This is a genomic window from Prosthecobacter sp. (genome assembly GCF_020439865.1).
GTDB lineage: Bacteria > Verrucomicrobiota > Verrucomicrobiia > Verrucomicrobiales > Verrucomicrobiaceae > Prosthecobacter.
This window is the reverse complement of the sequence record NZ_JAGRPF010000073.1, coordinates 1-57,671: the sequence shown is the minus strand read 5'-3', so window position 1 is coordinate 57,671 and position 57,671 is coordinate 1. Positions and strand designations below refer to the sequence as shown.

The window sequence follows — 57,671 nt, the reverse complement described above, 5'->3', positions numbered from 1 at the left end:
GACGAAGGCGAGGCGCTGCTCAAAAGCATTGTCAAAAACGTTCGCAGCGGCAACCAGGAGGCCCTGGCCCCCCTCAAAGAGCTCCACACTCACAAAATGGCCGCTGACACCGTGCTCACTCTCGTGGGTGACAAGCGCGTGGGAATCGGCATCAAGATGCGCCTAGCCGAAATAGTCGCCTCCTGGCCCTCAGGTGAGGCTCGCCGGATGCTTGCGGACTGGCTGAACAAACATCCTTCTTGTGATGACGAGACCTTGTTTTTTTTTGCCGATATCGGCCTGCTGGAAACTCGTGGTTTCTTCTGGAGCCTGATCACGCAGCTCAAAGGCCCCTTGTCAGACGTGCGTAATCCCGAACGCGTTGCCTTGGCGGCCAAGGCTCTCGGAGCGTTTCAGGACAACCCTGAAGTCGTGGTCGCGCGCATCGCTGCGATGCTCGACCCAGCCAATGCCCATGTCATGCGCGCCTGCGCCGCAGAGGCCCTTGGAGGAATGCGCAGCGCGCTGGCGATTCAATCCCTGCTGCCGCAGCTCCGTGACGACTCCATCGGTCACACTGTCCGCTGCTCGCTGTACCGCCTCACCGGTCAGGATTTTGTCGAAGACGACACCAAGTGGAAAACCTGGCTCACGGAACAAGGACCCAACATCCCTTGGAAAATGCTCGCCCGTTCCGATTTCGACAACTACCTCAAACTTCAGAAGCTGCTCAAGCCGCTCGACGAGGATCCCACCATGAACATGGCGTCTTTCTACGGCGTGGAGTTTCGAGCAAAGGGGGCGCTCTTTATTCTCGACGTCAGCGGCAGCATGGACTTCGAAAACCGCATCAGCAAACTCAAGGGGCAGATGAGCGACCTGCTGGTCGCCATGCAGAACACATCCAGCAAACTGCGCTACGGCATCGTCACCTTCGGGGAGGATGTCGAGTCATGCTTTTCCGGACGCGGTATCGCGCAGGACGACGAAAAAAATCACAAGCAGGCGGTTCGTTTCGTCGAACGCATTCAAGCCAACGGTGGCACCCCGATGTGCGAAGCGCTCAATCTCACGCTCACCAAGATTCTCCCTGCCGGCAACATCGACGCGATTTACTTCCTCAGCGACGGTTCCCCCAGTGATGGCACTCCGGACCAGGTGCTTGATCTCGCCAAACGCATCCATGAAACATTTCAGGTTCGCATTCACACCATAGCCATCGGTGAAGAGCCCGCGCAAGGCTTTGAGCAGGCCTCGCTGCTCCAGCAAATCGCCAACGCCTGCGGCGGCACATTTACGATTCCACGCTGAATCAGCGTCCGCTGCAGCTTCCGAATCGAGAATCTCCGATGCCTGCCACCCGGACACTCGGAACTTGAGTCTGAGGACTGGCACCTTAAAATGCCGCATATGAAAATCATCGCCTCCATCCTCTGCCTCACCGTTCTCACCCTTTCTGCCTGCCGCGGTGGTGGCGGTCCTGCCACCCGTGTCGGACGTGGCATCGACCACGCCTTCTACAAAACCGGCCAAGGAATCGAAAAAGTCGGTCGCAAGATCGAAGGAACCGCGCATTAAACCGCATTTGCGGTAAGCGCATGCTCCCTTCCAAAACCTTTTTCATCACCGGCCCCACCGCGTCGGGCAAATCGGCTTTGGCCGTTGCCCTTGCCGAAAACATCGGTGGAGAAATCGTCAATGCGGATGCCTTTCAGCTTTACGACGGAATGGACATCCTTACGGCAAAGCCCACGGCCGCCGAACGAGGCCGCGTGCCGCATCATCTTTACGGTGTGCTGCCGCTCACTGAGTCCTGCGATGCACAAAGCTACCACTCGCTGGCTGTCCCGGTCATCCAAGACATCGCTGCGCGGGGACGAACTCCCATCGTCGTCGGCGGCTCAGGGCTCTACGTGAAGGCGCTCACCCATGGGCTTTCACCGCTCCCTGCCGCCTCCCCCTCCTTGCGCGAACGGTTCAAGCATCTCAGCCCGGGTGAAAAAATCGTGTGGCTTATGCAGCGGGATCCCGAAGCTGCCACCACCGTAAATCTGCGCAATCCCCGCTATGTCGAGCGTGCCCTCGAGATATGCCTGCTGACCGGGCGCCCCCAGTCCGGCCTACGCCGCTCATTCGAAGAAACCAAGCCGCAGGTGAACGGCGTGACCCTCGAATGGAATCGCGAGACGCTTTATCAGCGCATCAACCAGCGCACGCTCACCATGTTCGACTCCGGATTGATCTCGGAGGTCTCAGCGCTGGGGCCGCTCTCACCCACTTCTGAAAAGGCCATCGGTGTGCGCGAAGTGCGCGAACATCTCGCCGGGCGCGCGACACTGGATCAGACCATCGCGGCCATTCAGCAGTCCACCCGGCACTATGCCAAACGCCAGATTACCTGGTTTCGTCGTGAACGCTGCTTCCAAACGATTTGCCTCGATTCCCTTCCGGCGGCAGAGTACGCGCTGACACGACTCTTCGAACTTTTTCCATGCCTCCGCCCGTCCAGCCCGTCCGCCCCGTCTTCGTCAACCTAGGTCCCCGCAGCTACCTCGTGCAGGTCGGGCGTGACCAGCTCAAAACTCTGGGCGAAGAGGTCAACAAGAAGCTCCCCGATCGAATCAGTTGCGCGGTGGTGACGGATTCCAATGTCGGCCCCCTCTATGCCGAAACCGTGCTGCAAAGTCTGCGCGCAGTTGGCAAACAGCCACACCTCATCACCGTGCCGGCGGGCGAGTCTTCCAAATCGCTTTCCTCGAGCGAATTCGTGCTCGGAGAGATGGTCAGGGCTGGGCTCGACCGCAAAAGCTTCGTCGTTGCCCTGGGTGGTGGCGTCATCGGCGATCTGGCCGGCTTCTGCGCAGCCGTTTATCAGCGCGGCATCCCCTACGTTCAGGTTCCGACCACCGTGCTCTCCCAGGTGGACAGCTCCGTCGGCGGGAAGACCGGCGTCAATCTGCCAAATGCCAAGAACATGGTCGGCTGCTTCCATCAGCCCGTGCATGTCATCGCCGATCTCGACACGCTGAACTCCTTGCCGGAACGCGAGTGGAACGAAGGCTTCGCTGAGATCATCAAGCACGCCTGCATTCGCGACGCCTCCATGTTTAAGGCCATCGAGGATGTCGCCGCAGGCAAAGGCGACATCGTTGCACTCATCCGTCGCAACATCGCCATCAAGGCTGTCATTGTTGAAGCTGATGAATATGAAACCATCGGCACCCGTGCGCTTCTAAATTTCGGCCATACGCTGGGCCACGCCATCGAAGCCGCTGCCGGTTACGGCACATTGCTTCACGGCGAGGCCATCAGCCTTGGCATTCGTGCCGCCGCGTGGCTTTCCGTGCAGATTTCAGATCTCACCGCCGAAGACTACGACCGCATCATCGCGCTGCTGAAACTTTGCGACCTTCCTGTTCGTCTCCCGGACAATCTCGACATCGAGGAAATCATGCGGATCGCGCGCATGGACAAAAAATTCGAAAACGGCAAGGTCCGCTTCGTGCTCCTGCGCAAGATTGGCGAAGCCTACGTGAGCAAAGACGTGATCGAAGGCCACCTGAAGCAGGCGCTGGAAGAGTTGCGCAAATGACGCATGCGCCTCCTGAACCCCAGCTACCTTCACCTTGCCTGGCTTGCCTTGATCCCGCTGGCGCTGTGGTTGTTTCGCCGCCAGGCGAAACGGGTTCCTGTTTCGACTCTGCTGTTCTTCAAATCACTGGCTCGTGAGCATCAAGAATCTGCCTGGCTGCGCCGCATCAAAAAGTGGTTCTCCCTTCTGCTGACGCTGCTCGTGTTGCTGTTTGCTATTCTCGCTCTGACACGCCCCAGCGGAAACATCGCCGCCAACTCTATTGGCGCTGTTGTCGTAGTAGTCGATTGCTCCGCTTCGATGGCCGCGAAGGATTTGCAGGGCCAAACGAGGCTCGACGAGGCCAGGCAACTCTTGAAGGAACGCCTCCGTTCGCTTCCTGATCAGGTCGTCCTTTCCCTCATCTCTTTCGATGCGCGGCCAAGCGTGTTGCTCTCACGCAGTCGTAATCGACGCGAATGCCTGCGCCTGATCGATGAACTTTCCCCAACTCCCGTCGAAGGGAAGCCGGACAACGCGTTGAACGTCGCCCAACGTCTTGCCGATCTCGAATCACACTCACGCATCTGGATGGCGACCGATTCCAAACCGGTTGCCGACGCCTCCGTCGATCTCATTCCCGTCGCACTTTCTGAACCGCTCAATGTCGGTATCACTGGATTTCAGATCCGTCACAGTCCGCTCGCGCGCGATCGCTACGAAGCCTTTGTCAAAGTCAGCGCTGCGGCTGGCAATCCGGCGAAGACCACCTCCACGCTCGAAATCTCCATCGCCGGACGCATCGCACAACTTCGTGAGATCGATCTCTCGCCCGGTGAATCCAGTGTGCTGATTCTTCCGCTCGAAGGCGTTCGTGGACAAGGCCTCGAGATGCGGCTGAAAACCGCAGGAGACTGCTTCGGTTGGGATGATGGTCTTGCCGCACCGCTCCCGAAAACCAAGCCTCTTACCGTCGCTTGGTTTGCCCAGAAGCCCGATCCCTTCACCGAACTTGCTCTTTCCTCCCTGATCGAAGCAGGTCGCATCGAAATGCGGAAAGGAGATCCCGCCGCCTGGCCGCCGAAAGAACAGCCGGATGTGTATGTCTTTGAACATTGGCTGCCGAAAAACTTGCCAACCGATCGCCCGGTGATTGCATTGACTCCTTTGACCAGTTCCGGCCCGCTGCGCACACGAACCATCAACAGCCTGCCGCACGACAGCGTGCGTTCCGTGCAACCCGATCATCCCGTGCTTTTCCGCGCCAGCAGCAGTCGCATTGCGGTCACTCAAACCACCCTGCTGGATCTTCCAAGCTCGATCGAACCTCTGTGGATCGCCGGCAACGAACCCGTTCTCGCCGCTGGCGAATTCAACGGCCGGCGCCTCGTGGTAACTGCCTTCTCGCCTGCACAGTCCGAACAACTCGCCCTTCTGCCATCGTTCCCGCTCATCCTTGGCAATGCTCTTTACTGGTGTGCTGAAAACAGCGATGCCCTCGCCGATGTCCGCACTCTCCATACCGGCGACATGCTCCACACCGACAGTCTCGTTCAATGGCGCGCTTGGAACGGAGACGGCTTCGTCGATGTCTCAGATGATCCCTCGCACGGCCTGCTGGCACTCAATCGCATCGGCCGTTGGGAAACGGGTGAAAACCGGAGCGGCGCGTGTGCTTTGATCTCCGATGCCGAAACAAATCTTCCCGTCCGTCCCGCGGACACGGTGGATGCTATCCAACCGGCAGTCCCTATCATCACTGCCTCCGCCTTTAGCACGTGGCCGCAGCGTTTGATCTGGCTGGCGTTGGGACTGCTGCTTTTGGAGAGCTTTCTTTTTCATCGCAAAGCGGTGTATTGAAACTTGTTCACAGCCGTTGCGTTTATTCACAGGTTTTAAGAGGCCGAAAATCCCACATCTTGTTTAAGATATCTTAAGCACACCCAAGATAGGGTAAAAAATCGCCTTCATTCTTGCGGGCATGGGCTGTGGAATGGTTCACTCCACCTCAGCACTCGTTTCCGTCCATCCCCTTTCCCCTTCCTGCCATGTACCTCAAGAGCCTTACCCTTCACGGCTTCAAGTCCTTTGCCGACAAGACCCACTTTGAGTTTCACAAAGGTGTGACCGGCATTGTCGGCCCCAACGGTTGCGGCAAATCGAACGTCGTCGATGCCATCCGCTGGGTCCTCGGCGAAACCTCCGCCAAAGCACTGCGCGGCGATGAGATGGCCGATGTCATCTTCAATGGAACCGACAAGCGCAAGCCAGTGGGCCTCGCCGAAGTCACGCTCACGATGGCAGACTGCGAGCAGTCGCTCAACGTCGACTTCAACGAGGTCGCATTGACTCGTCGTGTGTTCCGTGACGGTCGCAGCGAATACCGTCTCAACAACACGGTCTGCCGACTCAAGGACATCCACGACCTCATTGCCGGCACCGGCATCGGTCGTGCGGCCTACTCGATCATGGCGCAGGGCCAGATTGACATGCTTCTGAGTTCGAAGCCCGAAGACCGCCGCACGGTCTTCGAAGAAGCCGCGGGCATCACCAAATTCAAATCGCAGAAAAAGGAAGCCCTCCGCAAACTCGAATACACCGAGGCCAACCTCCTCCGCGTGGCCGACATCATCGCGGAAGTGAAGAGGCAGATGGGCACTCTGCAACGCCAGGCGGCCAAAGCCCGCCGCTATCAGGCCCTGCTCGAAGACACCCGCCTGCTCGACACGCACCTCGCTCACAAGCAGTATACCGAATTCAGCGGTGAGAAATCCGAAGCTGAAAATCAGGTGCGCATGATGGCGAATCAGATCGAGGAACTGCAGCGCAAACTGCAAACCGCCGAGACAGAAGCTGCCCAAACACGCGAAGCGTATCACGCACTCGAATCTCAGATCAGCCAGGCCCGCCAGCAGGCGCAGGAACTCCGCTCGCAGATGCAGAGTGCCGAAGGCCGCATCGGTTTCAACAAAGAGCGCAGCGAAGAACTCGAAGGCCGCATCCGCCAGAACGAAGAACAGATCGCCGCCAATGAAGAGCTGCTTGATCAGGCACGCCGCGATCTTGCAAATGCTGATGAACAGCTACTCGCTATTACTGATAACATTCAGATGCGCCAGCAGGCAGTGAGCGAGCATGCGAGCCTCCATCAGAGCATCCTTCCCGAGCGCAACCGTCTCGAAACAGACCGTCGTGCCATTCGTGAGGCGATCCGTCAGTTTGAAGGACAGATTGCCGCCAGCGAAGCCCGCGCCCAGTCGTTGAGCAACCAGATCTCAGGCGACCGCCAGCGGCATGAATCCCTTGCTCATGATCGTCAGACAGCGCAGCAGGCGCGCGAAACAAGCCAGATCGAATTCGACGAACTTCAGCGCAACATTCAGGAGCTCGAAGAGACGCGCAATCAGCTCGACGAAAAGGCCAAGGACTGCGCCCGTGAAATGATCGAGCGCCGCCGTCAGCGCGACGCGATGAACAACGAGCTCAACGACCTCCAGCGCAATCTCACGCAGCGGAAGTCACGTCTCGAGATCATCGAACAATTGCTGCAGAAAGGCGAAGGCCTCTCCTCCGGCACGCAGAAAGTGCTCAGCGGACTCGACAATCCGGAAGTGTATTCCACCGGCATCCGCGGATTGCTTGCCTCCAGCATCGAGGTCGACCCCGACTTCATTCCCGCCATCGAAGCCGCTCTGAAGGATCATCTGCAGGCCGTCCTGCTCACAGAGAGCGAACTCGCCGCACAGATCATCGACCGCCTCACCGACCATAAGATGGGGCGAGCCGCGCTCGTGCCGCATGACTTCTGCAACCTGCGCAGTGCTGCAGATCGCGAACTGATGCCCGCCGGCGCCATCGCCTGGGCCACGGACAAGGTTCGCGTCAAGACGGGCGTGCAGAGCCTGATCGATCATCTTTTGCACAATGTGGTCATCGTTGATGATCTCCACACCGCGCTGCGCATGAAGCGCGAGATGCCGCATCTCGCCATCGCCACGATCCGCGGTGAGTTCATCACCACCAACGGCGTCATCTCCGGCGGAGCCACCAAGGAGGAGGAATCCTCCACGCTGCGCCGTGAAGCCGAAGTGCGTCAGCTTCGCACCGAAGTGGAGGCACTCGAGATGCAGTTCATGGAAAAGGAAGACGCGGTGAACGCCGTCAGCGCGAAGCTCGAAGAGATGCAGCGGGAGGAGGTCTCTCTTCGAGAGCAGTCCCAGCGCGCACGCGAGGGCTTCTCCCAGTTTCAGGGCAAGATCAGCGTCGTGCAGCGCGCCCTGCAACAAGCCACCGCGAAACTCGAAAGCATCGAGTGGGATCAGAATCAGATTCAGGAGCGCATCGGCGGTTCCGAAAGCCAGATCCAGCAACTGCGCGAAGCAGCGGCCATCGCCCAAGAGCAGCTCGAAAGCTCCCGCGTCCGCGAAGGCGAGCTTGAGCTCGAAATGGAGTCCTTCCTTCGCCGTGAGCTCGAATCCAGCGAACGTCTCAACGAACTGCGCACGGCCCTCGCCCTCGAACAGAGCGCGCTCAATTCCATCGAGCGGCAGAAGGCTCCGCTCGGCGTGCGCCTGCAGGAGCTTCAGGCGGGCGTGAACCGTTTCGCCGAAGAGATCAACACCTGGCGCATGCGCATCCAGCAAAGCGACGCCGAAAACGCGCGCTTCCAGGAGCAGATAGAGTCCCAGCGTGGTGCCATCACCGGCATCGAAGAACACCTGCAGTCCAAAACCGAGGAGCGAGCCGGATTGTTTGAGCAGGTCAGCCAGCTCGAAGCTCAGCTCACGCAGCTCCGCCAGAGCTACAACGGCCTCAACGAATCACGCAACCGCGCCGAGGTCGCGCTCACCCGCGTTGATCTTCGCCTCGAAAATCTCATCAATCAGGTGCAGGAGCGCTACAGCTTCCACATCGAGGCATTTGAGCCGGACTACCATGTCCTCATGGTCACCATTGAGGAGCAGAAGAAGAACCGCAACCGCGGCAAGAAGACTGCGGCCAATGCCGCCGAGCAGGGCGAATCCAATGGCGATGCGATGGAGGCAGCCGTCACTGAATCCGAACCGGCCGAGGAGGAATCCGCTGCGGAAAATGAAGCGGCCGAGGCACCCGAGATCCGCGCCGTCTCCAACCGCGATGATGACGAAGTGGACATCGACGAAGTCGTCATTCCAGGAGATGAAGCGCAACCCGACTGGGCGTTCGTCATGGAGGTCGTCTATGAACTTCGACAGAAGCTCGAAGGCATCGGCCCCGTCAATCTTGACGCCATTCAGGAATTCGAAGAGCTCGAAGAACGTCACAACTTCCTCGAGACCCAGCACAACGATCTCGTCAAATCGAAGGACGAACTGTTGCAGGTCATCGCCAAGATAAACGAGACGACGAAGACCATGTTCAGCGAGACGTTCCAACTCGTGCGCGGATTCTTCCACAACAACTTCCGCGAACTCTTCGGCGCCCAGGCCAAGGCCGACCTCATGCTCGTGGACGAGACCGACCCGCTCGAGTCCGGCATCGAAATCATTGCCAAACCGCCGGGCAAGAAGCTGCAGACCATCAGCCTCCTCTCCGGTGGCGAGCGCAGCATGACCGCCGTGGCATTGCTGTTCTCCATCTATCAGGTGAAGCCGTCTCCTTTCTGCGTGCTGGACGAGCTCGACGCCCCGCTCGACGAAACGAACATCGGCCGCTTCCTCAAGATGCTCGACAGCTTCATCGACAACTCGCAGTTCATCATCGTCACCCACAACAAGCGCACCATGAGCCGCGCCGATGTGATCTACGGCGTCACGATGCAGGAGTTCGGTGTCAGCAAGCCTGTCGGCGTTCGCATGACCACCGAAGACACCCGCACCTCGGACAAGACCGTCCAAGAATTGGCGCTCGACGCCCCCAACCAGCCCAAACGCGGAAGTGATGATGCCGTCCATGAGGATCTCGACCAGGAACAGGAACGCCTGACCGCCATCGAGGAACAGGAAGAGCAAACGCCCGCCGCGCTGGTGTAGGAGGCGGAGCCTCGTCAAGGAATCAAAGGTCAGATTGCTCAAGGGTCGCGCACCTTGACTGCTTGACCTCCTGACCGTTGACGCTCCTGTCCCGCATGACTTTCCGAATCGAGTCCCTCCAGTTCCACGTGCTGCCCATGCACACGCGGTTTCCGTTCAAGTATGGCATCGCCAGCATGAGCGCCCTGCCGCATCTGTTTGTGACGGTGAATCTCGTCGTGGATGGCAACGCCGTGAGCGGGCTCGCCACTGAAGGCCTGCCGCCGAAGTGGTTCACGAAGAATCCGGACACGCTGTTCGAGATCGACCTCGCGGAGATGATCGCGGTGATTCAAAACGCCTCGCGCATCGGACGCCTCGCGGCAGAGAAGGACACCGGCTTCTTCGCTTGGTGGCAGAACCTGTATGCGGAGCAGACGAACTGGGCGCAGGTTAAGGAGGTGCCGCCGCTGCTCGCGAATCTCGGCGTCAGTCTGATCGAGCGCGCCGTGCTTGACGGCCTGTGCAAGGCGCTCGGCCAGCCTCTGCATGCCGTGCTGCGTTCGGACGTGCTCGGCATTGATCTCGGTGCCGTGCGCGAGGAGTTGCGCGGCTTGCGCGTGAGCGATGTCATCGCGCCACAGCCGCTCGCGCACGTGTTTGCACGGCACACCGTCGGCTTGGGCGATCCCCTCACCGTGGCGGACGGCACACTCGACGACGGCCTGCCCTACACGCTGGAGGAAAACATCCGCGCCTACGGCCTGCGCTATTTCAAGATCAAGGTCTGCGGCAGGCCCGAGACCGACCTGCCGCGCCTGCGCGAAATCACCCGTATCATCACCGCCAACTGCCCGGACGGCTTTCACGCCACGCTCGATGGCAACGAGCAGTTCGACGACCTCGCCAGCTTCCGCGACTTCTACGCTACGCTCAGCGCCGACGCCGCGCTCGCGCCCTTGTTCCAGTACCTGCTCCTGATTGAGCAGCCCCTGCAACGCTCCAAGGCCTTGAACGAAGACGTCGCCAGCACGCTGCATTCCTGGACCGACGGCCCCGGCATGATCATCGATGAGAGCGACGGCGCCCTCGCCGACCTGCCACGCGCCCTCGACCTCGGCTACCGCGGCACCAGCCACAAGAATTGCAAAGGCATCGTCAAGGGCCTCGCCAATGCTGCGCTGCTGAAGAAACGCGCCACCGCCATCCCCGGCGGCCCCCTGCTCAGCGGCGAAGACCTAGCCAACGTCGGCCCCGTCGCGCTGCTGCAGGACTTGAGCGTCATGGCCCTGCTCGGCATCACGCACGTCGAGCGCAACGGCCATCACTACTTCCGTGGCCTCAGCATGCACTCCTCCACCGTTCAAGAGGCCATGCTCCACCAACACGCCGGCCTCTACCACCGTCACGCCGAGGGCTTCGCCACCCTGCGCATCGAAAACGGTTCTCTAGATCTCAGCAGCGTGAACAGCGCCCCCTTCGGCAGCGGCATCACCCTCGACGTGACGCCCTTCGAACCCCTCAACGCCTGGATCAAACGCGGCGGCATGGGGGAACTTTGAGATCGAAGGTCGAGAAAGATCGGGAGAGCATACCTTCGAGTCCGCCCAAGAAGTGGGTAAACGCGTGGGTTTGCCCTTTGCATCGCGATGCATCCCGCCATATTCGCCGCCCTTCGTTCCCCTCTGACTCATGGCATCGGCCCCAAAGCGCATCGTTCTCAAATTCGGCTCCGGCATTCTCACGCGTACTGACGCGCCGGAACCGGATCCTGTGCAACTGCGCAAACTGGTCGAAGCCATCGCGTTGCTCAAACGCGCCGGCCATTCCGTCGTGGTGGTCAGCAGCGGCGCCGTCGCCTCCGGTCTCAAACCGCTCGAGTTCAAGCAGCGCCCTTCCGATGTGACGACGCTTCAGGCCCTGGCCGCCGTGGGACAGACGCATCTGATGCACGCCTACGAATCCCTGCTGCGGGATCATGGTCTGCATGTGGCCCAGCTTCTCGTCACGCATGAGGACTTCGAAAACGCCGAACGTGCGCCGCGCATGAAGGCGGTGCTCGACCGCCTCATCGAGTTCTCCCAGGTCGTGCCGGTCATCAATGAAAACGACTCCGTGGCCATCGAGGAACTGCGCTACGGCGACAACGACAAGCTCTCCTCCCGCGTGGCCCGTTTTTGGGGCGCGGACGTGCTCATCCTCCTCACCAGCGCGCCCGGCCTGCTGCGCGACACGAAAAAGCCCGAGGAAGGCCCCATTCCCGTCGTCGCCGACGTGGATGAAGTGATTCATCATGCCGAGGAGGAGAAATCCACGCTCGGCACCGGCGGCATGATCTCCAAACTGCGCGCCGTCCAGGACGCCGTTCACGGCGGCGTCGAATGCATCATCGCCTCCGGACGTCACGCCGAACAGATCCCCGCCCTCGTCGAAGGCGGCGGCGTTTGCACACGGTTCCCGGCTCTCCGCTCCTAGTCCCGTCTCATGGCCTCTCCCGACATCGCCACGCTGCTCATCCACTGCCCGGACCGTCCCGGGCTCGTGCATGATGTGACCGGATTCATCTCCTCGCATCAGGGCAACATCATCGACCTCCAGCAGCACATCGACGAGGAGCAGAACGCCTTCTTCATGCGCCTGGAATGGAGCCTGGAGAACTTCACGCTCGAAAGCGAGGAGATCGAGGCCCGCCTGCAGCCAATGGCCCGCCGCCATCAGATGCAGATGCGCCTGAGCTTTGCCAGCCAGCGCAAACGCGTCGCCCTCTTCGTCACCAAGGAGAACCACTGTCTTTACGACCTCCTCGCCCGGCATGAATCCGGCGACCTGCCCGTGGACATCCCGCTCATCGTGGCCAATCACGAGACCCTGCGGCCTGCGGCGGACCGCTTCGGCATCCCGTTCCATCATTTTCCGATCACCAAGGACAACAAGGCGCAGCAGGAAGCCGCGCAGATCGAACTGCTGCGCCAGCATCGCATCGACACCGTCGTGCTGGCCCGCTACATGCAGATCATCAGCCCGGCGATGATCGCGGAGTTTCCCAACCGCATCCTCAACATCCACCACAGCTTCCTGCCCGCGTTCGTCGGTGCCAAGCCCTACCATCAGGCCTTCCAGCGCGGCGTGAAAATCATCGGCGCGACCAGCCACTACGTCACCGCAGATCTCGACGAGGGGCCGATCATCCATCAGGACGTCATGCGTGTCAGCCACGAGGACAGCGTGAGCGATCTCGTCCGCCTCGGCCGTGACCTGGAAAAAACCGTGCTCGCCAAGGCGCTGTGGTGGCACGTGCGCGATCGCGTGCTGGTCTTCAAGAACAAGACCGTGGTGTTTGACTGAGGTGTGACATCTGGAGTGCGATGAACACTCCCGTCGCACTACTTCTCAAAGATCGAATCCTCCTCCCGGTCCGCCACCTTGAGATAGCGGTAATACACTTCGAGCTGCAACGTGCACAGGCACTGGCGGTAGATCGCGTCCGCCGCGTCACCCGCAGGCCAGTTCGGCCGCCCACGTTTGAACGAGCCGTCCGCCTGCTGCGCGCCAAGCACCTGCGGCAGAAACTGCGCGTTGTAAAACTTCCAGTCGTCACCGCCTGCCTGGAAGAACGCCTGCGTGTAGTAATACCAGCAGTAGAGATTGCAGTTCCGCTCCCAGTCGAGCGGTTCACTGGTGAGGAAATCGCGAAGGAAGCGGATTCCCTTCTTCACCGGCGTTCCCTTGTTCTTCGCCAGCGTTTGCAGGCCCAGCACGCCGCAACCGGTCAGACTCCATTGATTATAGTGCGCATCTCGATTCATCTTCCCGAAGCCTCCGTCCTTGGTCTGCTTTGTTTCCAGATAGTCGCAGCAGCGTTTGATCGAATCGTCGAGTCCGGCAAACTTCAGCCCCGAATGCTTTGCGGCTTTGAGCGCCTGGTACTGCCAGCCCGTGACCGACAAGTCCTCCCCTGCACTGTCCTTGTTGTAGGCATTCGGCATGCCCGCATCCTTGCCGCCATAGGTCCACGCACCTCGGCGATTCTGTTGTTCGATGATGAGCCGGACACCCTCTTCAAACGCCTCACGCAGTCCGGGAAGACTGCTGTTCCCGAGACGGTAGAAGGAATACATCTCTCCGAGCGCATACGTCGCGATGCCATGCTCGTACGTCGCGGAATTCGACTGCGGCTGCTCCGACAAAATGCCGTGCGGGCTATTCCGCGCGAGTTCGACGAGGTAGAGCATGCCGTTGCGCACGTTGTCGCCGAAAAAAGGCGACTCAGGAGTCTCGCAGCGCCCAAGAAAACAGAGCAGCGTCAAACCGGTCATCGCCGCCTTGTTCGAACGTCCCCAGGAACCATCGGTGTTCTGCTGCGACTTCAACCACTCAAGTGAACGCGACACCGCCATTTCACACTCCGGCGTTCCGCCATTCTGCCGCAGCTTTTCAATGCGGCCCTGGTCCGAACAGCGTGATACAAACATCTTCGGCATCCCCGGAAGCCAGTTTGCAGGTCCCTGGCCGTTCCATCCAACCGCCTGGCTCGAAACGGTACTGGATGACAGCCTGCCGCCCATGCTTCCGCCATCCAGCCCTGACTCTGGAAGCATTGCCGCAGCCACATCTGGCAAAGGCAGATCAGAGGGACCGTCGATTGCGAGACGCGTTACCGGCTGCCGATTTGCCAGCGATGCCTGATGCCTCACCTGCACATGCTCCGCCAAAGCACGTGAAGCCTGCTCACCCGCTTCATTCCGGCCGGCCGGAAGAAAATCAGGAGGAGGCTTCAATGCCTGCGTGCTGATCAACACAGCTCCCGCAAGCACCAGCAACGCCGCATGCACGCCGATGCTCAGCATTAGCGACCCACCACCGATCTGACGCCAGAATCGAATGACCGCCGAGGCCTTGGGCAGTTCCGGAGCAAGTTCCGCAACTGGCACCTCTGCGATCACCGCCTGCACCACAGGCTCCGTCATGTTCGGCGGCGGCTGAAACCGCTCCCATCCCGGTGGCACTGGATAGTTCTGCGGCGAGGGCTGGCGGGGATCGTGCGTGTTCATGGCGGCGTGATGTCACGCGGCATGACGTTGAATCCGGAATCCTCTTGGGGTGAAATCAGGAGGTCAAACTTTCAGTCTGACAGCGACGAGGTGTCGAGCTCTCCGAATTGCAAAGGCTGGAGGCCTATCCTCCAACACGCGCAAACTTGTACGGCAGCGCCTTCAAATTGCTGCTGCACGGGCCCGGTGTGTCCACCCAGAGCATGCGCGCGGCGATCTTGTCGTAGGCGCGACGATGGGCCACGGCGGCTTTGACGGCGACGATGGAAAGCTCTTCCACGGCGACGCCCTGGCTGTGCCACTGGCCGAGATCGAAGGGCGGTGTCTTCACGCTGGTAATGAGAATCGTGATGCCTGCATGCTTCACGACCGCGCAGCGGCCCATGTCAAAGACATCACCGCACATGCTGGCGAGATGGCTGTTCTTGTCCTCGAGTTCAAAACGTCCGTCGTTAAGGGCGACGAGTTCGACGTCCAATTCGACAGGTCCTGCATCGAGCCGGCTGCCTTTGCCGCCGAGGCTGATGTGACGTGATCCGGCTTCGATCTCACACACCGCCTGCGGATCGCAGAGACAGATCGCGGCGTTTACGATGCCATGACGGATCAAGGCACGCAGCAGTCCGGTGCAGTCGCCGGGCGCACCGCCACCGATGTTGTCGGAGGGCTCCACGAGAACCGTGAGGCCATGAGGAGGAGGCTTGAGTCCGGCAAGCACTTCGTCTGCCGAAGGATCGGTGATCTGCCCGAGGCTGGCGAGTTCGCGAGCACGTTGGGCGAGTGATTCGAGCTGCGCTTTCGCATCGCCCGTGGTGCAGGCGACGAAGCTGACGCCCGTGTCCGGTGTGTCGGCAAAACTGAAGCCCGCCACGATGCTCATGGACCACAACGAATCATCGTCATGCTCAAACTCCCGCGCCATTTCTTCGAGGGAGAGCATGGGATCGCTCGCCGTGCCCGTGCCGGTCGGCGGCCAGATGATGCCCGGCTGTTTGAGCTGCATGCGCGGACGATCTCCGGTGGTGAGACAACGATTCAGCAGACGTGCGGCGATCAGCCCGGCCTCTCGCGCATCCGTGTGCGGATTCTCGCGGTAGGCGACGAGGCAGTCCGCCAGCTCTGCCATCTGCGGTGAAAAGTTCGCGTGCAGATCGAAGACTCCGAAGATCGGCACACCCGTGATGGCGCGGATGCGACGAAGGATCTCGCCTTCGACATCCAAGATCGTCTGCGACGTCATGGCACCATGCAGCACCAGATAGATGGCGTCACAGCCCGCACGAACGGCGGGTGCGATGTCGGCCCAGAACTGTTCGATGACCTCGTCGGCGACGGTGGCCGAGGGCTGCGCTCGGTAATCGGCCGCAGGAACCATCTCCCAGCCGAACTCTTCCGCGAGTTCCAGAACACCGCCGAGAGGTGAGGCGTCGCCTGTGCAGGAGAACAGTTCCTCTCCACGCCGGATCTGAAAATCCGCAGGCATGGTGAGACCGTCGAGGAAGGTGTGCGTCTCGTGAAAAAGACCGGCGATGAGAATGCGGGGCATGGCGGGAGATTAACGCACGATCACGCGCGTTCCTGGCCGGATGAGTTGCGGAAGGCGGATGGCATCCCAGTTGGCGAAGCGCACGCAGCCCGCGCTGCGGGTGCGGCCGATGGTTCGCGGCAAAGCGGTGCCGTGCAGTCCGATGCCGGACTTGCTCAGGCCGCACCAGATGATGCCGATGGGACTGTTCGGTCCCGGAGGAATCTGAAACGATTCGTCCCCCCGCACGCCTTCCTCGAGGAACTGCTTGTCGTAGCGAAAGCTCGGCGTCGTCATCATGGTCTGCACCTTCCACGTGCCGACGGGAATGAACTGCGGCTTGCCGGGCGTGATGGGAAAAGCCGCCAGCATCACCTCCTTCTCGTTGTAGACCGCCGCCATGCGCTCGGTAGTATCGACGACAATCGTGTGTGCGCTCAGCGTCGCATCGGTCTTGAAGCTCTGCATCGGCTTGATCTCCTCGATGCGGAACGATCTCACGTTCGGCACGACGACGATGTCGCCGGCTTTGAGCGCATTGAGGTTTTTGCCGGGATTGATGGCGGCCAGAAAAGTCTCGTCCGTGTGAAAGCGTTCGGCGACGAGCTCGAGAAGGCTGCGGTAGGCCATGAACGGATAGACCGATGCCTTCTCATAGTCCTCAGGCAGATCCTTCGTCACATACCTGAGCAGAATCGGCTGAATCTTGAACGCGGCAAAGATGACAGGCACCTCGGCTTCAGCGGCCTCCTGAATCCGGCTCCAGTTGTAAAGATCGCGGAAACCATGCGCATAGTTGTAGTTCACCACGGCCTTGTAGGTGAACTCGCCGACCGCGCCGTCGAGCTTGCCGGGGCCGAAGAGGTGCCGGTCGAGGAAGATCTGAATGCGCAGCACCGTGTCACGCTCCCTGGGAACGAGAGGGTCGTCTTTGGCAGGCCCCGTATCCTGAGCGTGAACCGCGACAGCGAGCGAGCAGAGCAGAAGGAGGTGTTTCAGCATTGTCCCCATGCTAATTCGCCACGGCGAATGAGCAAGGAAGTGCGAGTCCTTGCCCGAAACGAATCTGGCGCGTAGCTTTCTCCCGCATGCCCGTCACCGTCACCGAAACACGCACTCTTGAGCAGCTCCGTCAGCACTACGAGGTGGAGCGCGAGCTCGCCGACCGTCTGCGACGCGCCTCCAAGGAGCAGCGCCGCACGCTGTATTCCGAGGTTTACGACGAGCTTTTCAAACGCGTGCCGCTGCATCCGCAGCACACCAACAAGGCCGACGCCGGGCGGCTCGCCGCCGATGTGGCGGAAAAGATGGAGATCGTCGCGCCTTTTTTGACTTCCAAAACCGTGTTTCTCGAAGTCGGCCCTGGCGATTGCGAATTTGCCAAAGCAGTGGCCGAGAAAGTCGCACGAGTGCTCGCGGTGGATGTCTCCGACGAAATCACCCGCAAGCGCACCCTGCCGGACAACCTGCAGCTCGTTCTCTCCGATGGCAGCACGATTCCCGTGGAGCCGAATAGTGTGAACGTGGCCTACAGCAACCAGCTGATGGAGCATCTGCATCCCGACGATGCCGTGGAGCAGCTCCGCCACCTGCATGCCGCGCTGGCGCCCGGCGGTGTCTATCTCTGCATCACCCCAAGCCGCCTGACAGGACCGCATGACATCAGCTGCGTGTTCGATGATGAGGCGACGGGATTTCACCTCAAGGAATACACGGTGGACGATCTCTCGGCGCTGTTCCGTTCCGTGGGTTTCGCCAAAATTCGTATCATCTTCGGCGGACGCGGAAAGTTCATGCTTTTGCCCACGTGGCCGGCGGTGATCTGCGAAAAGCTGCTCTCAATGCTGCCCCACGGCCTGCGCAAGGCGATCGCCCTCAAGCCTCCTTTTCGCTGGTTGTTTGGCGTGCGGCTGGCAGGTTTCAAAGCCTGACCGTCCCCGCCCATGAAAGCGCTGTTCATCACTATCCTGATCTTCGTTTCGGCGTTTTTGATCTACGACCGCTTCGTCGCACCTGCTGGACAGCGCGTGGTGTTTGAGAATCCGCCATACAAACCGCAGAACTCGCCGCCGGCGCGGACGGTTTACAGCACACCCGCGCCACACATCGAGACCAACTCCCCTGCCCCGGTTGTGCAAGGTGACGGCTTTGTGCCGCCGCAGATCGAGTCACTCGAATCGCTGACGAAAAACTGGACCGTGTTTCCTCCCACGGCTTTTCCACGCCAGATCAAGCTGAGCAAGCCGGTGCAGTTGCGCATGCCGGGCGGCAGTTCCACCCTTCCGGCGGGATCCACGGCGTATGCACTGGCCGCTCAGGCAAACGTGCTGCTCGTGGCGCCCACGGAAACCTCGCAGGCACGCGGGCAGATCTTTGTGCATGACACGGACATGCCCACGCAGGTGCGTGAATCCTATGAGCGCTGGAAACGAGGGCGCATCGAGATCGCCCAGGCCGCATGGAAGAAACAGCAGGCTGCAGGCGGATCTGCGAGCGTCAGCATGCCCAACGCCGTGGATGCGGCAGGCAGGCCGAAGCGCAATGCTGATGGCAGCTACGATCTGCTGCTCGCCAGCATGAAGTCAGGCCAGGTCACCGACATCAAGCTGAACAAAATTCAGCGCTGGGGCACGCCGCAGGCCACCACCATCGACAATCAGCCCACCTGGGCCGTGAGCGTGTTCTACGAAACGATGGCCTTCTGCGGTCCCATCGATGCCGAGGCGCAGGCGCACGTTCGCAACGGCAAAGTACTGCGCTGGATCTATCCGGGTTCCGGTGAGCCGGTGCCGTGATCGGAGGGCAAGGCTCCAGCCTTGCCGAATTCGGCAGACACAGAGGTCTGCCCTCCTACTCCTCCCGCAACGACTGCATCCAGCGGTCGAGCTGCTGCATGAGTTCAGGCGGCCCGTCTTCAGGAAAATTGTCAATGAGCCAGTTCACGTCCTCGCGTGCACCGGCCTTTTCACCAAGACGCTGACGCATCTGCGCGCGAGTGAGACGCTCGGCGGCGGACTTGGGATCGATGGCGATCACCAGGTTCAAATACGGTAGCGACTCACGCAGCGAGCGGCTGTCGTCGAATACGCTGCTCATCAGGTTGCGCAGCATCCGCAGCAGCACGGCCTGCTTGGTCGTGGGGGCGAGTGCACCTTCGGGAAAGTGGCCGTCATCGGTGAGATCCATCGCCGCCTGCTCCACCGTGAGCAGTTTGCCGCGCTCGAAGACATCGATGAGCTGAAGTTCGCCTTCGGGTCCGTCGCGATAGCCGACCATGAACTTCCCGGGCAGCGGCACGCCAAACACGCCCTGCACGCCAAGCGCGGACGCCAGCTCGACGTAGAGCACGCTCAAGGTGATGGGCAGGCCTTCGCGATCATCGATGACTTCGTTGAGGTAGCTGTTGGAGCGGTTGCTGTAGTCGCCGCGGCTGCCGTGAAAGCCGTTCTCATCAAACAGATAGCGGTTGAGCCGCTTCACCGCGGGAATCGTGCCTTTCTTGATCTCAGGATCGTCCTTCAAATCGGCCACCATCGCCTTGAAGGCGCTCAGGTAGGACGCCACGTCGATCTCCGGATTGTCGTGACGCGCGAGCAGCAGCGCGCAGCGCAGCAGATTGATTTCAGGCTCGGGCTTCTCGAGCTCGGCGAGGATTTCTTTCGTCATCGCACGACGGTGCAGTTCGCGTTCGAGCTCGCGCAGCTTGGTGGCGTCTTCTTCGAGTTTGCGCCGTTGCTCAACGAGCACGCGACGCGCAGCGGCAGGGTTTTGCAGCAGGCCGTCGAGCGTCTTGTCACTGCTGGCGGCTGCGGCGATGTATTGCTCGACTTCGGAACGCAACTTCGAGGCTAGTTCGGGTTGCAGCGGCTTCTCGGCGAGATCTGTCCCGATGCGGAAGTTGCGGAAGTCGGCCACCGTCGTGCGGAATTTGCACAGCCCCGCGCTGCCGCCACGCAGACCGTCGTCCTTGCTCTCGATGACCTGCACACCGTTCACGAAACACACGATGCGCTCGGGCTCCACGCGGACGCGCAGCGCATTCCAGTCTTCCGGCTTGTAGGCATCACTCGGCACATCGGCGAGGATCGTCCACGAATAGACATCCGGCCCGTCGAAGCGTGTGAGCCGCAGCTTGCCGCCGGAAGGATAGAAGCCGTAGTGCTTGTCGCCACCATCGGAACAAAAGGTGAGGCCCGCCGCGCCGGATTCGTCATCGAGCCGCACGGTGGTGCTGACCTCGAAGGTGCCCTCGGGCACTTTCTGCGTGGAAAGACAGAGCGCCCGGCCACCGAATCCCTCGCCGGGAAATTCGGAGCGGATCACACCGGCGTGCTGCGTCCACTGCGCGCCGAGATGCGTCTTCCACAGTTTCGAATTCAGCACGCCAATCGTCAGCCAGCGTGACATCGGCACCGGATTCGGCGTCTCGATGAGCTTCTTCAATTCGTTCACCGGCATGGCGAAGCCAAGGTTCTCCGTCTTCAGCGATTTGAGCGTGAGCAGACCGAGCACCCTACCCTGCATGTCGAGCAGGGGCCCGCCGCTGTTGCCTTTCTCGATCGGCACGGCCACCTGCAGCATCTCCTGACCGTCGATGTCGCGCGTCGCGGAAAGCACGCCCTGCACGATGCTGAACGCGAGACCCTCCGGCGCGCCCATAGCGACGATGGGATCACCTTGACGTACTTTGCTGGAATCGCCCAAAGGCAGCGGCTTGAGGCCCTTGGCGTTGATCTTGAGCAACGCGAGATCGAGGTGGCTGTCGCTGGCCTGAACCACGGTAACATCATGCGTTTTGCCGTCGTGCATCTCCACCTGCAGGCGACGAGCTTCACCGATGACGTGCAGATTCGTCGCGATCAGGCCGTCGTCACTCACGATAAATCCGGAGCCGATGCCGTCCGTGCCCTCGCGTCCGAGTTGGGTGATCTTGACCAGCGAAGGCCGGATCGTCTCGGCCAGATCAGCGGCCGTATGCGCGGCGGGCGCCTTGGGTTTCGCGGCGCTCTTGGGAGCGGCGTTGAGACTGGCCACGGCACACGCTGAAAACACCGAGAACAGAAGGAGAATGTGTTTCATGGATGAATTGAAGATTGCCTGCCACGCGGGCGTTTGAGAAAGTCCCACTTTATGAGCATACGTCGCGCCGCCTTTCTGTCATTCTTGTCCTTTTCAACTGTCGCATCGCTGGCGGACGAATTCCCGGCTATCTTCAACACCGAGAAGGGTGATCCGATGCCAGCGGAAGAAGCCGCCGCCAGCATGGAACTGCCACCGGGATTCAAATGCGTCGTCTTTGCCGCCGAACCCGATGTGCAGCAGCCGATCACGATGAACTGGGATGCGAAGGGCCGCCTGTGGGTCGCGGAAAACTACACCTACGCCGAGAACCCCATGCGCTGGGACACGAAGCTGCGTGATCGCATCATCATCCTCGAGGACAAGGACAACGACGGCAAACACGACGGCCGGAAGGTCTTCTGGGAAGGTGGCAGCTACCTCACCAGCGTCGAGATCGGCTACGGCGGCGTGTGGGTGCTGCACAACGGCACGCTGAGCTTCATCGCCGACAAAAACGGCGACGACGTGCCCGATGGCGATCCCGAGGTGCTGCTCGACGGCTTCAACGTGAAGACCATCGGCCACAACATCGTCAACGGCCTGCGCTGGGGCCCGGATGGCTGGCTCTACGGCCGCCACGGCATCACCGACACCTCCGCCGTCGGCGCGCCCGGCACACCGCTGGAGAAGCGCACCAAGATCAACTGCGGCATCTGGCGCTATCACCCGACACGGAAGGTCTTCGAAGTCGTCTGCCACGGCGGCACGAACTCCTGGGGCCACGATTGGAACGCGGACGGCGAGCTCTTCTTCATCAACACCGTCATCGGCCACCTCTGGCATGCCATCCCCGGCGCGTATTACCGCCGCATGTTCGGCACGCATCTCAATCCGCACGTCTATGAAATCATCGAGCAGACCGCCGATCATTTTCACTGGGACACCGGCGCGGAGAGCTGGAGCGACATCCGCAAGCTCGGCGTCACCGGCAAGACCGACGAACTCGGCGGCGGCCACGCGCACGTGGGCATGCTCATCTATCAGGGCGGCCTCTGGCCGAAGGAATACGAGGGCGCCGTCCTCACCTGCAACCTGCACGGCAACCGCATCAACGTGGACAAGCTGGAGCGCCAGGGCTGCGGCTACGTCGGCAAGCATGCGCCCGACTTCATGAAGGCCAAGGACAAATGGTTCCGCGGCATCGACCTCCTCACCTGCCCCGACGGCAATGTCATCGTCTCCGACTGGAGCGACAGCGGCGAATGCCACGACAGCGACGGCATCCACCGCACCAGCGGGCGGATTTACAAGATCGTGTATGGGGAGCCGAAGAAGTCGGAGCCGATCAACGTGGCGGCGATGAAGGATGAGGAATTGGCCAAGTTTTATGAAGGAAAAAACAACTGGTGGAAGCGAGTTGCTGACCAACAACTCTTTGAGCGAGGCTATCAAGAAAAAGGACGCCGCACCAGCATCGTTGAGGATGCTCAAAGCAAAGATGGCCTCGTCCGCCTCCACCTCGCTTCCGCGCTTCAGCGTCTTCCGCTCGAGGCCCGCTGGCCCATCGCGACGGCGTTGGCGAAGCATGAGGAAGACGCGAACGACCGGCAGCAGCCGCTCATGATCTGGTATGGCATCGAGCCGGCGGTGGCGGCGGACCCGATGAATGGCGTGGAGCTCATCCGCGAGGCGAAGATCCCCACCGTGCGCCGCCTCGTGGCGCGTCGGATCGCCGAGATGATCGAAGCGAAGCCCGAGGCCGTCGATGCGCTCGTGGCGCTGGTCGTCAGCGACGCGAATGCGCGTGAAGATGTGATGCGCGGCCTCGCCGCCGGTCTCGACGGCTTCAGCGGCGCCAAGAAGCCGAAAGGCTGGGACGAAGTGGCCAAGGCGCTCGACACGAACGCCAGCGAGGAATTCAAAACCATCGGCCGCAACCTCTCCGTCGTCTTCGGCAGCGGTCGTGCGACGGATGAACTCATCGCCATCGTCAAAAACAACGACGGCGACGCCAACGCCCGCACGAACGCCTTCGCCGGCCTCACCCGCAATGCCAAACCCGAACTGCTGTCGGTCATCCGCAGCCTGATCAACGACAAGGTGCTCGGCACGGCGGCACGCAGCGCGCTGGCAGCCTACGACGATCCGAGCATTGCGAAGCAGCTCACCAACGCATGGCCGGTGCGCAGCGAGGAGCAGCAGGCCGCCACGGTTGCCACGCTGACCTCGCGCGCCAGCTATGCCAAAGTGCTGCTCGAAGCCGTGAAGGCAGGCAAGGTGCCCGCATCGGCGATCTCGCCCTTCCAGGCGCGGCAGATTCGCAGCCTAAACGATCCGGCTGTCAACGAGCTGCTGACGCAGGTCTGGGGTGAAATCCGCGACACACCCGAGGCGAAGAAGGCCGAGTTCGCGAAGTTTGAAGCCCTGTTGAGCAAGGAAACTCTGGCGAAGGCCAATGCGTCCCAAGGCCGCATGATCTTCACCGCTGCGTGCAGCGCCTGCCACAAGATGTACGGCCAGGGCGGTGCCATCGGCCCCGAACTCACCGGCAGCGACCGCCACAACCTGAAATACCTTCTTGAAAACATTCTCGATCCGAGCGCCGTCGTCCCCGCCGACTACCGCGTGAGCGTGCTCAACCTCAAGGACGGCCGCACGATCACCGGCGTGATCCCCGAGCAGACCGAACGCACCCTGACCGTGCAAACTCCGGCCGAGCGTCTCGTGATCGAGCGCGCGCAGATCGTGAAACAGGAGCAGTTGCCGGTTTCCCTGATGCCCGAAGGTCTGCTGGCCGCTCTGGGAGACGAGAACGTCAAGAACCTCATCGCCTACATGATGTCCAACGGCCAGGTGGAGATGCCGAAATGACTGAGCGCGAGTGTGTCGAAGACCACTCGCCTCTTTTTCATCCCAGCGTCGCCAATCGCCCAAAAAATGGCGAGTAGGCTAAAGCCATACTCGCGCTCCGTGTGGCGATGCTTGCGCTGACGCGAGCCCTCGTCTTTGATGCGCTCACATGGCATCAATTTTCGACTGGATCGCCGCCGCACGTCCGAAAACGCTCGGGGCCGCGATCGCGCCTGTGGTGGTCGGTTGTGCGCTGGCGGCGAAAATCTCGGGTAAATTCGACTGGTCGCTGGCGCTGTGCACGCTGGGAAGCTGCGGTGCGCTGCAGATCGCGACAAACTTCTTCAACGACGCTCTCGATTCTCTCAAAGGCGCGGACACGCACGCGCGCATCGGACCGCGACGCATCACGGCGAGCGGTGCGGCTTCGGCGAAGGCAGTCAACATCGCGGCGTGGCTGATGCTCGCAGTGGCAACGCTGCTGGCGTTGCCGTTGTTCGAGGCGCGAGGACTGCCGATTCTGTTCATCGGCCTGCCATCGCTGTATTTCTGTTTCGGTTACACAGGCGGACCGATGCCGCTGGCGTATCGCGGGCTGGGCGAGCTGTTTGTAATCCTGTTCTTCGGTTTCGTGGCCGTGACAGGCGCGGCGTTTGTGCAGACCGGCGAGTGGTATGAAGCGGCCGTCGTCGCCGGATTCCAAATCGGCTGCCTGAGCACCGTCCTGATCGCCATCAACAATCTGCGCGATGTCGAAGAGGACCGCCAGACCGGCAAAAAGACGCTCGCGGTGCGCCTCGGTGTTGGATTTGCACGAGTGGAAATCGTGACACTGGTCCTCGCCGCACATGCAGCGGGAGTCTACTGGTTTCAGCAGGGCTGGCCACGCGCTTTCACGCTGCCGCTCATCACGCTGCCCATCGGCTTGTTTGTGGCATGGCGTGTCATCATCGAACCACCCAGCCGCGGTCACAACCGTCTGCTGGCAATGAGCGGAGCGCAGCTTCTCGCTTTCGCGGGGCTGATGTGCTGGGCGATCGTCAAAGCGAAGGACGTAATGCCGTGAGCACGCCCATTTATGTTCATGAATACCTGCTGCGCAGCGGCGTGGCACTGAACGCGGTATCACAACGCCGCGTGTTCGCAGGCGCATTGATCTGTGTGGATGGCGGCTACGGCTGCGTGCATCCCTGGCCTGAGTTTGGCGACGCACCGGTCGAAGAACAGCTTCGTCTGCTCGGTGAAGGCATCACGACACCCGTTACAGCGATGGCGCTGCGCTGCGCTGAGATCGACGGCGCGGCACGACGTGCAGGAGTGAGCTTGTTCGAAGAGCTGGAAATTCCGCGCAGCCACTACTCCTGGAGTTTTGCCACGGACACGGAGCCGCAGATGCAACGCGTGATGGAGGAGGGCTGGCCGGCGATCAAGGCGAAGGGTTTTGCGAACTACGGCGAGACGATCCGCTTTCTCGAAGGCTGTGCGAAGCGATTCGAGACGCAGGGCGTACGCTTACGCGTGGATTTCAACGGCGTGCTCGACAGGCTGACATTCGAGAAGTTCATCGAGTTCATGCCGCTGCGTGTTTATCGCGCACTGGATTTCGTGGAGGATCCGTTTCCGTATGACGCGGATGACTGGGAGGCCGTTCGCCAACGCTGGGGTGTGAAACTGGCGCTCGACAAGGGCTGGAAGAGTGGAACGCACGGCTTTGATGCCGTCGTGGTAAAACCCGGCCGACGTGACTGGCGTCTCGTTGCTGAAAAACACCCGCAACAGCCACTCGTGCTGACTTCGGCGATGGATCATGCACTCGGCCAGATGTTCGCGGCCTACGAAGCCGCCGTTGCACTGGCGGAATGTCGTCCTCTCGATTTTTGCGGACTGTGTACGGAGCATCTCTTCGAGAAAGACGAATTCTTCGAGCGCGTGCGCTCACACGGCGGCTTTTTGGAGGCCGACCGCAGCGGCGGCGGACTGGGATTTGGCGAGGTTTTGGAGTCTTTGCCGTGGCGAAAGCTGGGTTGAAAACGTAGCTCTCGATGCAATGGAAGCGTTTCTGATCAGAGAGTTCTGGGAAAGCATGGAGACCCATGTGGCGCTGGCTCCCGGTGAAAGCGCGGAAGGCCTGCAGGTGTTTTTGGAACGGGAATTTGGCGAACAGGGATGGTGCCTGTTCCAAACCAGCGGCACGGAGGGAAAGCGCAAGTGGGTGGCATTGACGAAGGAGCAGCTGCTGATCTCCGCACGCACTGTGAACGCGCACTACGGAATCACCGAACGTGATCACTGGCTGCTGGCGCTGCCGATTTACCATGTTGGAGGATTCGGCATCCTCGCACGTGCGTTTGTCGGCGGAAGCTCGGTTACGCGACTGGGAGGCAAGTGGGATGCCGCTGTTTTTGTGCGCCAATGCGAAAACGTCGGCGCGACACTCGCCTCCTTGGTGCCGACGCAGGTGTTTGACATCGTCGCAGCGAAACTAAAAGCACCGAAGTCCATTCGCATCGTGCTCGTGGGCGGTGGCGCGCTGAGTCCGGATATTGAGGAATCGGCTTTGCAGCTCGGCTGGCCGGTGCGGCGGACGTATGGCATGACCGAAACAGGTTCACAGGTGGCTTCGCAATCGGCGAGCAGGGGGGAAATGGAGGTGCTGCCGATATGGCAGCTCAATACAGATGAAGACGGCATTCTCACCGTGCGTGGTGAGGCACTCGCCCGCGGATATGCATTTCAAGAGAGCAGAACTTGGCTCTGGGAACCCATCTCACCCGAAACAGGACTGCGAACGCGTGATCGCGTGGTTTTACAGAGGAAAGCAGGAAACTGCCATTTATACTTTGTGGGCCGGGAGGCCAACACGGTAAAGATTCTCGGAGAACTGGTGTCCCTAGGACCGATCCAAGAGCGAATCGATGCGTTGCGACTTCAACTTGGTTCAGTCGAGGGCGACGCGGCCGTCTGTGATGTCCCGGACGCACGCAAGGAAAGCAGGCTGGTGCTGGCCGTGAGCTGCATGAATGCCGCAGTTGCCGAGCAACTGCGAAAAGGCCTCAACCATAAGTTGAGGCCTTTTGAGCACATTGAAGAAACACGCTTGCTGCGATCCATTCCGCGCAGTGAGCTTGGCAAAGTGCGGATACCAGAGCTCAGGGCGATGCTCTGAGATTTACTTCTCCTTGGGAGCCGAGCCGTCCAACGGTGTGATGACCGGACGATCCTTCATCTCGGGCGAGATAAGGTAATTCTTGGGATCGGTAGGATCAGGAATGAAGGAGATGAGGAACAGCTCTTCGATTTTGTCCGTGAGCGTTTCCTGCGAGGTGCGCACGGTGGCATGCACATAGCCTTTGTCTTTCTCCTCGACGAGGCCCAGCACGGTGATTTTGAGGGTCTCCTGCTTCCGCTGTGTGGCCTCTGGGGTGAGTTTGAGCTTTTTGTGCCAAGCTTCGCGATCCACCTGATAAAACTCCTGAGGAGTCATCTTTTCCAAATCACCCACTCCCTTGACGTTGTAGCCAGCCAGCATCGCCTCTTCATCGGTCATGGTGGGCGCAGACTTGATGATGTTGACCGTCTCGCGCTGACGACGCTCCAGTGAAGAAGGGACGAGCATCATGGACGCTGTCTTCCAGTCCTGCATGACCACGGCGGTCAGGTACTTTTTCACCATCGCGGCGCAAGGGTGATCGAGCGGCAGTTGCTCCGCTTTGACCGGCGAAGCGGTCAGACCCAAAAGAGAAACAGCCAGAAGGCAGCGTATGAAAAAGCGAACTTGCATAGAAATATGAGAGTCAGAAGGCGGCAAGGTTTGTAACCGCTGGCAGAATGCCCGTCAAATAAAGAAACCCACCGGCTGGTGACGGATCAGTTGCAACCCGCCCCACTGGGGACTGCGAGTTCCAGTTCGGCAGGAATTTGGGTTTCTTTGTGAACAAAGCGGGACTATTTTGCGACAAAGCAAATCGCTTGAGTAAGCTAACTACGACTATGAAACACATCCTCCTCTCCATCCTCACCCTCTCCACCCTGTCGTTTTCATCCTGTGCCACCGGCCCCAACGCCCAGCGCGGCGCGGTCATCGGCGGACTTGGCGGCGCGGCGGTAGGTGGCATCATCGGCAATCAAAGCGGTCGAGGCCTCGAAGGCGCCCTGATCGGTGGTGCGCTCGGCGCGGCAGGCGGGAACGCCATTGGCAACGCCAAGGACCGCCAGCAGCGTCGTTACTACTAATCCACCAAATTTGTTCATCACATTGATCGTGAATTATGAAAAACACTCTCCTCACGCTTCTCTCTGCCGTCACGTTGGTTTCCTGCGCCTCTGGTCCTAACGCTCAGACCGGTTCCGTGCTGGGCGCTTTGGGTGGTGCCGCCGTTGGCGGCATCATTGGCAATCAAAGCGGTCGCGGACTCGAAGGTGCCGCCATTGGCGCCGGCCTCGGCGCTCTAGGTGGCAACGCCTTGGGCAATGCCAAGGATCAAAGCAACGGCCGCTATCAGCAGGGTTACTATGATCGGAACGGCAACTGGCACCCACAGCAACAGCAGCAGCAGGGCTACTACGACCGGTACGGCAACTACCACTACTATTGATACCATCTGCTGCTTGCAGACAGCCCATCCCCGGAGAGCCTCACACGATGACTTCAAAAATCGGTGAGGCTCTTCTGTTTTTCCGTCAGAACAACTGGAGGACGATCCTTGCGCGCATGAATGCGCGGGACACGCATCCCCTCATCCAGTTTATCAAATATGGGATTTGCGGTGTAGGAGCGCTCATCGTTCACCAGTTGATCTGGGGGGGCTGCTCCGTGTGGCTCTACCCTGCGATCGACAGCGCGATCCCGCAGGATGTTCGAGCGCTGAACACCACCTACAACAACGCGATTGCCTTTCTGTTCAGCAACGCATTTGCCTACATCACCAATTCTCTATGGGTCTTCACGCCAGGACGGCATCACCGGGTGAAGGAGTTTCTCTATTTTACCCTGGTCAGCACACTCGGTTTTGTGGTGGGGCTGGCGGCAGGGCCGTATTTGATTCACAAGTTCGGCATCAACACCATTGTGGCACAGGGGTCCCTCGTGGTTGCTTCCGTGATGGTGAATTTCGTGTGTCGGAAATTTTTTGTTTTCAAGAACTGACCCTCCATGCTGAACGTGGTTCTGTTTCAGCCGGAGATTCCGCACAACACGGGAGCCATCGGCCGCCTCTGCCTCGCCACTGGAGCACGTCTCCATTTGATCAAACCTCTTGGCTTCAGCCTCGAGGACAGGCACTTGAAACGTGCGGGGCTGGACTACTGGCCAAAAGTGGATGTGCGTGTCTGGAACACCTGGGACGACTTGAACACAACGATGGAGGCCGGTGACTCCGTCTTCTTTGTCGAATGTCAGGGGAATCAAACCTACTGGTCGGCCGACCTTACGTCTCCGAACGTCTATCTCGTGTTCGGGCCTGAAACGCGCGGGATCCCGCCTTCAGTGATCGAACAGGAAAAGTGTCTGTGCATCCCGATGCAGGAAACGCGTAGTCTGAATCTCGCGACGGCGGCTGGCATCGTGATGTACGAGGCGCTCAGGCAGCGCACACAGGCGGGCATCACACCTTGACGTCGCGGAGCATCTGCGGAGCGTACAAACATTCATTCTCATGAGCCAGGAAGCCGCACCACTCGCCGCACATGATGTGCATCGCACCTATCACCTCGGGGGGCATGATCTGCCCGTGCTGCGTGGTGTGAACATCGAAGTCGCCGCCGGTGAAAAGGTTTTCCTGTGTGGGCAGTCAGGCGCTGGCAAAACGACGCTGCTCTATGTGCTCGGTGGCCTCGAACAACCGACCTCCGGTGATGTGCTCGTGCACGGCCGTTCGCTCTATCAAGCAGCCGCGGCCGAGCGTGCCCGCACCCGCAATCAGGTCATGGGTTTCGTCTTCCAGCACTACTTTCTGCTGCCGGAACTGACGGCCCTCGAAAACGTGGTGCTGCCGGCCATGATCGGCGGTCGTAAGGCCGAGGAACGCGCCCGCGAACTGCTCGACAAGGTGGGCCTCAGCGAACGTCTCCAGCACCTGCCCACTGAACTCTCCGGCGGCGAGCAGCAACGTGTGGCCATTGCCCGCGCGCTCATCAACAACCCCGGCATCATCTACGCCGACGAACCCACCGGCAACCTCGATGCCAGCACTGGCAGCGGCGTCATCGACATGCTCATGCAGGTCGTCAACGAGGCCAAAAAGACGCTCGTTGTTGTCACGCATGATCAAAACCTCGCAAAACGCGGAGATCGCAGGCTCATCCTCAAAGAAGGCCGGCTTGAAGAAGGATGACGCGTCCGCCACTTAACCCGAACACCGTTCAACCTTCTCACGCGCATGTCTTTGGAACCTGACACCCCCGTCGAGAACGATCCGCCGCCCGCCTCGTGGCAGCCACGTCAGAAGCGGGGCTGCTTCAGCTCTGCCGCCAGAGTGTTGTTCCTGCTCATCATCCTCACCGGACTGCTGCTCCCTTTCACCCCCTTCGCTGGCAAGATCAAACGAGGCATCCAGGACATCGTCGAATCCGCCCGCACCACCAAGGAGCGCGTCATCACGCGTGATGTGATGCACGATGTGATCAAGGAGGTCCCCGTCGTCAAAGAGGTGACCAAGGAAGTCATCCGCGAAGTGCAGCCCCCTCTTCCGGAGAAATACATTCCGCGCAAAGACATCGACGTCGCCACACTCTTCAACGGCATCACCGTCAAAACCAACCTGCTCACCGAGCAGGGCAGTTTCGCCAGTCTCGAGCGTCTCGATCCAGAGTCCTACAAGGCCGAATTCCAGCTCAGCATCCGCGTGCCGAAGGCAAACCAGACCGCGGTGGAACTCTCACGCATCAACAAGCACCTCCCGGCCATCCTGCCCGGGCTTGATGCCATGCTGCCTGCCGCAAAGGTCTCCGGCTTCTACTACAAGCTCTACGAGAACAAAACCAATCGTGTGCAGAACGACCTCACACGACTCAACAGAATCCTCGACCGTCACAATTTCTACGACACCGAGACCATCCTCGAACTCACCCACCCCGCCACCCAGCGGCGCGCCCTGCTGATTCAATCCGAGATGGATGTCGTCGCTGACGGGTCCGACGGCGACCGCATGCCCACGCTTTCCGAGTACATCTATCTCTCCGACTACTACCAGCCCTTCACCAGCTACGCCTGGCCCAAGACCACGAAGAATCCCAACCCGCTGCTCGCCAAGTGGGAGGAACGGCTGAAAAAGGCCCAGGACGAGTATGCCGTCAAAGGACTCCCGGCTTCGCGCAATCGCGAACTCAGCTCGCTCATCAGCACGCTCAAGGTCGAGGTCGGGGAAATGAAAGCCCGCAGCAGCCTGATCGCTGAAAAAGATCCCTTCATTGTGATCTCACTGCTGTTCCGCGGCTACGCTGATCAAAACAAGTTCACCCCGCAGATCGGCGACTACGCCGCCGTCATCCACGAGGGCAAAATCTACCCCGCCATCTGCGGCGACTACGGCCCCAGCTTCAAGATGGGCGAAGCCTCGCTCCTCATGGCCAAGACCATCAATCCCAAGTCCACGCCTTACATCCGCCCGGAAAGCGATCTCAAGGTAACCTACCTCATCTTCCCTGGCACGGCCGAGGAAAAGCGTTCAGCGCCTGATCTCGCGAAGTGGAAGGAAAAATGCGCCGCCTTGATCGGCGAAGTCGGCGGCATCGGTGCCGGCTACGTCCTGCATACTTGGGAAGATCCGTTCAAGAAACCCGAACCGCCTGCTACGACCACACCCGCTGCGGATGGCTCTTCCCCGCCAGCCACTGGAACACCAGCCCAAACCGCGCCACCGGCCAATGCGACGTCCTCACCTGCAGCCTCGTCGTCATCGACCGCAACTCCACCGACAACCGCCACGCCACAGACCAGCAAATCCGGCGAGAGCCAAAGTGCAGCCAAAGCAGCGACCAGCAAAGCCGGCAGCAAGTCGAAGACGAATTGACTCCACGAAGCCGTCTCCCGACAACTGCGTGTTATTTTTCATACTCCAATAGCCAAATACGGGATGTTATTCGGCGTTTTTGTTTCCCTATTCCGCTATTTGCGGCTAAACCCACATTATGAAGCAGGCCACCCCGTACTTTTCCGACACTTTTGTTGGCTATAAAGGTGCAGGCAAACCGACAGAAGTGTTTCCTATCTGAATTGTTCGCCCAACCAACAACGCCTCACACCATGATCGTTGATGATTTCGTAGCGGCTATTGAACAGACACGATCAGTGTTGACCCCTTCCGACATTCGTTGGTTTGAACAGCAGGTTGGGCACACCCTACCTTCCGACTATAGGGATTTCCTCGAGCGATGCAGCGGCGGAGAGGCCGAGTTTGAGGTGTCCACTGACGATGACTCCGTGGTATGTCTCTCGCACATTCTTGGCCTTGAAGACCTTGACCGACGACTCTTGCTTGGCTACTCGCTTGTGACCGGATCGATAGAGGAGGTTAGGATCCCTATTCCCATGCTACCGATAGCATATACTGACGGCGGGGATCCACTTTGCATGTGCCTTGATGCTGACGCATTCGGAGCGATTTATCACATTGACCATGATTGCGGCGGACTGGACATCGCTACATGGGCCAGGACCAGAGAAGAGATTGATGCTGAGTTTCGAGCTTTTGCTTCATTCACAGACATGATCGCCCATATCCAGTAGTCCGGATTCTCATCTGTCACGTCCCTGCCGAGATAACTACAGATTAGATCATCGGCCATACGAGGGCGAACCATGAGCGGCAGGCAACCGCTGGGGCTGCTGTGTCGGACATGCCTTACCGTAGCTTGACCGCACTTGGCACGGCGGCTGCTACGTTGCCGTCTCAGAGTCTTGGCGTGATTTGTTCGTCAGTCGCTTCGTTTGAGCTTGCACCCGCCGCGCCAAGTGCTCGTTTTGCGTTCGTTCGATCCGCCACCCCGCCCCAGCGGTGCCTGCGCTAGGACGTTAGACTAGGCTAACTCAGCCACCCCTTCGCCCACTGCTTCGCAAAGTAAGTGAGGATCATGTCCGCACCCGCACGACGGATGCCGGTGAGCGATTCGTTCACGATCTTCGCCTCGTCGATCCAACCACCGGCGGCACCAGCTTTGATCATCAAATACTCGCCGCTAACCTGATAGGCCGCGATGGGCAGCATGGTGGCGGCACGCAACTTGGCGATGATGTCGAGATAAGGCCCTGCGGGTTTCACCATGAGGATGTCGGCTCCCTCGGCTTCGTCGATCGCAGCCTCGCGCTGGGCTTCACGCGAGTTCGCCGGGTCCATTTGATAGGTCTTCTTGTCGCCGGCCTTCGGTGCCGAGTCCAGCGCACCACGAAACGGTCCGTAGTAGGCGCTGGCATACTTCGCGGTGTAGCTCATGATCGAAACACCTTGGAAGCCGGCCTCGTCGAGTGCCGCACGGATCGCAGCCACGCGACCATCCATCATATCACTCGGCGCGACGATGTCCGCGCCCGCACGCGCGTGACAGAGCGCCTGCTGCTGTAGCACAGCCACGGTTTCATCATTCAAGATGCGGCCGTCATCGGAGACGAGACCGTCATGACCGTCGCTGTTGTAGGGATCGAGCGCCACGTCAGTGATCACCGCAAGTGTGGGATGCGCCGCTTTCAGAGCGCGAATCGCGCGCGGCACCAGTCCATCATCCGCATGGCAGGCCGCCGCATCACGCGTCTTGAGCTGATCTGGGATGCGTGGGAACAGCACCACGGCAGGGACGCCTAGGGCATGCGCCTCTCCGGCCTCCTGCACGAGTCCTTCCACGCTCCAGCGTGTGCAACCCGGCATGGAGGAGATCGGCGTGTTTTCCCCGCCCTCCTGAATGAACAAAGGGTAGATCAGATGACCCGGCGTCAGCTCCGTCTCGCGAACGAGATCGCGAATGGCGGGAGACTGGCGGTTGCGGCGGGGGCGGATTGGGAGATGCATCGGCCCCGAATATAGGCGGAGAGCCGGCCAGACCGCAAACGGCGAATCATCCCAGCCCAAGGCACATCACGGACGATACGAATGCGCACGCCCGGTGACGGGATCGAGCTGAACCGTGTAGTAGTTGGGCGGAGCATCGGCGAGCTCCTCCTTGTAGTTGTTGATGGAAACCAGGGTCAGGTAGGCGTTTCGCAGCGGCACACGCAGGTTTGTGGATCCGTTGGGGTAAAAGATGATCCGGTTGAAGGTGGCTTCGAGATCTTTGAAAGGCGCACGTGTGGCAGATCCGGTGCTCGACGCCGGAACGTTGCTGGCAAACATCGGGGAGAGCGCTCCCTGCACCAACACCACACGCCCTTCCCCCCAGTACACCGGCTCCTCAATCGAAGTCGCCTGATTGGTGGCAGGATCGTAGCGGATGAGCTGAATGGCGTGGCAGCCTGTGATTCCGTCCTTGGTGTAGAAAAAGAAATCCACCCCGGTGGGTTTGTTGTCCGTCAGCGCCCGCTGCTGGGCCTGGGAGAGCTTGAGCATCAGGCTGTCCCCTGCGGATGAGATACTGGCCGACTGGATCGCGGCCAGAGTATAGGGTGTGGCGAACGTGAAGATCAGGGCCACGATGGCAACCACGACGACAATCTCCACCAGGCTGAAGCCGGTTGAGGCTGAACGGTGGACGCGTCTGCGAAGGTTTTGTGGTGAACGAATGTTTTTCATCGGAGGAGCCCCCATTTTGAGTTGCGCATGTTGATGGTGGACGAGAAGACCCGGTAGTTGAGCTGCTCGGAGCGCAGCTTTGCCTCCAGGGTCTTGAGGTCCGTCTGTAGATCATCGCGGTTGGTGAAGGCCCCCTTCGGAACAAGCTCTGGCATGGCCTCCTCGTTGCGATCCGCCAGATTGCGGGCGGAGGCTTCATCAATGGCCACCAGCGTCACCACCACACGTGGCGGCAGCATATGCTGGGTTCCCTGCGGGCTGTCACTAGTGGTGTTGACGAGCTTGGTGGAGTCATAGGAGTAATTTGGCGCGATCCACCAAGGCTTCGTCTTTTTGTAGGCCGCATCGTCAGAGGTGACCTGGGGTGAAATGATGAGCGCGACGATGTTTTCAGCAATGGGACGAGTGTCCGCGGGTTCATCGATGGTTTCTCCTGAGCTGATGACATTGGTGGCCGCCTTGTTGAACCACTGCCCGGGTTTGACGGCATAGACAGTATTCTCCTCCGCCGGCGGACGATACTCCCAGAGCCGAAACCGAGACCGCGTGGTGGTCACATGCGGCGGACGGAAGGCGTCATCGCTGCCATGCATGATGAAATACCCGCGGCCACACAACAGCCGGTTGAGGCCCTCGTAACCGTCACGCTCGCTCAGCCCCAGGCGGGCCTGGAAGAACATGGCATGCGTCACCAGCATTGCGGCCGAGGTGCCCGGAAGAAGCGTCTGAGCCTGCCCTGTGACGAACTGGAGCTCCGACTGGCGGATGTACTTCGTGGGCAGCTGGGTTTTCGACTGGGGAATCGTCGGGGTTTCGCCGTTGTTGTATTGATATGCCTGATAGGTGTTCAGAATCGCCTGCCTGACATTTTGCGTGATGCTTTCATAAGCCATCCGCGCTTCGCGAAACTGTTCGACACGGGCCACACCGCGCTTCCATGTGCGCTGGGTCTGCCCCAGCACCTGCACGGCCACCAGCAGGATGATGGAGAGGATCACCATGGAGAGCGCAACCTCCACCAAAGAGAATCCGTGCCGTCGCGATGTGTCATGATGATGTTTCATAGTTCGAACAGGGGTGGCGGTGTGGATGGTCATTCCCCCATCTTGGCGACGAGGGTGCAGGCCGACGTGATGCGCAGGGGCGACGCCGTGTTAAAGTCAAAGGACTGGTCTCCGGAGGTAGCGACGCAGATCTTCACGCGCCGCAGATAGGCCTCCGCCGCGCTGGCAGAACCACTGCTGCTTCCAACCGGAAGGACCACATCCAGGGGTTTTTCCGGCACATAGACGGAAGCAACGAAGGCCAGGGAGGCCGCCATGTTTTCTTCGGAGGTGTCTGCGGTGGTCATCTCCGTACCTTCGTTGGTGAAGAAACGCAGCGGCCCATAGCCCGTCCATGTGATGTGGCTCCATGGCATTGATTGAAGCTCACCGTTGAGTTTCTGAATGATTTTGGAGCCCACGGACATTTCCGCCGAATTGCGGGCCATGTTGATTCCCTGGGGGAGCAGACCAAGCACAGAAATGAAACCCAGTGCGGCTATGGCGACCGCGATGGTGACCTCCACCAGCGAGAAGGCGGATGACTGACGCTTCGAGCGCCTCGGGTGTGATGCATGAGAGATGGCTGTTTTCATAGGGATGAAGTGTCTGGACAATCAAGGATCAAAGCGCTTTTGCGCGATGACACGGAAGCGGTGCAACTCCTCCATCGACTGCTTCGAAAGCGGGCTGCCGGACGCGTAATCAAGTTTGGCTGTCGTATCCAAGGCTGGATCGTTCAGATCCAGATAGCGCTCGATCACCGCAGAGCCGCGGTACTCGGAACCTACGGTGTCTTTTCCAACGACAAACTTCGTCGGATCGGATGAACGCGCCTTCTTGATCGTCTGAATGCGCATGTGGATCTGGTAGGTGTTTGAGCGCGTGGTGAGACGCGGATACATGTTGGTGTAAGGGCGCTCTTTGAGATTTTCAGCCGTGGCCGCGTGGTTTTCCCAGAACGTCAGGATGCTGCTGCTGCCGGTTTTGAGCAGGCCGCTGATGGTCGTCGGCCACGAGGGTGGCACGAGAGTGTCCGAGCTGTTTGCCTTCTTTGGCAGGAGGTACATTTCACAGATCTGCGCAGGGGAGATGAAGGCAAAGCCAGAGTTGAAGCGTTCGTCGAAGAGCTTCAGCGTCGCATCGACGTCGATCTGGCGGTGCCAGTATTTTTTCCCCGACGAACTGGTGTCGTCTTTCCAGAACCACGTCTGGCCTTTGCCAGACGGCGCACCACCAGGACGCCGCAGGTAGAAGTTGGCATCGCTGACCGGAACGGCACTGAGAAGCTCGCTCTTCATCACGGCCGCCAGGCCTGTGGCACGGCGGATATGGCGGAACGGCGCCATCTGGTAGTTCATGTTGATCTTGCCTGCCGTGGATCCTGGCTGGCTGATGACATAAGGCTCCACCACGGGCATCCAGAAGAAGTCCATGAACAGATAGTCGGGCGGATCGATGCCTCGAATGGGCAGACCACTCTTACCGTAGCCATTCAGCACCTTGGGCGCGCCGATATGCGGCTGCAGCCCTTGCTTGGTGCTCCATGTTTGGGGACGGAACAGCAGCGTGCGCCATGGTTCGCGCTTCTGGCCGCCTGAACCACCGGCCTGATGGACGCCGGTGGGCAACGAGCCAAACATGCCCGGTGAGGCCACCTGCCGGTTCGGTGAGAAGTAGGTGGCCCCTCCGATCCAGGTGATCCAAGGATTCGTGAAGTACGGAACCAGCTGCTCACCGGTCGAACTGCTGATGACGCTGTAGGTGTTGCCTTCGTCCGGTTTGTTGATGTAGGCACCGTCGGTCTGATTGGCGATCCCACGATCAAAGTCGCCATACTTCTGCAATCCGGCACCACAGGCGGCCGAGTAAGGATGGTCGGGCAGGAAAGCGTTGTGGTAGTTTGCATTTTTGACGAGGCGCCAGCCCTTCTTGTCCTCACCTCGATCGAGTCCAGGGCCTTCACTCCAGTTCAGCAGCACGAGGTTGTGCGCCATGCGCTGTTTCCCATAAAGACGATGTTGTTCGAACTCCGTGGCCGGCACCACAAACTGGCCCATTGTCAGACGCGGATCGCCATGCCTTAGCACCAGCGACTGAATGGTGTCGATATTCAGAGCCAGGTTGCCCCGGTAAAAGAAGTTGTTGTCGTAGTTGCCCATTTCGTTGCCGACGTAACGGAACCTGCCGCCCATGCGGGTGGAGGGGATGGCCGCCGCCGTGGTGATCTTGCCCGTCTTGTCCCGGCCCAGCGCTCCGTCCGAATGGAATGACCACCAGTAGGGCGCTGGCACAGGCTGCCAGATATGCCAGCTGCCGTCAGCATTCTGACTCCAGCGCGTGTCCTCATCCTTCTGTGCGAGGATGGGCGAAGGAAACTGGCCTTGCGGAAAACTGAAGTTGAAAGTCTGCAGCACCTGGGGCGAGGCGTCGTTCGACAGGATCTTCACCACCACCGTGCCACCACCGAAAGGGATCTTACCTGCATCACCACCGGGAATGTCCAGGAAGTCACTGACAAGATTGTACTGGTTGCATTGCCTCAGCTCACCCGACTTGGTCGCGTAACTGGCGTAGCTGATGCCTCCTTTGTAAGGCACCTGGGAGTTATTCGCGGGAATGTTGGTGTCGTCGAAGAGGATGCTTCCCGATGTATAGCCATTCACGCCCTTCGCGACGGCGGGCAGCTTGCGCTCCTGCAGGAATGCGCGGTAGGAAATGGTGCCGCCTCGCTGATACACGCCGTTGGCGCTGCTCATGTGCTTGAACGGGCGGATGAGCGTCTTGCCTCCATTGACAGGGAACATCTTTTTGCCGCCGATCATCAGCGAACTCGCATCCACTTCGATGGCGATGTCTGGATTGATGAGCGTCCATCCCGTGGAAGGGCTGAACCATTCGAGCAGGAAGGTGGCCTGGACCCGTTTCACGTTGTCTGTCAGCGGAGTGTCCTTGTCCAAGGTCCAGTTCCAGTTCATCGGGTTGTAGCCTGGGTGCTTGGGATCATCACCGGCGTAGCCTTCGAGCTGATGGGCGGCGGGATACAGGTTCTTGTAGAAGCCGTTTTTCGGATCCTGATTGGTGGTGCTCAGAGGGGGAAAATTCGAGTACCAGTTGTTGTAGTTGCCCCATTCACCACCGCGCCACCGGGGAGGCGTGTAGCCGTTCGGTGCAGGTCCTTTGGGGTCGATCTTGGGAGAGGAGAGGCCTCCGGCCTTTGTGGTTCCCTGCGCGCAGCAGATGAAGTGAAGCCCGACTTCGCTGATGGTCAGGAACCGGCCCATGCCGCGGTAGATCTCGCCCTTGCCCTTCGGCATCACCGTGGGCATGACCTGCCCGTGTCCCGGATAACTGCCGCCGGTGGAGTTGCGCATCGGCGTGAAGGTCTTTGATGCCATTCCGGATGATTTGGAAACGAGCCGCGAATCCGGCAGGCCTTTGATGCTCGGATCCGTGCCGACATTCTGCGCGGCGATGTTGTCATCGTACAAGTTGGTGCTGCGAATGTAGTCGAAGATCTCGACGAGAATCTGCTGCCGGTTGTCACCGTATTTTTTGAGAAAGGATGCACCAGATGCTCCGAAGCCCGGAATGGGCGTCCCCGTCAATGTCATGAGATAATCGAAGAGCTGCCTGTTGCGCGTGATGGTGGTCAGCTCCGTCTGGCTGGTGCAGTCCTGACGGGTGAAGAAGTAGTCCTTTCCTGCCAACTGCGAGCATTTCACGATAGCGTTGTCAAAGACGGTGCGGTACTGCGTTGTGTTGGTGCGATGCACCGGCCACATGGAGATCTTCGGGTAGCCAAAGGGGTTCAGATCCGATGAACGGCTGCGAGGTGTCAAAAACGACCGAAGGCGTTCCACCACGTCGTGGTTTTCAAGCCCCGCCCATATCTGAGTGGTTCCCAGATTGATTTCAGTACGCTCACCATCGCTCTGCACGGCGGAGCGCAGCAGAAACTCGTCCGCGCTGGGGAACAGGCGTTCTCCGAGCGCCTTCTGCACCTCGCTGAAGTTGGTTGGGGAGAAGTTGCGGTTCACCGGAACCAGCACCGATCCCGCCTTGGAGCCTCCCGGCAAGATTTTCGGCATGAGATCATAGATCGCCTCCTTGTACTTCAGCGCCTGGGCGAACCCGGATGTGTCCGAGGTCAGCGGATTCATGTTCTGACCGGGAAACAACACGGTGCTCATGCAGACCGTGGCGGGATGTCCTGGATAGCGCTGATACTCATAAGCCATCGGCTGGAACCGCGCCCACTCGCCATCACGCTCATGGAACAGGCGTGGCGTATCCCATGGTGTCCCCTCCCCTGCCGTGTTGATGTTGATCTTCGTGGACTCATCGTCGGTCCAGAAGGCCACACGGGATATCATCGGATTCTCCCGTGTGGCTTCCTGCCCACCACCCCCAACAAATTTTCCCGTGGAGTCGAGATGTCCCAACGTGCCGTCCTTGAGCATGTACAGCCACTCCACCGGCATCGGCAGACGTTGCTTGCTCTCACCATCAGTGCCGCTCGACGGCCCCACCACGCCGTCCAAAGCCTGGCCGGAGGTGCCGTTGGCATACTGAGAATAGGTGAAGCCTTCCACCGAACGGGTGGACGTGGTCGAATAGGCACGCGGATCTATGATCGGGAAATACAACCGCGGAGTACCACTGGGATCGGTGGGGTTCATCCGAACGACGGGCTCGTTGAGGTCCACGTACTGCGCGGTTTGTTTGTCCCAATCGGTTGGAGGCGTATCAGCGACGATTTCGGCCTCGGTCGTGGCCACCATCTTTCCATCAGAATACAGCTTGAGCCCACGGAGCAGCGTTCCGTCCTCCTTGTATTGCCGGATCATGCCCGGCTGCGAAGCCCATATTTCGCGACCAGTTGCGGAGTCATCCTGATGGGTGCCACGCTGAATCTGACCGATGGCCAGATTGATCACCGAGTCAGCGTGCAATCGTGCCTTGGCGCCTTCGACCTGTGCCACGGTGGAATTGTACTCGACACGCGTGGCGCTTAACAATGCGGTGAGCAGCACCAGTGTCAGTGCCAGCACACTGAGCACTGTAATCAGCGCAACCGCACGACGACGACGCAACAGGTTACCGAGCGACCGGAATCCGCGCTTCAATGATTTACTTTGTATGGATGATGTATTCATAACATGACTGATTGGGCTGAAAGCACTGCCGTGTGCAGTTCCTTGGTTTGAAACGATTTTGCCTGATGGGCGCTCTTTTAACCATGAGGCCGTGGTTGGCGCATGTGTGCGCGATGAACTCATCCGTGATCACACCATGGACCTACCTAACTGTGCAGCTTTTGCTTATTCTCCCACGCAAATTCGAAACCGCTGGAGGAACACAACTAACACCAGCCATTTGCCAGCCACATGAAGCAAATCTGCGGCAAAGCATTTCCATACAACCAGTGGAGTGCGTCTGACATCCATGACACACGATCGTTCTTCCAAGAGGGACCATTCCTGCTTTTACGAAGTAACAACAGACGATCGCTTCACTCCCGTCCTCGAACAAGTTCGTGGATCATCACGACTGCGAACGCACGATTCAATGCGTTCGCAGAAACTCCGATGTGGTGAGAAAAAACTGATCCAGGTGCCGTGACATGGGATTCATGTCAGGCACCAGTCCGATCAGTTACGCGGACGGCGGCGGCGGAAGAACAGCAGCATCAGTCCGCTCAGAAGCAGCGACATGCGGCCGGGCTCTGGCACCACCACGACAATGCCGTATGAGGTGAACAAGCTCGTGTCAAAGAAGAGGCCTGAGAGACTCAGATCGGGCAGTTCGAGATCTCCCAGAAGGCCGCCGGAGCGGAAGGAACCGCCGTTGCCGACATCAAAACCGTTGTCGGTGACCGTGGCCCAGTCGATCAGATTGAACACATCTCCCACCACCGGCTGATAATCACTGACAGAGCTCGTGAAACGGACGTAGCCACCAGGGTTCAAAGTCGCTTCACCGGTGACCACGAGGCGATCATGATTGCCGGAATTGTAGGCATCATAGGTGGTTCCCTGGGTGAGGATCCAGGTGTTGAAGTTTCCGGCACCGAGATGCGCAGCGATGTTGGCGGCATCATTGAAGTCCGCGCCGTTGGTGGCTCCCATCTGAAGGGTAAGACGGTCCGCACCCGTGGTGTCACCTGCGAGCACCAGGTTGCCGTTCACCGTCAGGACACCAATGCCGTCGCCAGCAGTGCCAACATTGGTCGGATCGGAAGACATGCCGACACGCAGGACACCTGCACCGCCGTCCGTGCCCACGACCAGCCTGGTCGTCACATCCGTCACCACGGTCCCAGAGCCGCTCATCGTTCCATCGTAGGTGAAGTCACTGCCGGTTCCGGAGAAATCAAACGTGGCTCCGGTGTTGACCTCAATCCATGAAGTGGCCGAAACATTTCCCAGCCCCGTAAGAGCCAGTGTTCCTTCGGTGACCGTGGTCTTGCCAGTGTAAGTGTTGTCGCTGGCAAACGTCACCGTGCCTGCACCCTGCTTGTTCACACTGAGCGTGTCACCGCCCTGGGCTTCGGAGACGACGCCGGTGACGTTGACACCGCCCGTGTCATTCGAAGCCGAGGAGAAGATCAACTCACGGACGTTGTCCACGCCATCGATGTGCTGCAGGGTGATGTTTCCTGAGAACTCCGACGACCCCGTGGTGAAGGTGCCGCCAAGGATGGTGCTGCCGGTGCCATTGGTATCATTGACGTCGATGTCATTGAAGATGGTCATGCCGCTGTTGGCGGCCAGCAGGGCCACGTCAGCATTCGGCACATCCACCAGCCAGTGCACCGGGTCATAAACGGCGTTGTTGACGATGTCCACGTTCGCCGACGCCTGGAAGAACTGCATGCCGGCCTGGGACGTGCCGTTGGTGACGGCAATGCTGCTGCCATAGAGCATTTCGGTCGTTTCGTCATAGTCGGACACACGCACCAGATTCATCTGGGCGCAGCTGTCATCCACGCTCACCACCTCATAGACGCCGTTGTACTCTGGATTGGTGCTTTCGTTCTTCACCAGGATGCGCTTGCCGACATCCGCCGCGGTGAGCGTCACGCCGTCCACCAGCGCGGCGACATTCAGGAAGGCGCCATTGCCTGCGCCACCGGCGCCGTCGCTGGCGGCATCAAAGCTGCCGGTGCTGCTCTGGAAGAGAAGAGAAGCGGTCGTCGCCACATAGGCGTCCGCCAGTTCGTAGCGGGTGTCACCCAGTTCCACTACAGTCGAAGAAAGCGAGCTGTCGTTAAACACGCTCAAGGTGCCGTGACGAATAACCGTGCCACCGTCGATGCCCGCTCCTGCGATGGAGGAGCCACTGCTGAAATAGTCGTTGGCGACCTGCAGTTCGACGGTGCCGCTGCCGATCTTGATCAGCGAGGTGGCAGCTGCACTGCCACCTTCTCTCACCGCGTCACCGAACTGAACCACCGAAGTGCCGTCGGCTTCGAAGAACACGTTGGTGGCAATGTCCTGATAGAGATCCACCGTGGCGCCTGTGGTGAAACCGTAGGTGCCGCTCGTCTGCCGGGTGCCGATCACCGTGACGCCCTCGTCATTGCCGTCGAAGGCATTCATGACAACAGGGTTCGCCACCGCCGTGGCGGTGCCGGAGAGCAGCAACTCCACCTTGGCATCCAAAGGGTTGAGGCCCACAAAGGGGGCGCCGCCGAGATAAATGGTGTTCGTCACATCTCCAAACGCATCGTTGTTACCCCCAACGAGCGCACCCTGAACCACGGCAAGCTGACCCGAGAACGTATTGGTTCCCGACAGGGTCTGAGTCCCACCGCCGACCTTGTAAAAATCACCCGTGCCGCTGATCACACCGGCGAAATCAGCGCCGCTGGTGTTGTCACCTCCGACGTTGAAGCTCGAGTTTTCAATGTTGAGCGCCGCCCCCGAAGTTCCCGAAAGAGAACCGATGGTGACCTCCCAACCGGTGAGCGCCTCGTCCCAATACGGGCTGAGCTTCGCCCCGTCGCTCACGATGAAGCGCGAGTAGGGCGAGAAGGAGTTGTTCGAACCGGCATAGAGCGTGCCTTCCTGCACCAGCGTGTTGCCGGTGTAGTTGCTGAACGCATCCACGACAGCGTCACCACCTGTCCCAGCACCGAACACCGTGTCCCCGGTGCCGATCTTGACGACGGTCAGCGCCGAAGAGCCGCCGCCGAAAAGCGGACCGGCCACTCCATCACGCAGACCCACACCCACGTCCTGGAAGTTCACTCCTGTCTGTGTGCCGGAATCAAAGGTGATCATGGCGGCCGTGGCCGAGCCATTCTCGATGCCTGCTGAGGTGTAGAGGCCCGCACCACTGCTCACAGACCCGATTCCGCCGACCCAGAGGAAATTCCGCGTGAAGGTCATGCTGTTGCCGGCAAGCTGCAGCACGCCGTAGTTGCGGAAACGCACGGCTATGTTCGTTCCCAGCGCAGCGGCGCTGCTGGTTCCATTGCCGAGGCGAAGAGTCACTCCGCGCAGCGGGTTGTCGGTCGTTCCGGCATCCTTGCCGATGGTGAGCAGGCCGCTGTAGCCGGAGTTGTCACCGCTGAACAACACGGTCAACTGAGCGTTCTTTGCGTTCCCACCGTTGTTGTTCGCATCCAGATAGATGCTGTTCGAACCTGAGATGTCTCCACTGATGTCGAACAGGGTCTGCTGCACATGGCCGGTGAGCAGGGGATCCAGGTTGTTGTTGTCCTCGTAGTAGAAGTCCACCGAGCTGCTGGAGCCGTTGCCCACGTTGATGCTGTTGGTAAAGTGAATCGTCGCACTGTTCGGCAGGTAACCGGCGGAGATCTGAACCTGCTGATGGATGTTGTCATTGACGATGATGTCACGGTTGAACGTGAGATCCACATTCCCGGAATCAATGCCCACAGTGTTGTTCCCCACGTACTGACTCTCGATGCGCAGACGCACCAGCGAGGTCTGTGCGCCGGTCGGATCGCCGAAATAGACCTTGCCGACCGGATTGAAGAGCGCACCGGAAAGGATCTGGATGCCAAGGAAGCCATCCTGATGGATCAAGTCCCCCGTCCATTCATGGAGAGGCTTGTAGAAACGCAGGTTGCCGTCTCCCATCTTGATGATGTTGCCGGAACCCATGATGCCGCCTTCATTCGGATTGATGAGGAATTCGGAATTGCCCGTGCCGCCTGCATCGCCGTAGCGATTGCCCTGGGTCTGGAAGGTGAGATCTCCAATGACGTTCAGGATGCCATCCAATGTAGGCTGGCGCTGGGTGCTCCCATCAAACAGGATCTGGTCCCCGGCCTGCTCACCGATCTGGAACCATTCACGGAAGCGAATCTGATTGTCCCGGCTGCCGTCACCGCGTCTCATGGAGAACTCGATCGTCGCGTTGTTCTTCACGATGGTGGCGTCCGCCCAGGACTGGGTGGTGCCGAAGACCGAATATTGGGCGTTGTCGTTGCCCAGGCCCTGGATGTCCACGCGCACTGCATTCACACCGTCACCGATGATGGTGAGGCCGGTGTAACTGTTGGACACACCAAGCAGGTCCTGCGTGTTGGAGGCGGAGCTGCGATCGCCAAACTGCACGGTGCCCGAACCGATGATCTGCAGACCGCCGGCATTGGGGTTGTTGGTGCCGTAGGCGGAGATGATGTTGTTGGCTTCAGAGGAGAACTGATTGGTGGTGCTCCCACGGAAGATCAGCGTGCTGCCTGCATCCGTCACATTGATGATGCCGTTGCCGCCGCCCAGCGTGATGTTCTGGGTGATGTAACCGCTGAACGCCCCGACCTCGGAGTAGTTCAGCGTGCCACCGTTGAGGAAGATGCTGGAACTCGCGGCAAACACCCCGGTATTGTTGAATGACACGGTCGCGCTGCCGGTGACGTGCGTGGCACCCGTGTAGGTGTTCGTCGGCGTGTAAGTGGTCGAAGCGTAAGTCAGGTCGTTGGTGCCGGAGCCCGTCACCATTCTTGTCAGCACCAACGTTGTGGCGTCGGTGATGCTGAGGATCTTCGTCCCGGCCGCGATATTCAGGCCGGTCACATCCATTCCTGCCACAAGACCTGTGGTGTCCACGGTCACGTTGAACGAACCTCCGGAAGTCGTACTGCTGACCAAGGAACTGCTCACACTGCTAGGCGAGTCAAACGCGAGTTCGCCGACGCCGGAGAACACGACGTTCTGTGCCCCGGTGATGTTGCCGTCGAAGTTGACCACCCCCGATGCAAAGTTGTGGATGATGAGATCTGTGCCAGCGGCTGCCGTCGTGACGTCCACCCCGGCTCCGATCACGGTTCCCGTGGTGTAGTTGCTGGTGATGAGAATGCCGCCGTCGTTCAGCGTGAGCGCGCCACCCGTGATCGTTCCGGCAGCGTCATTGAAACGGACGGAGTTCGTCGTGGCAGCCGTGAGACCAGCGCCCTGGACGTCGGTTTGCACGCCGACTCCAAAGGAATCGACCCCGTAGCCGGTGTAGGCGATCACATTGCCGGAACCGTCGGTGGCGGCCCAGTCAGAGGCAAAAGCCGTGAAAGACGCATTGGCACCATAGGTGGCGTAGGATCCGATGCGCGCCACGTTCTGAAGCGCCGCATTCGAGAAGTTGATCACGCCGCCGCCGATGGACTGGAAGTGGATGGTCCCGGCCGCCGCGCGGGTGATGGACGAACCGGCGATGCTGACCGCACCAAAACTGGTGACTCCATTGCCCGCAGCGGCGATGGCGTTGCCACCCTGGTTGAGCTTGAGGCTGCCAAAGTTTTCCGTGAAGGAGGCGCCGCTGCCGTCCATGACGAGCGTGCCGCCCGCCAGGGTAAGACCGGCGCCATTGCCCACACGACGGTTGAGGTTCGTGTTGTAATTGGTCATGACAAGGAAGCCACCCATGACATTGACCCCTTCCACCGTACTGTCTCCGGCGCTGGATCCCAGAAGATTGACCACACCGCCTCCCATCTTGGTGATGGAGGTGGTGACCAGGCCGCCGCCATCGACGAAGTTGACCATGAGATCCACCTCACCACCGGTTGCGGCGAAGAGTCCGAGATCACGGGTGTAGGTGTTGGTGCCCTGCGTGAAGGCGATGCTGCCTTCGCCCGTGCCAAAGGTCACGGTTCCACTGGTGTTCACACCGCCGATCGTCGTATTGCCGGTGGTGTTGCCTTCGCTGTAAACGTAGTTGGCGGCGGCGTTGTCGGGATCATGGAGATCCACCCCCACCTCCCAGGACTTCAGGTTAAAATTCTGCCCGTTGTTGAGCATGAAAAAGCCGATGTTGGCCGCGCCACGGCCGTTGTCGGAGGTGACTGACCGGCCGCCCATCTGCAGACCGAGCATGGTGTTGAAAGGATCGGAGTTGACCGTGGCCGCGGCAGCGTCGGTGTAGAAGTTGCCGGTGCCGGAGTAGTAAAGAGTGCCGCGGTTGATGTTGATGCGACCGGCGGCGTTGTACTGCTGCCCGATCTGAACCGCAGACTCGTTGTTGTTGGCGGTCACCTCCATGCGCAGCACCTGCGACTGGTTGTAGATGTCAATGGGGCCGGTGAGCGCACCCGTCGAGTTGTCCTGCACCACGCCGGCCAGATACAGCAGGCCAAAGCCCCCGGTGTAGGTGCTGAACATGCGCGAGTCCGTCCGGGCTCCGGAGCCGATGACCGTGTTTCCGCCGTAGATGTTGCCATCGATGGCCCCGAGACCGTAGTAGTTGTTGAATATACGCGGAACGAAGCTGCGCGCATAGCTGGTGGCACCGCCGGAGTCTACGTTGTCGATGATCACATTGCCCCCCCATACCGAGCCGTTCTCAAGCTGGAGCGCGGTGCGAATGTCGGCGATTTCGCCAACGTAGAGATCTACGCCGACGACTCGTGATCCAAGGCCCACCACCAGTGTCCCAATGCCGGAGACGTTCACCTGCGGGCTGAAGCCAAGCGCGTTGTCATGACGGGCATAGAGCGCCCCCTGGTTCACGCTCGTCAGGCCGGTGTAGTAGTTCCGCGTCCCCAGGAACAAAGAGGCCGAGCCGGTTTTGATGAGACCGGTGGCGTTCGTGATGCTGGAGTTCATGTAGAAGTAGTTGTTGTCACCATCGGTGGCGCGGTAGGCGTTGGCGGCGTCACTGGTGTTGTAATGAGCCCAGATGCTGCCGATGTAGAACTGCGCCTCGTTGCCGTTGAAATCCACCGAGCCGCCGTTAAGGGAACTGCGGATGTCGAGGTTCCAGTTTGTATTGAGCGCCTTGCCCCCCACGTTCTCGATGCCTGTGTTGACCACCTGGATCATCCCGGAGTTGATTTTGAGCGTGGCTCCATCCGCGATCATCAGCGATGTCCAGTTCCCGCGTCCACCGCCACTCGAGGTCGTATTGGTGGCGCGATCATCAAACACAAACGATTCCGAAGCAAACGTCAGTGAGTTGATGACCAGATTGGTTCCCGCTGGAAGTGTGCAATCAGCAGGCACCGAGCCCAGAGTCAGAAGCGAATTGTAGCGGTTGGTGGTGAACTCACCCACTCCGATGCCGATATCGCTGGTGACACCGACGATCTTAAGGTTCTGCTCCGCAGTGATGCCCTGATCCTCCAACGCAACCGAGGTCGTCTGGGCAGTGTCGGGATTTCCCACCTCCTTGTATTCCGTATCCAGCAGCGGACGCAGGAAATGCTCGCCGGCGATGTTCGTGTCGACCGTCACCAGTCGGTTGGCCACGTAGTCTTCGTTGAAGACGGTGCCGGTGCCGGTCACATTGATCCAGCCCGGACGCACACCCCCGAAGAAACCGATGGCGATCGGCGCGTCGCCGTTGGTGCCATCCCCGGTGCCGGAGAGAGTTGGAAGAATGTCCACCTGCACCACGGCCAGATTGGCGTTGGCGTTGGATGCCACGTTGGCGTTGAAGTCCTTGCCGGCAAAAGCAGTGCCGTAATCGAAGTTTCGCAACTGGACGATCGTGCCCGGATTGCGCACGATTTCAGTGAAGTGCCAGCCCACATACTCGCCCTTCAAGACAGGAGCACTGCCTGCGAGGGTTGCCCCAAGGTCAAACTCAATGCCCAACTGGCCGTCCAACAAATTGACCGTTCCCAGCTTCTCGATGCCTGAGAACACACCGCCTGTGGCCTCCATGCGCATGCGGATGTAGCCGTTCGTGTACACCGGCATGTCGTCACCCAGACGGGTGCGTGTTTCATCTGCACCGGTGCTGTCTGCGTTGAAGCCAAAGAAGCTGTTGCGCTCCAAGGTCATGCTGGCCATGCCCATGACACGACCGGCGTCGTAGATGCGGGTGGATCCGGAAGCGGAAGTGTAGTTGCCGGTGTAGTTTGCAATGTTGGAGTAGAAGCGAAAATCTCCCTGGCCGATTTTGACGATGTCACCCGAGCCATAGGTTTCACCACCGCCGTTGTTGAGGTAGATGTTGCTGCCGTTGCGGAGATTGAAGACCGCATCACTCATCACATTGATCTGGCCGCGGAGATAGTAGGCACGCGTGGTGCCGGAGTTTCCGGTGATGGTCTGGAAGGTGCCGCCGCCCTGGTAGCCCTGGCCGTCCAGCGTGAGCCATTCGTAGAGAACACCATCTGAATTGGTGATGTTCATCAACAGGCTGCCGTTGGGTCCGATGTAGGTGCCATCAATCCAGCCGCTGAAGGTGCCGAGCGCGTTCGTGCCTGATGACGCAAGCCCGGCGATCTTAATGGTGCCGTTGTTGATCGAGGTCAGCGCGTTGTAGCCGTTGTACATGTTCTCGCGGGACGTGTTGTCCGGCGCCCCCGTGAGCACCAAGGTGCCGCCGCCTTCGACCGCCAGACCGCCCACATACGGACGGGTCAGGTCGATGGGATTGTCCCCGGGCGGGATGTCCGTGATGTCACTGGTGATGTAGCCGTTGATGGTCAGCGTCTTGCCTGCGGCCACATCGAAGGTTCCTGCGCTGGCGCCGAGGAAGATCGTGCGCGCACCGTCCAAGGTGATGTTGTCCGTCACGGCCAGCGTGCCGCCGTCGAGGTGCAGGTTGCCGCTGTCGAGAATGGCCCAGATGCCCGCATTGCTGGAGTTGTCCGGACGCGCGTTGACGTGAATCCCGGTGGTGTAACCGGAGCCGCCGCTGGTCAGCACGGTGCTGGTGGCCGCCGTGCCGCCGGCAAAGGTTCCCGTTGCAGCCGTCGTTGGGGCCACATTGGTCGCGAAGTTCAGCGTGGTGCCGCTGCCGTTGCTGCCGTTGTTCTCGCGCACCAGACGGACGATGGAACCGTTGATGAGACCAAGCTGCGACTCACTGGAGATCTGAAGTGTGCCGCCATTGATGAACGTGTCCCCGGTGTAGGTGTTGTTGCCGCTAAGGATCGTGGTTCCGACTCCGCCGGTCACGAGGTTGACGGCATTGGCCCCGTCATTGGTGATGTTGGCCGAAATGTTGGCCGTGCCGTAGTTGTGCAGGAGGATATCCCCCGCTCCGCTGCGGGTGAGGATGCCGTTGGTGATGTTCACCGGGCCGCCGGCGGTGGAGCTGATCAACATGCCGCCGTTTTCCACGGTCAGCGTGTTGCCGCCAAGGTCCAGAGTGGCAGCCGAGGCGAACTGAATGGAGTTGGTGGCCGTGTCAGCGCCGAACACCGCGGGGCTCGTGGTCACGCTCGTGTTCAAGCCGGTGCCGAAAGTGTCCACATCATATCCAGTGAACGCTTTCACTCCCGTGGTGCCCTCACGTGCGGCCCAGTCTGTGATCCCACCGAGCACATTGCCGTAAACCGCCCAATAGCCAAAACGCTCGCCATCCGTGGTGGTCATGCCAGAGGCGCTGATGTTGATCACCCCGCCGCCGTTTTCCACGAAGGCCATGGTGACGCCCGACTCGGGAATCAAGGCGGTGCTTGAGTTGATGTTCACCACCGCACTGCCGCGAACGGCGAGGCGTGAACCGCCGGAGTTCAAAGTAAAGTCACTGAAGTCTTCCTGAGCACTGCCCGCCGTGGCGTCCACGATGAGGTAGCCGCCGCTGAACACGAGGTTGGCACCGTTGCCGACGCGACGGCCGGCATTCACATCATAACCGGTCATCACCAAAGTGCCGCCGAGCATCCGCAGTTCCTCCACAGTGCTGTCACCGGCGCTGGAGCCCAGGAGATTCATGGTGCCCGCGCCCACCTTGGTGATGGAGGAGTTCACGAAGTCTCCGCCGTCGAGGAAGTTCACCTTCATGTCCACCGTGCCGCCGCGTGCCGCGTAGAGGTTCAGGTTGCGGTTGTAGAGCGAGGTGGCCTGAGTGAAGCGGATGCTGCCGGCGCCGGTGCCGAACGTGATCGTGCCGCTCATGTTCTCACCGCCAAGCGTGGTGTTGCCCGTGGTGTTGCCGAATCCGTAGTTGCTGTTGCCGAGGCTGTTGTCCGGATCGGCGATGTCCACACCGACGTTCCAACTGGAGAGGTTGAAGGCGCTGCCCGCATTGTGCAGCATGAAGACGACGTCCGCCGAACCGATGCCGTAGTTGCTGTCGATCAGGGAACGTCCTCCCATCTGGAGGCCGGAGAGTTCGTGGTCCGGGTTTTGTGCCAGAGCAGCGGCGTCCGTGTAGAAGTTTCCTTCGCCCATGTAGCGCAGCACACCGCGCACGATGTTGATCCGTCCGGCGGAGTCATACTGCTGATACAGATGAACGTTGGCCGTGTCGCTGCCGGTGACTTCCATGCGCAGCACCTCGTTCATGCTGCTGCCGGCGGTGATGGCTCCGTCCACCTTGTCACGGATCTGACCATGAAAATCCAGCGTCGAGAGGGTTGCGCCCGTGTAGGTGGTGAAGACGCGGGAGGTGGCCTGTGCTCCAGACAGCACCACGGCACTGCTGCCGTAGAGATTGCCGTTGATGCGCATCACGGTGTTGGAACTGGCGGCCTCGATGCGAGGCACAAAGGTACGGGTGATGCCGCCGGCTGAACCGCTCGCATCCACGTTGTCGAAGATCACATTGCCACCCCACTCAACACCGTCACCTTCGGCATAGAGAGAGAGGCTGTTGCCGTTGATGGCTCCAATGTAGAGATCCACCCCCATGATGCGGCTGTTGTAACCGAGGATAAGGCCACCCGCGCCCGTGAGATTCACACGAGTGCCCTGGCCAAACGCGTAATCATGACGTGCGTAGAGGTAACCTTGGGTGATGCTTGTGTCCCCGGTGTAGCTGTTCCTGCCCTCGAAGAGGACGCTGGATGAACCGGTCTTGGTCAGGCCGTTGCCGCCGGTGTTGGTGATGTTGGTGCGGAAATAGATGGAGGCATTGTCACCGTCCGTGTTCCGATAAGCGTTCAACTGGTCGGAGGTGTTATACTGCGTCCATTCGCTGCCGGCGTAGATGATCCCTTCCCTGCCACCCAGGTCGACCGAGCCACCAATGATGAGGTTGTTGATGTCGAGATTGATGCCGGTGTTCTGCGCAGCGCCCAGTCGATCCATCGCCCCCCGGTTCGCCGACATCACAACGCCTGAATTGACCTTGAGGACGCCGCCGAGCGTCATATCGAGTTCTATCCGGTTGCCCGCACCGTTGACGTTGGTGGCGGTCGTGTCCGTGGCGAAGGTCACGGAATTGGTTTCCAAGGTCGTGTCCAGCGTGAGGATGGAGTTGACGCGGGAAGTCAGGCCGTTGCCGATGGCATCATCCGTCAACCCGACAAAGCGCACGTTCTGGTCCGCATTGATGCCGGCCGTGTTCAGATCAACAGCCACAGATCCCGCAATGGTGCCGGGATCACTGATAATCTTGTAATCGGTGGAGCCAGGGGCATCCGAAAGCGGACGCAGGTAGTTCACCGCGGCACCAGTAATGGGATTCGTGCTCAGCACGGAGGTCATGAGGAAGCGCGAGGTGCGGTCCTCATCCCAGATGACACCTGTCGTCGTATTGAGGTACTCCGTCGGCCGCGTGCCACCGAAGAAGCCGGGAATGATCGCGGTGTTGCCATTCAAACCGTCGCCGGTTCCCACCATGGTTGGCGCGACGTCCACGAGCAGGAGAGCCCGGTTCGTCAGATCGGTCACTCCAGAGGAGAAGTCCATGCCGGGATCGAAGAGGCGAGCCTGCACCACTGTTCCCGGAGTGCGAACGATCTCGGTGAAATGCCAGCCATCGTATTCACCCTGCAAACGAATGGCACCACCGGTGACATCTCCGCCCACCGCGTATTCAATGCCGAACACCCCGCCGTTCACGGTGGCAACACCCAGCTTTTCGATGCCCGAGAAGACCCCGCTGTAGTTTTCGACGCGGAGCCTGGAGTAACCGTTGATAGAAAGTGCGAGGTTGTCGTTAAAACGGTCACGCCATTCATCAATGCTGGTGCTGCCTGCGCTGTAGAGGAGGAAGGAGTTGCGATCGAGAGCCATCTCCGTCATGCCCTGGAGGTTCGCCACCCCGCTGACACGCGACGTGCCGCTGCCCGAGAGGAAACGGCCCGTCCAGTCAGGCGCATTGAGGTAAAAACCGAATTCATTGCCAGCCCCGGTGCGGAGGATGTCTCCACTGCCGTAGAGCGTGCCCCCCTGCTCTCCCAGCCTGATGTAGCCGTAGGAATTGCTGGCGAGATTGAACAGCACATCGCTTTCCACAAACATCTGGCCATTGAGCCGCACTACGCGCGCCGTGCCGGAGGTCATCACCGTGCCGCGGCCTTCATAACCGGTGCCGCGGAAAGTAAGCCACTCATAAACGGAGGGATCCGAGGTGGTGGCGAACTCAAGTGTTCCGTTGGCACCGATGATCGTGCCATCCACCCATGAGCGGTTCGTGCCAAGAGCACCAGCAGCGGAAGACCCCGCACCCGCGATCTTCACCGTTCCTTCGTTGATCCAGGTGATGCCGCCGTAGCTGTTGTACATGTTCGAGCGGATGTTGCCGTCTGGAGCGCCGGTGAGCAGCACGGTGCCCCCACCCTGAATGATCAGATCGCCAATGTCAGGATTGCGGTCGCTCGCCGGCTGATAGCTGGCGCCGATCTGATTGGAAACGTTGAAGCCGTTCGTTGTGGTGACGTGGCTGAACTCGCTGCTGATGTAACCGTTGATGGTGAGATTCTTGCCTGCCGCCACGTCGAGCGTGCCACCGTTGCTTCCGAGGAACAACGTGCGGGCGCCATTCAAGGTGATGTCATTGGTCACGGCAAGCGTGCCGCCGTCGAAGTGCAGGTTGCCGCTGTCCATGATGGCCCAGATGCCGGCCGTTCCCCCCGCTGCATTGGTGACAAACACGCCGCTGGTGTAGCCGGCACCACCACTGGTGAGATTCGTCGAAGTAACCTGCTGGCTGCCGTTGGTGTTGAAGGTCCCTGTGGCTCCCCCATCGACACCGGAAGTGGTGAAGATCAGCGGCGATCCCGAGAGATTTGCCCCATTGCTGCCTCCAACGTTCACCCGCGCCAGCCGGGCAATGCCGGCATCAATGTTGCTGAGCTGGCTCTCACTGGAGATCTGCAGCACGCCACCGTTAAGGAAAGTTTCTCCGGTGTAGGTGTTGCTTCCTGCGAGCACCGTGGTGCCGCTGCCTGCGTTGACCAGATTCACCTTGCCGGCGTTGTCGCTGATCACGGCGGAGATGGTCGTGATGCCAGTGCCATAGTTGTAGAGCATCAAGTCACCGCTGCCGCTGCTCCAGCCGCTGGTGAGCGTGCCGTTTGAGATGCTCACGGCACCGGAGACTGCCGAAGGGATGAGGATGCCGCCTTCGTCAACCGTCAGCGTATGAGTGCCCAGATCGAGATCTGCGCCAGTCGCGAAGCGCACGGTCGCAGTGTTTGAGTCGGCGCCCAGCGCCGTGCTGCTCGTGAGGTTTGTATGCACACCGGCCCCGATGGTGTCGTCCGTATAGCCCGCAAAGGCCTGGACATCCGCCGTGCCTTCACGCGCCGCCCAGTCGGTGATGCCGGTGGAGCTGCCGTAGACGCCCCAGGCTCCCAGAAAATCCCCGGCGGTAGTGCTCAAGCCGCTCGCACTGATCCGAATCGCGCCCGTGCCATCTTCCATGAAGGCCAGGGACGAACCGGAGCGGCGGGTGAGATTGGCCGCAGCGTTACCCAGAATGAGCGTGGTGTTGTCCTGGGTGTTGATGTAGCTGGAACCATTGAGCAGCCAGATATGGCTGTTGAGCTGCTGGCTGCGTGCAGTTCCTTGGGCATCCAGCACCAGACCACCACCACCCCAGGTGGACTGGCCTGCGAGCGCCTGTGTCGAGTTGCTGGCAAACTGATCGTTGCCCGTCATCGTGCCCCAGTGAGCCTCGCCTCCCATGAAGTTCCAGCGGTCGATGTCGGAGTTGCCAACGCTGTTGCGGTTGAACACGACGGTTCCAGGTCCAACGATGGAAACCGAGGAATTGAAATTCTGCACCGTACCGTTTTCGTCATCCAGGCGTCCATTCCACACCAGCGAACCACCGCGCACCTGAAGGAATCGGACATCACGCTCGGAGGTCTGATTGACGAACTGGAGGCTGAAATTGACGGAGTTGTCGCTGGTTCCGTAAAAGACCGATCCCGATTCATTTTCCCCGCCGATGGTCAGGGTGCCGTTCCGATTGTCATTGTAAGCATAGAGGTACGGTGCGTTGAAGACCTGGTTCGCCTGCGTCAGCATGAGATGACTGTGATAAGCGTTGGTGGTGCTCCCTCCATCCTGGCCAATGACCGCCCGCGTGAAGTAGTCATTGGCCCCGAGCAGCGCACGCGCCCCGTCCGTATAAAACCCGCCTGCACCAGCGGCGGTCGTGGGATCATACATGACGCGGAAGTAGCCCTGACGCAGATCGATCCGACCGGTCGCATCCCACTGCTGAAAGACGTTCACATTGCCTTCATCATGACCGCTCATCTGGAAGCGCAGAGAATGATTTCGATCCAACTGGGTCGCGTTGTCACCGCGGAACGAAATCGAGGTGATGCCGGGGTATTGTGTACCCACATTGCCGGTGGCCGTGTCGCGGAACTGGCCGCGAAGGTTCAACGTGTAGGTTTCCCCAATGCTCGTGGTAACGATGGGAGGATCGGCATAAGCGTCACTGTTGTTCGCGAAATTCTCATTGTGGTCCGTGTAGATGTTGCCCAGCACTGAAAGCGTGCCGTTGTTGCGTGCGGTGACGGTGTAGGACTGGAAGTCAGAGGTGCCCGTCGCATCCGCCACGTCCAATATCACATCCCCGCCCCAGGTGCTGTGTGAGGTGCCTTCGTTGCGCAGCACGGTGATGGAAGACTGAGCCGTGTTGGATACACGCAGGTTGATGCCGCTGATGTTCGTCCCGTATTCCATGAGGAATGCCGATCCGCCGCCAATCACAACTTCGCGCCCTGCTCCGCCGGCGCCCAGAGCTCCGGGATTGCGCACAACCAGCGCCCCCTGGTCACCCGTGTAGATATTGCCTGTGAAGTCGTTCCATGTTTCCAAATACAGACTGTCGCGTCCGGTGCGGGTGAAGTCCGTCGCATTGACGATGTGGGAGCGGATAAAGGAGCTGTTGCCCACCATGATTTCATACCAGTTCGGCGAGTCACGGTCGATGTCGTGCCAGATGGCGTTGGAATTGATGATGGCGGCACCGCCGTTCATGTTCAGGAAGCCGCCGCGGATCACTGTTTCCATGTTTGCAGTCGTGACCTCGGCGAAATTGACCAGGTTAATGACACCAGAGTTGATCGTCAGCTCCTTGCCATGCTCGATGATGAGAAAGTCCTTGGTGGAAGTTCCCTGCACCTGCCCCGAAGCAGTGGCATCAAAGCTCACCGTGAGGGAGTTGATCGCCGTGTCAGCCGTGACGTTCCGGCCCGAGTAGTTGTTTGCGTCTCCGTAGTTTTCCAATCCGGTGACGGGCGCAATGTAGCGGTTGATCAGCCAGTTGGTGCCTGCTGTTGGATTCAACCCCGTGTCGTACTCGGCTGCAGTCAATGGTCGGAGGAAGCCGCCATCCAAAGTCATCAGGCCGGTGCCGGCACCGCTGTACATGTAGGTTCCCTGAACTGTTTCAAGCGGGCGCGTGTGTGTGGAAATGGTGGGCGTCTGCAGCGTGGGAACCACTCCGCCGAAAAGGCCGACCACGATGTTTTGACTGGTCGTTCCTGGCGCATCCGCTCCCACTTTGACGAGGCCGGTGGCATCATTGAGCGCCAGACGGTCATCCGTCACTCCGGTGCCCCAGATGTGCGAAGGATTTGCGTCGTAGATCTTGAGAACCGCACCGTTGTTGCGCGTGAAGGTCTGGAAAGATCCGTCAAACTGCCCCCCCGCACGCGTATCCAGGAACATGTAGTTCGTGCCGAAGTCCGCCACCACGTTGCCCAAGTTTTCGGTGTTCGGAGTGCTCACGTCCGTTTCCAACATCAGGAAGCCGTTGCGGAAGTTGGTAAAGCCGGTGTCGTTGATGCGGTCGTTGTTGTTCGCACTCGCATAGATTGGATTGGCTGAATTGTTGAACAAGGCCAGGGATCCCCAACGCGTCAGGGTGATTGAGCTCGCCTGATTGAAGCTGCCATTGGCTCCGGCGAGCGACATGTTGTAGTACTGCGAGGCCGCCTGGCCGCCGTTGCTGCGGTCAAAGGTGTTCGTGATCCAGCGGTAGGTCGGCAGTTTGACGAGAATTTCGCCGTTGAAGTTGGGGCTGGCCCCTGTGATGCGCAGTTCGCGCGACCCGCGCACGGCAAAGCCTGTGCCCGCGTTTCCTCCGGTCGTGTTGTCGAACGATCCGTTAAACTCCGTCACACCTGGATGATCAAAGGTGCCTGCGGTGCTGTTGTAACTGCCGGAACCGCCATCGATGGCAAACAAATTGCCGGTGCCGTTTGCATCTTGGCCGATGCCGCCGCCCACCAGGTTGACGGTGACGTTGGTAAAGATGTGATCAAAGG

The 57,671-nt window shown here is 59.9% G+C and carries 33 protein-coding genes (1 of these 33 running past the window's edge); 22 read left to right on the top strand and 11 right to left on the bottom strand.

From position 1 onward, the window contains the following. From KDL09_RS07995 to purU, 9 genes are all read left to right on the top strand, one after another. A protein-coding gene (locus tag KDL09_RS07995) for a VWA domain-containing protein (protein WP_294383654.1) crosses the window boundary here: on the top strand, positions 1–1,290 show its 3' portion. 63 nt of this gene lie to the left of the window's left edge; the window shows 1,290 of its 1,353 coding nt (coding positions 64–1,353); its start codon lies beyond the left edge, outside the window; it ends in the stop codon at positions 1,288–1,290. 99 nt (positions 1,291–1,389) lie between these two features. Beyond that, positions 1,390–1,557 carry a hypothetical protein gene (locus KDL09_RS07990; RefSeq protein WP_294383652.1) on the top strand — a complete coding sequence of 56 codons (168 nt, stop codon included), beginning with the start codon at positions 1,390–1,392 and terminating at the stop codon, positions 1,555–1,557. Between the two features lie 20 nt (positions 1,558–1,577). Continuing rightward, positions 1,578–2,516, top strand: coding sequence for a tRNA (adenosine(37)-N6)-dimethylallyltransferase MiaA (gene miaA / locus KDL09_RS07985; RefSeq protein WP_294383650.1), 939 nt, complete (start codon positions 1,578–1,580; stop codon positions 2,514–2,516). Next, complete coding sequence (aroB, locus tag KDL09_RS07980) at positions 2,471–3,571, top strand: 3-dehydroquinate synthase (RefSeq protein ID WP_294383641.1); 1,101 nt, start codon at positions 2,471–2,473, stop codon at positions 3,569–3,571. Before miaA ends, aroB begins: the two co-directional genes overlap by 46 nt. 3 nt (positions 3,572–3,574) lie before the next feature. Further along, entirely contained in the window at positions 3,575–5,410 is a 1,836-nt protein-coding gene (locus KDL09_RS07975) for a BatA and WFA domain-containing protein (protein ID WP_294383638.1), read from the top strand. A gap of 188 nt (positions 5,411–5,598) precedes the next feature. Further along, the gene (smc, locus tag KDL09_RS07970) at positions 5,599–9,561 is read left to right on the top strand and encodes a chromosome segregation protein SMC (RefSeq protein WP_294383635.1); all 3,963 of its coding nucleotides are present in this window, start codon (positions 5,599–5,601) and stop codon (positions 9,559–9,561) included. 95 nt (positions 9,562–9,656) lie between these two features. Continuing rightward, entirely contained in the window at positions 9,657–11,102 is a 1,446-nt protein-coding gene (locus KDL09_RS07965) for a hypothetical protein (protein ID WP_294383633.1), read from the top strand. Between the two features lie 130 nt (positions 11,103–11,232). Beyond that, positions 11,233–12,015, top strand: coding sequence for a glutamate 5-kinase (gene proB / locus KDL09_RS07960; RefSeq protein WP_294383631.1), 783 nt, complete (start codon positions 11,233–11,235; stop codon positions 12,013–12,015). Positions 12,016–12,024: 9 nt separating this feature from the next. Next, positions 12,025–12,885, top strand: coding sequence for a formyltetrahydrofolate deformylase (gene purU / locus KDL09_RS07955; protein ID WP_294383628.1), 861 nt, complete (start codon positions 12,025–12,027; stop codon positions 12,883–12,885). Between the two features lie 38 nt (positions 12,886–12,923). Here purU and KDL09_RS07950 read toward each other — a convergent pair whose 3' ends face one another. The 3 genes from KDL09_RS07950 to KDL09_RS07940 all read right to left on the bottom strand — a co-directional run bounded on the left by KDL09_RS07950 (position 12,924) and on the right by KDL09_RS07940 (position 17,118). Beyond that, positions 12,924–14,591, bottom strand: a complete 1,668-nt coding sequence (locus KDL09_RS07950) for a prenyltransferase/squalene oxidase repeat-containing protein (protein WP_294383624.1) — start codon at positions 14,589–14,591, stop codon at positions 12,924–12,926. A 124-nt stretch (positions 14,592–14,715) separates the two neighbouring features. After that, positions 14,716–16,137 carry a M81 family metallopeptidase gene (locus tag KDL09_RS07945; RefSeq protein ID WP_294383620.1) on the bottom strand — a complete coding sequence of 474 codons (1,422 nt, stop codon included), beginning with the start codon at positions 16,135–16,137 and terminating at the stop codon, positions 14,716–14,718. Between the two features lie 9 nt (positions 16,138–16,146). Further along, positions 16,147–17,118 carry a L,D-transpeptidase gene (locus tag KDL09_RS07940; RefSeq protein WP_294383615.1) on the bottom strand — a complete coding sequence of 324 codons (972 nt, stop codon included), beginning with the start codon at positions 17,116–17,118 and terminating at the stop codon, positions 16,147–16,149. A gap of 86 nt (positions 17,119–17,204) precedes the next feature. On the opposite strand from KDL09_RS07940, the gene KDL09_RS07935 reads away from it, so the two are divergent. Then, positions 17,205–18,047 carry a class I SAM-dependent methyltransferase gene (locus KDL09_RS07935; RefSeq protein WP_294383611.1) on the top strand — a complete coding sequence of 281 codons (843 nt, stop codon included), beginning with the start codon at positions 17,205–17,207 and terminating at the stop codon, positions 18,045–18,047. A 12-nt stretch (positions 18,048–18,059) separates the two neighbouring features. Then, positions 18,060–18,911, top strand: coding sequence for a hypothetical protein (locus tag KDL09_RS07930; protein WP_294383608.1), 852 nt, complete (start codon positions 18,060–18,062; stop codon positions 18,909–18,911). A gap of 55 nt (positions 18,912–18,966) precedes the next feature. Here KDL09_RS07930 and KDL09_RS07925 read toward each other — a convergent pair whose 3' ends face one another. Beyond that, positions 18,967–21,195, bottom strand: a complete 2,229-nt coding sequence (locus KDL09_RS07925) for a trypsin-like peptidase domain-containing protein (protein WP_294383606.1) — start codon at positions 21,193–21,195, stop codon at positions 18,967–18,969. A gap of 84 nt (positions 21,196–21,279) precedes the next feature. Here KDL09_RS07925 and KDL09_RS07920 point away from each other — a divergent pair, with 84 nt between their 5' ends. The 4 genes from KDL09_RS07920 to KDL09_RS07905 all read left to right on the top strand — a co-directional run bounded on the left by KDL09_RS07920 (position 21,280) and on the right by KDL09_RS07905 (position 27,193). Further along, positions 21,280–24,048 (top strand): PVC-type heme-binding CxxCH protein, encoded by a 2,769-nt coding sequence (locus tag KDL09_RS07920; protein ID WP_294383604.1) that lies wholly within the window; start codon positions 21,280–21,282, stop codon positions 24,046–24,048. A gap of 148 nt (positions 24,049–24,196) precedes the next feature. Then, positions 24,197–25,093, top strand: coding sequence for a 1,4-dihydroxy-2-naphthoate octaprenyltransferase (gene menA, locus KDL09_RS07915; RefSeq protein WP_294383601.1), 897 nt, complete (start codon positions 24,197–24,199; stop codon positions 25,091–25,093). Beyond that, on the top strand, positions 25,090–26,055 hold the full coding sequence (locus KDL09_RS07910; RefSeq protein ID WP_294383594.1) for an enolase C-terminal domain-like protein: 966 nt from the start codon (positions 25,090–25,092) through the stop codon (positions 26,053–26,055). Before menA ends, KDL09_RS07910 begins: the two co-directional genes overlap by 4 nt. Positions 26,056–26,074: 19 nt before the next feature. Continuing rightward, complete coding sequence (locus tag KDL09_RS07905; RefSeq protein WP_294383591.1) at positions 26,075–27,193, top strand: AMP-binding protein; 1,119 nt, start codon at positions 26,075–26,077, stop codon at positions 27,191–27,193. Between the two features lie 3 nt (positions 27,194–27,196). Here KDL09_RS07905 and KDL09_RS07900 read toward each other — a convergent pair whose 3' ends face one another. After that, positions 27,197–27,808, bottom strand: a complete 612-nt coding sequence (locus KDL09_RS07900; protein WP_294383588.1) for a hypothetical protein — start codon at positions 27,806–27,808, stop codon at positions 27,197–27,199. A 209-nt stretch (positions 27,809–28,017) separates the two neighbouring features. Here KDL09_RS07900 and KDL09_RS07895 point away from each other — a divergent pair, with 209 nt between their 5' ends. The 7 genes from KDL09_RS07895 (at position 28,018) to KDL09_RS07865 (ending at position 32,752) form a co-directional block, all read left to right on the top strand. Beyond that, complete coding sequence (locus KDL09_RS07895; protein WP_294383582.1) at positions 28,018–28,260, top strand: glycine zipper domain-containing protein; 243 nt, start codon at positions 28,018–28,020, stop codon at positions 28,258–28,260. Between the two features lie 35 nt (positions 28,261–28,295). Then, positions 28,296–28,622, top strand: a complete 327-nt coding sequence (locus tag KDL09_RS07890) for a glycine zipper domain-containing protein (RefSeq protein ID WP_294383576.1) — start codon at positions 28,296–28,298, stop codon at positions 28,620–28,622. Between the two features lie 47 nt (positions 28,623–28,669). Next, positions 28,670–29,173, top strand: a complete 504-nt coding sequence (locus KDL09_RS07885) for a GtrA family protein (RefSeq protein WP_294383573.1) — start codon at positions 28,670–28,672, stop codon at positions 29,171–29,173. A 6-nt stretch (positions 29,174–29,179) separates the two neighbouring features. After that, positions 29,180–29,641 carry a tRNA (cytidine(34)-2'-O)-methyltransferase gene (locus KDL09_RS07880; RefSeq protein WP_294383570.1) on the top strand — a complete coding sequence of 154 codons (462 nt, stop codon included), beginning with the start codon at positions 29,180–29,182 and terminating at the stop codon, positions 29,639–29,641. 40 nt (positions 29,642–29,681) lie between these two features. Then, the gene (locus KDL09_RS07875; protein WP_294383566.1) at positions 29,682–30,359 is read left to right on the top strand and encodes an ABC transporter ATP-binding protein; all 678 of its coding nucleotides are present in this window, start codon (positions 29,682–29,684) and stop codon (positions 30,357–30,359) included. Between the two features lie 45 nt (positions 30,360–30,404). Continuing rightward, positions 30,405–32,036: a glycoside hydrolase family 75 protein gene (locus KDL09_RS07870; RefSeq protein WP_294383557.1), complete on the top strand. Its 1,632-nt coding sequence runs from the start codon at positions 30,405–30,407 to the stop codon at positions 32,034–32,036. A 233-nt stretch (positions 32,037–32,269) separates the two neighbouring features. Further along, positions 32,270–32,752 carry an SMI1/KNR4 family protein gene (locus KDL09_RS07865; protein ID WP_294383554.1) on the top strand — a complete coding sequence of 161 codons (483 nt, stop codon included), beginning with the start codon at positions 32,270–32,272 and terminating at the stop codon, positions 32,750–32,752. Positions 32,753–33,047: 295 nt separating this feature from the next. Here KDL09_RS07865 and hemB read toward each other — a convergent pair whose 3' ends face one another. From hemB to KDL09_RS07835, 6 genes are all read right to left on the bottom strand, one after another. After that, positions 33,048–34,025, bottom strand: a complete 978-nt coding sequence (hemB, locus tag KDL09_RS07860; RefSeq protein WP_294383552.1) for a porphobilinogen synthase — start codon at positions 34,023–34,025, stop codon at positions 33,048–33,050. A 66-nt stretch (positions 34,026–34,091) separates the two neighbouring features. Then, positions 34,092–34,742, bottom strand: coding sequence for a Verru_Chthon cassette protein D (gene vccD, locus KDL09_RS07855; protein ID WP_294383550.1), 651 nt, complete (start codon positions 34,740–34,742; stop codon positions 34,092–34,094). Continuing rightward, a complete protein-coding gene (vccC, locus tag KDL09_RS07850) occupies positions 34,739–35,806 on the bottom strand; it encodes a Verru_Chthon cassette protein C (protein WP_294383548.1) in 1,068 nt (355 codons plus the stop codon). The genes vccD and vccC overlap by 4 nt, the downstream gene beginning before the upstream one ends. A gap of 29 nt (positions 35,807–35,835) precedes the next feature. Then, complete coding sequence (gene vccB, locus KDL09_RS07845; protein ID WP_294383547.1) at positions 35,836–36,381, bottom strand: Verru_Chthon cassette protein B; 546 nt, start codon at positions 36,379–36,381, stop codon at positions 35,836–35,838. A gap of 21 nt (positions 36,382–36,402) precedes the next feature. Next, the gene (gene vccA / locus KDL09_RS07840) at positions 36,403–40,944 is read right to left on the bottom strand and encodes a Verru_Chthon cassette protein A (protein WP_294383545.1); all 4,542 of its coding nucleotides are present in this window, start codon (positions 40,942–40,944) and stop codon (positions 36,403–36,405) included. A 495-nt stretch (positions 40,945–41,439) separates the two neighbouring features. After that, positions 41,440–57,525, bottom strand: a complete 16,086-nt coding sequence (locus KDL09_RS07835; protein WP_294383542.1) for an autotransporter-associated beta strand repeat-containing protein — start codon at positions 57,523–57,525, stop codon at positions 41,440–41,442. Positions 57,526–57,671: the final 146 nt, after the last annotated feature.

What these genes read in the sequence shown, in the direction of transcription:
- KDL09_RS07990 (WP_294383652.1), top strand. Translation starts at nt 1,390, where the DNA reads ATGAAAATCATCGCCTCCATCCTCTGCCTCACCGTTCTCACCCTTTCT.
- miaA (WP_294383650.1), top strand. Translation starts at nt 1,578, where the DNA reads ATGCTCCCTTCCAAAACCTTTTTCATCACCGGCCCCACCGCGTCGGGC.
- aroB (WP_294383641.1), top strand. Translation starts at nt 2,471, where the DNA reads ATGCCTCCGCCCGTCCAGCCCGTCCGCCCCGTCTTCGTCAACCTAGGT.
- KDL09_RS07975 (WP_294383638.1), top strand. Translation starts at nt 3,575, where the DNA reads ATGCGCCTCCTGAACCCCAGCTACCTTCACCTTGCCTGGCTTGCCTTG.
- smc (WP_294383635.1), top strand. Translation starts at nt 5,599, where the DNA reads ATGTACCTCAAGAGCCTTACCCTTCACGGCTTCAAGTCCTTTGCCGAC.
- KDL09_RS07965 (WP_294383633.1), top strand. Translation starts at nt 9,657, where the DNA reads ATGACTTTCCGAATCGAGTCCCTCCAGTTCCACGTGCTGCCCATGCAC.
- proB (WP_294383631.1), top strand. Translation starts at nt 11,233, where the DNA reads ATGGCATCGGCCCCAAAGCGCATCGTTCTCAAATTCGGCTCCGGCATT.
- purU (WP_294383628.1), top strand. Translation starts at nt 12,025, where the DNA reads ATGGCCTCTCCCGACATCGCCACGCTGCTCATCCACTGCCCGGACCGT.
- KDL09_RS07950 (WP_294383624.1), bottom strand. Translation starts at nt 14,591, where the DNA reads ATGAACACGCACGATCCCCGCCAGCCCTCGCCGCAGAACTATCCAGTG.
- KDL09_RS07945 (WP_294383620.1), bottom strand. Translation starts at nt 16,137, where the DNA reads ATGCCCCGCATTCTCATCGCCGGTCTTTTTCACGAGACGCACACCTTC.
- KDL09_RS07940 (WP_294383615.1), bottom strand. Translation starts at nt 17,118, where the DNA reads ATGCTGAAACACCTCCTTCTGCTCTGCTCGCTCGCTGTCGCGGTTCAC.
- KDL09_RS07935 (WP_294383611.1), top strand. Translation starts at nt 17,205, where the DNA reads ATGCCCGTCACCGTCACCGAAACACGCACTCTTGAGCAGCTCCGTCAG.
- KDL09_RS07930 (WP_294383608.1), top strand. Translation starts at nt 18,060, where the DNA reads ATGAAAGCGCTGTTCATCACTATCCTGATCTTCGTTTCGGCGTTTTTG.
- KDL09_RS07925 (WP_294383606.1), bottom strand. Translation starts at nt 21,195, where the DNA reads ATGAAACACATTCTCCTTCTGTTCTCGGTGTTTTCAGCGTGTGCCGTG.
- menA (WP_294383601.1), top strand. Translation starts at nt 24,197, where the DNA reads ATGGCATCAATTTTCGACTGGATCGCCGCCGCACGTCCGAAAACGCTC.
- KDL09_RS07905 (WP_294383591.1), top strand. Translation starts at nt 26,075, where the DNA reads ATGGAAGCGTTTCTGATCAGAGAGTTCTGGGAAAGCATGGAGACCCAT.
- KDL09_RS07900 (WP_294383588.1), bottom strand. Translation starts at nt 27,808, where the DNA reads ATGCAAGTTCGCTTTTTCATACGCTGCCTTCTGGCTGTTTCTCTTTTG.
- KDL09_RS07895 (WP_294383582.1), top strand. Translation starts at nt 28,018, where the DNA reads ATGAAACACATCCTCCTCTCCATCCTCACCCTCTCCACCCTGTCGTTT.
- KDL09_RS07890 (WP_294383576.1), top strand. Translation starts at nt 28,296, where the DNA reads ATGAAAAACACTCTCCTCACGCTTCTCTCTGCCGTCACGTTGGTTTCC.
- KDL09_RS07885 (WP_294383573.1), top strand. Translation starts at nt 28,670, where the DNA reads ATGACTTCAAAAATCGGTGAGGCTCTTCTGTTTTTCCGTCAGAACAAC.
- KDL09_RS07880 (WP_294383570.1), top strand. Translation starts at nt 29,180, where the DNA reads ATGCTGAACGTGGTTCTGTTTCAGCCGGAGATTCCGCACAACACGGGA.
- KDL09_RS07875 (WP_294383566.1), top strand. Translation starts at nt 29,682, where the DNA reads ATGAGCCAGGAAGCCGCACCACTCGCCGCACATGATGTGCATCGCACC.
- KDL09_RS07870 (WP_294383557.1), top strand. Translation starts at nt 30,405, where the DNA reads ATGTCTTTGGAACCTGACACCCCCGTCGAGAACGATCCGCCGCCCGCC.
- KDL09_RS07865 (WP_294383554.1), top strand. Translation starts at nt 32,270, where the DNA reads ATGATCGTTGATGATTTCGTAGCGGCTATTGAACAGACACGATCAGTG.
- hemB (WP_294383552.1), bottom strand. Translation starts at nt 34,025, where the DNA reads ATGCATCTCCCAATCCGCCCCCGCCGCAACCGCCAGTCTCCCGCCATT.
- vccD (WP_294383550.1), bottom strand. Translation starts at nt 34,742, where the DNA reads ATGAAAAACATTCGTTCACCACAAAACCTTCGCAGACGCGTCCACCGT.
- vccC (WP_294383548.1), bottom strand. Translation starts at nt 35,806, where the DNA reads ATGAAACATCATCATGACACATCGCGACGGCACGGATTCTCTTTGGTG.
- vccB (WP_294383547.1), bottom strand. Translation starts at nt 36,381, where the DNA reads ATGAAAACAGCCATCTCTCATGCATCACACCCGAGGCGCTCGAAGCGT.
- vccA (WP_294383545.1), bottom strand. Translation starts at nt 40,944, where the DNA reads ATGAATACATCATCCATACAAAGTAAATCATTGAAGCGCGGATTCCGG.